54 protein-coding genes and 1 riboswitch (1 of these 55 cut by a window edge) are annotated in these 55581 nt (G+C 71.4%); of the genes, 23 read left to right on the top strand and 31 right to left on the bottom strand.

What is annotated here, in order from left to right; all coding sequences use genetic code 11:
* The first annotated feature begins 188 nt into the window (after nucleotides 1-188).
* Both HND91_RS07275 and HND91_RS07280 read left to right on the top strand, forming a co-directional pair.
* Nucleotides 189-608: a hypothetical protein gene (locus HND91_RS07275; RefSeq protein ID WP_181705887.1), complete on the top strand. Its 420-nt coding sequence runs from the start codon at nucleotides 189-191 to the stop codon at nucleotides 606-608.
* 180 nt (nucleotides 609-788) lie between these two features.
* Complete coding sequence (locus HND91_RS07280) at nucleotides 789-1466, top strand: HAD family hydrolase (protein ID WP_181705888.1); 678 nt, start codon at nucleotides 789-791, stop codon at nucleotides 1464-1466.
* A 6-nt stretch (nucleotides 1467-1472) separates the two neighbouring features.
* Here HND91_RS07280 and HND91_RS07285 read toward each other — a convergent pair whose 3' ends face one another.
* From HND91_RS07285 to HND91_RS07320, 8 genes are all read right to left on the bottom strand, one after another.
* Nucleotides 1473-2051 carry a dioxygenase family protein gene (locus HND91_RS07285; RefSeq protein ID WP_181705889.1) on the bottom strand — a complete coding sequence of 193 codons (579 nt, stop codon included), beginning with the start codon at nucleotides 2049-2051 and terminating at the stop codon, nucleotides 1473-1475.
* Between the two features lie 136 nt (nucleotides 2052-2187).
* A complete protein-coding gene (locus tag HND91_RS07290) occupies nucleotides 2188-2481 on the bottom strand; it encodes an EscU/YscU/HrcU family type III secretion system export apparatus switch protein (RefSeq protein WP_343057187.1) in 294 nt (97 codons plus the stop codon).
* Complete coding sequence (fliK, locus tag HND91_RS07295; protein ID WP_181705890.1) at nucleotides 2478-3533, bottom strand: flagellar hook-length control protein FliK; 1056 nt, start codon at nucleotides 3531-3533, stop codon at nucleotides 2478-2480. The genes HND91_RS07290 and fliK overlap by 4 nt, the downstream gene beginning before the upstream one ends.
* Nucleotides 3534-4080: 547 nt before the next feature.
* On the bottom strand, nucleotides 4081-5676 hold the full coding sequence (gcvPB, locus tag HND91_RS07300; protein WP_181705891.1) for an aminomethyl-transferring glycine dehydrogenase subunit GcvPB: 1596 nt from the start codon (nucleotides 5674-5676) through the stop codon (nucleotides 4081-4083).
* The gene (gene gcvPA / locus HND91_RS07305) at nucleotides 5676-7019 is read right to left on the bottom strand and encodes an aminomethyl-transferring glycine dehydrogenase subunit GcvPA (protein WP_181705892.1); all 1344 of its coding nucleotides are present in this window, start codon (nucleotides 7017-7019) and stop codon (nucleotides 5676-5678) included. The genes gcvPB and gcvPA overlap by 1 nt, the downstream gene beginning before the upstream one ends.
* A 47-nt stretch (nucleotides 7020-7066) precedes the next feature.
* On the bottom strand, nucleotides 7067-7438 hold the full coding sequence (gene gcvH, locus HND91_RS07310; protein WP_181705893.1) for a glycine cleavage system protein GcvH: 372 nt from the start codon (nucleotides 7436-7438) through the stop codon (nucleotides 7067-7069).
* A 111-nt stretch (nucleotides 7439-7549) separates the two neighbouring features.
* Nucleotides 7550-8731 carry a glycine cleavage system aminomethyltransferase GcvT gene (gcvT, locus tag HND91_RS07315; RefSeq protein ID WP_181705894.1) on the bottom strand — a complete coding sequence of 394 codons (1182 nt, stop codon included), beginning with the start codon at nucleotides 8729-8731 and terminating at the stop codon, nucleotides 7550-7552.
* 186 nt (nucleotides 8732-8917) lie between these two features.
* A riboswitch (glycine riboswitch) is annotated at nucleotides 8918-9006 on the bottom strand.
* A gap of 366 nt (nucleotides 9007-9372) precedes the next feature.
* Nucleotides 9373-9948, bottom strand: coding sequence for a hypothetical protein (locus HND91_RS07320; RefSeq protein ID WP_181705895.1), 576 nt, complete (start codon nucleotides 9946-9948; stop codon nucleotides 9373-9375).
* 171 nt (nucleotides 9949-10119) lie between these two features.
* Here HND91_RS07320 and ispH point away from each other — a divergent pair, with 171 nt between their 5' ends.
* The 5 genes from ispH to HND91_RS07345 all read left to right on the top strand — a co-directional run bounded on the left by ispH (nucleotide 10120) and on the right by HND91_RS07345 (nucleotide 14073).
* Nucleotides 10120-11076 carry a 4-hydroxy-3-methylbut-2-enyl diphosphate reductase gene (gene ispH, locus HND91_RS07325; RefSeq protein WP_246329342.1) on the top strand — a complete coding sequence of 319 codons (957 nt, stop codon included), beginning with the start codon at nucleotides 10120-10122 and terminating at the stop codon, nucleotides 11074-11076.
* 55 nt (nucleotides 11077-11131) lie between these two features.
* Complete coding sequence (locus HND91_RS07330) at nucleotides 11132-12112, top strand: homoserine kinase (protein WP_181705897.1); 981 nt, start codon at nucleotides 11132-11134, stop codon at nucleotides 12110-12112.
* The gene (gene rnhA / locus HND91_RS07335; RefSeq protein WP_181705898.1) at nucleotides 12109-12582 is read left to right on the top strand and encodes a ribonuclease HI; all 474 of its coding nucleotides are present in this window, start codon (nucleotides 12109-12111) and stop codon (nucleotides 12580-12582) included. Before HND91_RS07330 ends, rnhA begins: the two co-directional genes overlap by 4 nt.
* Nucleotides 12583-12631: 49 nt before the next feature.
* A complete protein-coding gene (locus HND91_RS07340) occupies nucleotides 12632-13567 on the top strand; it encodes a diacylglycerol/lipid kinase family protein (protein ID WP_181705899.1) in 936 nt (311 codons plus the stop codon).
* A gap of 113 nt (nucleotides 13568-13680) precedes the next feature.
* The gene (locus tag HND91_RS07345; RefSeq protein ID WP_181705900.1) at nucleotides 13681-14073 is read left to right on the top strand and encodes a GFA family protein; all 393 of its coding nucleotides are present in this window, start codon (nucleotides 13681-13683) and stop codon (nucleotides 14071-14073) included.
* A gap of 177 nt (nucleotides 14074-14250) precedes the next feature.
* Here HND91_RS07345 and HND91_RS07350 read toward each other — a convergent pair whose 3' ends face one another.
* The gene (locus HND91_RS07350) at nucleotides 14251-14736 is read right to left on the bottom strand and encodes a peroxiredoxin (RefSeq protein WP_181705901.1); all 486 of its coding nucleotides are present in this window, start codon (nucleotides 14734-14736) and stop codon (nucleotides 14251-14253) included.
* A gap of 89 nt (nucleotides 14737-14825) precedes the next feature.
* Nucleotides 14826-15647: a protein-disulfide reductase DsbD domain-containing protein gene (locus HND91_RS07355; RefSeq protein WP_181705902.1), complete on the bottom strand. Its 822-nt coding sequence runs from the start codon at nucleotides 15645-15647 to the stop codon at nucleotides 14826-14828.
* A gap of 164 nt (nucleotides 15648-15811) precedes the next feature.
* Here HND91_RS07355 and HND91_RS07360 point away from each other — a divergent pair, with 164 nt between their 5' ends.
* Entirely contained in the window at nucleotides 15812-16402 is a 591-nt protein-coding gene (locus HND91_RS07360; RefSeq protein WP_181705903.1) for a YqgE/AlgH family protein, read from the top strand.
* A gap of 12 nt (nucleotides 16403-16414) precedes the next feature.
* Here HND91_RS07360 and HND91_RS07365 read toward each other — a convergent pair whose 3' ends face one another.
* Nucleotides 16415-16894: a cupin domain-containing protein gene (locus HND91_RS07365; protein WP_181705904.1), complete on the bottom strand. Its 480-nt coding sequence runs from the start codon at nucleotides 16892-16894 to the stop codon at nucleotides 16415-16417.
* 256 nt (nucleotides 16895-17150) lie between these two features.
* Here HND91_RS07365 and thrC point away from each other — a divergent pair, with 256 nt between their 5' ends.
* The 4 genes from thrC (at nucleotide 17151) to HND91_RS07385 (ending at nucleotide 23478) form a co-directional block, all read left to right on the top strand.
* Complete coding sequence (gene thrC, locus HND91_RS07370; RefSeq protein ID WP_181705905.1) at nucleotides 17151-18563, top strand: threonine synthase; 1413 nt, start codon at nucleotides 17151-17153, stop codon at nucleotides 18561-18563.
* A 6-nt stretch (nucleotides 18564-18569) separates the two neighbouring features.
* A complete protein-coding gene (locus tag HND91_RS07375) occupies nucleotides 18570-19850 on the top strand; it encodes a M16 family metallopeptidase (RefSeq protein WP_181705906.1) in 1281 nt (426 codons plus the stop codon).
* Complete coding sequence (locus HND91_RS07380; RefSeq protein ID WP_181705907.1) at nucleotides 19847-20482, top strand: GNAT family N-acetyltransferase; 636 nt, start codon at nucleotides 19847-19849, stop codon at nucleotides 20480-20482. The genes HND91_RS07375 and HND91_RS07380 overlap by 4 nt, the downstream gene beginning before the upstream one ends.
* Before the next feature lie 140 nt (nucleotides 20483-20622).
* The gene (locus HND91_RS07385; RefSeq protein ID WP_181706076.1) at nucleotides 20623-23478 is read left to right on the top strand and encodes an EAL domain-containing protein; all 2856 of its coding nucleotides are present in this window, start codon (nucleotides 20623-20625) and stop codon (nucleotides 23476-23478) included.
* Between the two features lie 277 nt (nucleotides 23479-23755).
* On the opposite strand, the gene HND91_RS07390 is transcribed toward HND91_RS07385, so the two are convergent.
* The 8 genes from HND91_RS07390 to coxB form a co-directional block, all read right to left on the bottom strand.
* On the bottom strand, nucleotides 23756-24526 hold the full coding sequence (locus HND91_RS07390) for an SURF1 family protein (RefSeq protein ID WP_181705908.1): 771 nt from the start codon (nucleotides 24524-24526) through the stop codon (nucleotides 23756-23758).
* The gene (locus HND91_RS07395) at nucleotides 24523-24918 is read right to left on the bottom strand and encodes a DUF983 domain-containing protein (RefSeq protein ID WP_181705909.1); all 396 of its coding nucleotides are present in this window, start codon (nucleotides 24916-24918) and stop codon (nucleotides 24523-24525) included. Before HND91_RS07395 ends, HND91_RS07390 begins: the two co-directional genes overlap by 4 nt.
* A gap of 141 nt (nucleotides 24919-25059) precedes the next feature.
* Nucleotides 25060-25929, bottom strand: a complete 870-nt coding sequence (locus tag HND91_RS07400; protein WP_181705910.1) for a cytochrome c oxidase subunit 3 — start codon at nucleotides 25927-25929, stop codon at nucleotides 25060-25062.
* 71 nt (nucleotides 25930-26000) lie between these two features.
* Nucleotides 26001-26606, bottom strand: a complete 606-nt coding sequence (locus HND91_RS07405; protein WP_181705911.1) for a cytochrome c oxidase assembly protein — start codon at nucleotides 26604-26606, stop codon at nucleotides 26001-26003.
* 12 nt (nucleotides 26607-26618) lie between these two features.
* Nucleotides 26619-26777: a hypothetical protein gene (locus HND91_RS07410; protein ID WP_181705912.1), complete on the bottom strand. Its 159-nt coding sequence runs from the start codon at nucleotides 26775-26777 to the stop codon at nucleotides 26619-26621.
* Between the two features lie 3 nt (nucleotides 26778-26780).
* Nucleotides 26781-27725: a heme o synthase gene (locus HND91_RS07415; RefSeq protein WP_181705913.1), complete on the bottom strand. Its 945-nt coding sequence runs from the start codon at nucleotides 27723-27725 to the stop codon at nucleotides 26781-26783.
* Between the two features lie 190 nt (nucleotides 27726-27915).
* Entirely contained in the window at nucleotides 27916-29529 is a 1614-nt protein-coding gene (ctaD, locus tag HND91_RS07420) for a cytochrome c oxidase subunit I (protein ID WP_181705914.1), read from the bottom strand.
* Nucleotides 29530-29620: 91 nt separating this feature from the next.
* Entirely contained in the window at nucleotides 29621-30460 is an 840-nt protein-coding gene (gene coxB, locus HND91_RS07425; RefSeq protein ID WP_181706077.1) for a cytochrome c oxidase subunit II, read from the bottom strand.
* 500 nt (nucleotides 30461-30960) lie between these two features.
* Here coxB and HND91_RS07430 point away from each other — a divergent pair, with 500 nt between their 5' ends.
* From HND91_RS07430 to HND91_RS07450, 5 genes are all read left to right on the top strand, one after another.
* Nucleotides 30961-31476 (top strand): invasion associated locus B family protein, encoded by a 516-nt coding sequence (locus HND91_RS07430; protein WP_181705915.1) that lies wholly within the window; start codon nucleotides 30961-30963, stop codon nucleotides 31474-31476.
* 61 nt (nucleotides 31477-31537) lie between these two features.
* Complete coding sequence (locus HND91_RS07435; RefSeq protein WP_181705916.1) at nucleotides 31538-32143, top strand: pyridoxamine 5'-phosphate oxidase family protein; 606 nt, start codon at nucleotides 31538-31540, stop codon at nucleotides 32141-32143.
* 175 nt (nucleotides 32144-32318) lie between these two features.
* Entirely contained in the window at nucleotides 32319-33743 is a 1425-nt protein-coding gene (gene tldD, locus HND91_RS07440; protein ID WP_181705917.1) for a metalloprotease TldD, read from the top strand.
* Between the two features lie 165 nt (nucleotides 33744-33908).
* Nucleotides 33909-34781 (top strand): invasion associated locus B family protein, encoded by an 873-nt coding sequence (locus HND91_RS07445; protein WP_181705918.1) that lies wholly within the window; start codon nucleotides 33909-33911, stop codon nucleotides 34779-34781.
* Between the two features lie 176 nt (nucleotides 34782-34957).
* A complete protein-coding gene (locus tag HND91_RS07450) occupies nucleotides 34958-35176 on the top strand; it encodes a DUF2093 domain-containing protein (protein ID WP_181705919.1) in 219 nt (72 codons plus the stop codon).
* 317 nt (nucleotides 35177-35493) lie between these two features.
* Here HND91_RS07450 and lpxK read toward each other — a convergent pair whose 3' ends face one another.
* The 6 genes from lpxK to HND91_RS22635 all read right to left on the bottom strand — a co-directional run bounded on the left by lpxK (nucleotide 35494) and on the right by HND91_RS22635 (nucleotide 43099).
* Entirely contained in the window at nucleotides 35494-36522 is a 1029-nt protein-coding gene (lpxK, locus tag HND91_RS07455) for a tetraacyldisaccharide 4'-kinase (RefSeq protein WP_181705920.1), read from the bottom strand.
* Nucleotides 36519-37835: a 3-deoxy-D-manno-octulosonic acid transferase gene (locus HND91_RS07460; protein ID WP_181705921.1), complete on the bottom strand. Its 1317-nt coding sequence runs from the start codon at nucleotides 37833-37835 to the stop codon at nucleotides 36519-36521. The genes lpxK and HND91_RS07460 overlap by 4 nt, the downstream gene beginning before the upstream one ends.
* The gene (locus tag HND91_RS07465; protein WP_181705922.1) at nucleotides 37828-38544 is read right to left on the bottom strand and encodes a lysophospholipid acyltransferase family protein; all 717 of its coding nucleotides are present in this window, start codon (nucleotides 38542-38544) and stop codon (nucleotides 37828-37830) included. The genes HND91_RS07460 and HND91_RS07465 overlap by 8 nt, the downstream gene beginning before the upstream one ends.
* Nucleotides 38541-40421 (bottom strand): ABC transporter ATP-binding protein, encoded by a 1881-nt coding sequence (locus tag HND91_RS07470; RefSeq protein WP_181705923.1) that lies wholly within the window; start codon nucleotides 40419-40421, stop codon nucleotides 38541-38543. The genes HND91_RS07465 and HND91_RS07470 overlap by 4 nt, the downstream gene beginning before the upstream one ends.
* Nucleotides 40422-40572: 151 nt before the next feature.
* A complete protein-coding gene (gene rsmD, locus HND91_RS07475) occupies nucleotides 40573-41145 on the bottom strand; it encodes a 16S rRNA (guanine(966)-N(2))-methyltransferase RsmD (RefSeq protein WP_246329344.1) in 573 nt (190 codons plus the stop codon).
* Nucleotides 41126-43099: a pseudouridine synthase gene (locus HND91_RS22635; RefSeq protein WP_246329345.1), complete on the bottom strand. Its 1974-nt coding sequence runs from the start codon at nucleotides 43097-43099 to the stop codon at nucleotides 41126-41128. Before HND91_RS22635 ends, rsmD begins: the two co-directional genes overlap by 20 nt.
* Nucleotides 43100-43225: 126 nt before the next feature.
* Between HND91_RS22635 and HND91_RS07485 the strand changes: the two genes are divergently transcribed.
* Entirely contained in the window at nucleotides 43226-43654 is a 429-nt protein-coding gene (locus HND91_RS07485; protein ID WP_181706078.1) for a nucleoside deaminase, read from the top strand.
* 10 nt (nucleotides 43655-43664) lie between these two features.
* Here HND91_RS07485 and HND91_RS07490 read toward each other — a convergent pair whose 3' ends face one another.
* A complete protein-coding gene (locus HND91_RS07490; protein WP_181705925.1) occupies nucleotides 43665-44543 on the bottom strand; it encodes a patatin-like phospholipase family protein in 879 nt (292 codons plus the stop codon).
* A 406-nt stretch (nucleotides 44544-44949) separates the two neighbouring features.
* Nucleotides 44950-46218: a phosphoribosylamine--glycine ligase gene (purD, locus tag HND91_RS07495; protein WP_181705926.1), complete on the bottom strand. Its 1269-nt coding sequence runs from the start codon at nucleotides 46216-46218 to the stop codon at nucleotides 44950-44952.
* A gap of 420 nt (nucleotides 46219-46638) precedes the next feature.
* Between purD and ubiA the strand changes: the two genes are divergently transcribed.
* Nucleotides 46639-47577, top strand: a complete 939-nt coding sequence (gene ubiA / locus HND91_RS07500; RefSeq protein ID WP_181706079.1) for a 4-hydroxybenzoate octaprenyltransferase — start codon at nucleotides 46639-46641, stop codon at nucleotides 47575-47577.
* Nucleotides 47578-47660: 83 nt separating this feature from the next.
* Here ubiA and HND91_RS07505 read toward each other — a convergent pair whose 3' ends face one another.
* The gene (locus tag HND91_RS07505) at nucleotides 47661-48224 is read right to left on the bottom strand and encodes a DUF6101 family protein (protein WP_181705927.1); all 564 of its coding nucleotides are present in this window, start codon (nucleotides 48222-48224) and stop codon (nucleotides 47661-47663) included.
* Nucleotides 48225-48577: 353 nt separating this feature from the next.
* Here HND91_RS07505 and HND91_RS07510 point away from each other — a divergent pair, with 353 nt between their 5' ends.
* The 3 genes from HND91_RS07510 to HND91_RS07520 all read left to right on the top strand — a co-directional run bounded on the left by HND91_RS07510 (nucleotide 48578) and on the right by HND91_RS07520 (nucleotide 51155).
* Nucleotides 48578-49921, top strand: coding sequence for a TldD/PmbA family protein (locus HND91_RS07510; RefSeq protein ID WP_181705928.1), 1344 nt, complete (start codon nucleotides 48578-48580; stop codon nucleotides 49919-49921).
* A complete protein-coding gene (locus tag HND91_RS07515) occupies nucleotides 49908-50723 on the top strand; it encodes a 3'(2'),5'-bisphosphate nucleotidase CysQ (protein ID WP_181705929.1) in 816 nt (271 codons plus the stop codon). The genes HND91_RS07510 and HND91_RS07515 overlap by 14 nt, the downstream gene beginning before the upstream one ends.
* Before the next feature lie 207 nt (nucleotides 50724-50930).
* Nucleotides 50931-51155 carry a DUF4170 domain-containing protein gene (locus HND91_RS07520; protein ID WP_181705930.1) on the top strand — a complete coding sequence of 75 codons (225 nt, stop codon included), beginning with the start codon at nucleotides 50931-50933 and terminating at the stop codon, nucleotides 51153-51155.
* A gap of 69 nt (nucleotides 51156-51224) precedes the next feature.
* Here the strand turns inward: HND91_RS07520 and mutL are convergent, their stop codons facing one another.
* Nucleotides 51225-53111, bottom strand: a complete 1887-nt coding sequence (gene mutL / locus HND91_RS07525) for a DNA mismatch repair endonuclease MutL (RefSeq protein ID WP_181705931.1) — start codon at nucleotides 53109-53111, stop codon at nucleotides 51225-51227.
* A gap of 259 nt (nucleotides 53112-53370) precedes the next feature.
* Between mutL and HND91_RS07530 the strand changes: the two genes are divergently transcribed.
* Nucleotides 53371-54237 (top strand): TIGR01459 family HAD-type hydrolase, encoded by an 867-nt coding sequence (locus tag HND91_RS07530; protein WP_181705932.1) that lies wholly within the window; start codon nucleotides 53371-53373, stop codon nucleotides 54235-54237.
* A gap of 563 nt (nucleotides 54238-54800) precedes the next feature.
* Here the strand turns inward: HND91_RS07530 and HND91_RS07535 are convergent.
* Complete coding sequence (locus HND91_RS07535; protein ID WP_181705933.1) at nucleotides 54801-55436, bottom strand: protein phosphatase CheZ; 636 nt, start codon at nucleotides 55434-55436, stop codon at nucleotides 54801-54803.
* A 108-nt stretch (nucleotides 55437-55544) separates the two neighbouring features.
* Nucleotides 55545-55581: the final stretch of a response regulator gene (locus HND91_RS07540; protein ID WP_181705934.1), read on the bottom strand. 347 nt of this gene lie beyond the right edge of the window; 37 of the gene's 384 nt are visible here — the last part of the coding sequence; its start codon lies beyond the right edge, outside the window; it ends in the stop codon at nucleotides 55545-55547.

The following is a 55581-nucleotide window of genomic DNA, read 5'->3' on the forward strand; positions in this document are numbered from 1 at the left end:
CGACAAGAAATCGCTCCGAATTAGTACCTTGGAGCATTCTCTCATCGACCAGGTCATCCAACTCGATCGGTGGGAGAATGCTCCGGCGCCTGCCCGGGCGGTGATCCGGACAAGTGCGGATCGGGCCCGCGCCGCCGTGCTTTCGTCGCGATCCGGGCGGATGATGCGGCCGTCTCTGGGAGGGCATCATGAAGCGCGTCGCCACACTTGTCGTTCTCGCATCGCTCGCCGCCGTCCAGCCGGCCCTTTCGGCCGAGCCCCGGGTGATCGCCACCATCAAGGTGGAGCGGCCGGTCGGCCGGATGATCGGCGAATCCCGCGTGGAGAACGGCGCCCACTACTTCGTGGTGGCCGGCGACGGGATGACCTGCGCGGGCGGGTTCGACCCGGCGGCGGAAGGCACCATCGCCAGCTACCGGTTCGCCTGCAGCGACGGCACCACCGGCCATGCGGAGGTGGAGTGGCGCGCCGACGGCAAGGTGGCGACCGGCGGCTTCGTGATCGACGGCAAGGGCGAGATCGGCACCGTCACGGTGGAGGTGCTGGACAGCGCGCCCGTGCCGGAGGATGCGGACCCGCCGCCGGTGCCGAAGAACCGCAAGACCTGAGCGGTCGCGGGCCGCGGTCCGCCGCAAGGCTGCCTTGCGCCTCGCCCATTCCAGGACGCGGCCCTATCTGCTAGTGACCTCGCCCAGACGCGGGATGGCGGCCGTTGCGCCGCCGTCGCGCCGACCAGGACGACACGCCCGGCCACTGGCGCCTCAAGGGCGACCACACGGACGGGACCGATGCTCATCATCTTCGATTGCGACGGCGTACTCATCGACTCGGAAATCATCGCCGCACAGGTGAACGCCGAGATTCTCACCGAATACGGCTTCGAGATCACGGCGGCCGAGATGAACAGCCGCTTCGTCGGCCTGACGGGACCGCAGATCGTGGCCATCATCGAGGAAGAGCTCGGCCGCAGCCTGCCGGACGAGTTCAAGGACCGTGCGGACGACGAGATCGACAGGCGGCTCGGCGCCGTGAAGGCGATCGTCGGCATCCACGAGCTTCTGGATACGCTCGACTGGCCGCGCTGCATCTGCTCCAACTCGTCGACCCGGCGGCTGAAGCTGTCGCTGGAGGCGGCCGGCCTCTATGACCGGTTCAAGCCGTACATCTTCTCCGCCCCCGAGGTCGGGACGAAACGCGGCAAGCCGGCGCCGGACGTTTTTCTCCATGCCGCCAAGGCCTTCGACGTGGATCCGCGCAGCGCGGTGGTGATCGAGGACAGCGTTCCGGGCGTCACCGGCGCGGTTGCGGCCGGCATGCGGGTGATCGGCTTCACCGGCGGGTTGCACACCTGGGCCGGCCATGGCGAGGCGCTGATGGACGCGGGCGCCGAGACCGTCGTCCGGCGCCTTCGCGAGGTCGGTCCGGTCGTGGAGGCCTTCCGGGCCTGGAACGGCCTCGAAGCCTGAGCGGGCTCAGGCGGTCCGGACCACGAAGTCGAAGCGGCCCCGGCGGACGGGGCCGGCGGTGGTGACGGCCATCTCCAGCGAGGGGTCGTAGAGGCCGTCGCGGCGATTGCCGCGCTCGTTCGGAAAGTAGAGCTGCGTCGTCAGCACCGGGCCGCCAGGGGCCTGAACCTTCAGGTGAAAATGCCGCGTGCGGCCCGGATAGAGGCCGGGCGTGACGGTCTCGAAGGCGAACTGGCCGCGCGCGTCGGTGTACTGATGACCCCGGCTGCGGAAGCCGGAATTGTCGTAAGTGCCTGTTTCGTCTGCATGCCAGAGGTCCACGAGGGCGCCTTCGACGGGCCGGCAGCGGGTGTCGAGAACGAAGCCGACGAGCTGGAAGGTCTCGCCGGAAAAGCCCGCCGGGACGAGATTGCGCTGGTTGGGGGACTTCGGCTTGAAGTAGGGCCCCTCGGTCTGCCGCTCGGTGGCGGCGCCGCACTCCAGGGTGGGCTGGAGCTCCTGGCCGACGGCGGGCCGCAGGAGGCTGAGACCGGCCGGAAACGCCAGAGTTCCGGCCAAAAACGATCGCCGCGTGATGTAGCCCATGGTCCTGCCTCCCCCTCGCCGGGTCCGGTCCCGGACACGGTCTCGTTTCCGTCGAGGTGGGATGTCCTCAGCCCCGGGCCAAGGCCGCGGTCGCGCGGATATCCCCTTCCCGCCTTCAAAGTCGCGTGATGGCGCCTCAGGCCTTCTCCGCCGCCCGGAGCACGAAGCCGATGACTTCCGCGACCGCGCGGTACAAATCCGTGGGTATCTCGTCGCCGATGTCGAGAGAGGCGAGCGCGTCCGCGAGGAGCGGATTTTCGTCGATCGGCACGCCCGCCTCGGCCGCCTTGGCCAGGATGGCGGCGGCCAAGTGCCCGCGCCCGCTGGCGATCACGGTCGGGGCGCCCGGCGCGTCGTAGCGGAGCGCCACGGCGACCCGTCCGGCGACGGGCTTTTCCGACATGTCGGGGGTGTGGTCGCCGCCGCTCACAGGGACACGTCCACGCGGTGATGCACGGGCGCGGCCATGCCCGCCCGGGCGTCCGGCGGCCGCCCGAGGTGGATCGCGACATCCGCCACCTGGAGCCCGGCGGCTTGCAGCCCCTGCCGGAGCGACGGCGCATGGGCCTCGAGCACACGGGCGGCGGCGGCGCGCTCGCACCAGAGCCCCACGATCACGTGAGAATCGGCCAGAAGTCCGAGCCGCGCCCGCATCGGCCCGAGCGGTTCCAGGTCGAGGGCGATCTCCACCCGATGGGCGCGACCGCCCGGTTCCTCCCTTTCGTTCTCCGGCGGCTCGCGCTCGATCCGGACCTCGGCCACCGACACGCCGCCCGGTCCGGCGAGCGGAACCGGGAAGACCAGCATGTCGGCCGTGTCGTTTGCCCGTGTGGCAAGGCGGCCGTCGTCGGGCAGCGCGGCCGACTGGTGGAGGAGAAGTCGTTCGAGCGCCCGGTCCGTTTCGCCGAGGAGACGGGCGGCTATCGCCCTCGGCTCCTCGGCGGCCGGATCGGGGAGCGCCGGCACGGGTTCGGTGACCGGCGGGGCGGACCGGCGCGGCGGGTCCGGGCGGAGGCCAGCCGGGCGGGAGGGTCCATCGCTCCGGGACCGTCCGGTCCACGCCTCCAGAGCCGCCCTCAGGGACCAAAGGACGGCGGCGATATCGCCGGGCCGGCCCGCGCCGGGCAGGCCGCCGGCGGCGAGGCGGCGGAGGAGATCGGCGAGCCCGGCGGTTCCCCTGACCGCGAGGCCGTCGAGATCGGAAAGAGCTGCGAGGACGGCGGGCGGGAGGACGCCCGGCGGCAGGGCGAGGAGGGTCTTCGCGTCGGCGAACACGGGCGCGAGCCCGTCCTGGCGGACGAGCGCGCGGCTGATCAGGGCGTCAAGGGCGGCCTGGAGAGGGTTGGCCGGTTCGGGGGCCTTGGGAGTGGCGGTCGGAGCGGGGTGAGGACCACCGCCAGCCGGCGCGGCCGGCGACGGCCCGTGGGCGCCGACGCCGACGGGAGCATCGCCGATGATGGGACTGACCGGACCGATCGCCATGGCTCGCTCCGAGGTGTTCGGAGGGGAGCCTAGCGCCGACGGGCCGGGGGTGAAAGGGAGAGGGATGGGAGATCGATCATCCTTCCCCTCAGGGGAAGGTGGCCTCGGAGGGGCCGGAAGGGGTCGTGCTTGTTTGAGACGGCTGTCCTGGGCCCGACCGGAAGAAAAAGACGACCCCTTCCGGCCGGCTTCGCCGGCCACCTTCCCCTGAGGGGAAGGATGGGCGTGGTGGCTTCGGGTGAGGGGGAGGAGAAAGACGCCCCCTTCCGGCCGGCTTCGCCGGCCACCTTCCCCTGAGGGGAAGGATGGGGTGCGGTCGCTTCGGGTGAGTGGGAAGAGAAAGACAACCCCTTCCGGCCGGCTTTGCCGGCCACCTTCCCCTGAGGGGAAGGATGGGCGTGGTCGCTTCGGGTGAGCGGGGAAGAGAAAGACGACCCCTTCCGGCCGGCTTTGCCGGCCACCTTCCCCTGAGGGGAAGGATGGGGTGCGCTCTTCGTTGGCGAGGTGCGACGGGCCGCTGTTTTTGGCGGCCCGTCGCGAGGGAGGGTTATTCGGCGGCTTCGGCCCTGCCCTCGTCGGCCGGGTCGGACCAGACGAGCTTGGGCTGGCGGGCGGCGCGGGTTTCGTCGAGGCGGCGGCGGGGGGCGAGGCGGGGGGCGGACTTGAAGTCGTCCACGGCGCCGGCCTTGGCCTTCCCGGCGAGGTGCCGGAGGGTGCCGATGAACTGGTCGAGGCTCGCCTTCGATTCCGACTCGGTCGGCTCGATCAGCATGGCCCCGTGCACCACCAGCGGGAAGTACATGGTCATCGGGTGATAGCCCTCGTCGATCATCGCCTTGGCGAAGTCGAGCGTGGTGACGCCGGTGCCGTCGAGGAAGCGGTCGTCGAACAGCACCTCGTGCATGGCCGGCCTATCCTCGAAGGCCACGGTCATGACGTCGGACAGGCGCGCCTTCACGTAGTTGGCCGAGAGGACCGCGTCCTCCGACGCCTGGCGCAGGCCGTCGGCCCCGTGGCTCATCATGTGGGTGAGCGCGCGGACGAACATGCCCATCTGGCCGTGGAAGGCGGTGATGCGGCCGAAGGGGGTCGCGGTGTCGCCCGCCTGCTTGCGCGTCTCCACGAACTCGCCGGAGCCGTCCGGATTGAAGCGCACGAAGGGCACGGGCGCGAACGGGGCGAGCTTTTCCGACAGCACCACCGGACCTGCGCCCGGACCGCCGCCGCCGTGGGGCGTGGAGAAGGTCTTGTGCAGGTTGATGTGCATGGCGTCGACGCCGAGATCGCCCGGCCGCACCTTGCCGACGATGGCGTTGAAGTTGGCGCCATCCGCGTAGAAGTAGGCGCCCGCCTCGTGGACGGCGTCCGCGATGGCGACCACGTCGCGCTCGAACAGGCCGCAGGTGTTCGGGTTGGTCAGCATGATGGCGGCGACGTCCGACGACAGGCGCGCCTTCACGGCCTCCGGATCCACGGTGCCGGCCTCGCGGGCGGGCACCGGCACCACCTTGAAGCCGAGGGCGGCGGCGGTGGCCGGGTTGGTGCCGTGAGCCGATTCCGGCACGAGCACGATGGACCGCGTCTCGCCCCGCGCCGCGATCGCCGCCTTGATGGCCGCCATGCCGCAGTATTCGCCATGGGCGCCCGCCTTCGGGCTCATGGCGACGCTCGCCATGCCGGTGAGCTCCAGGAGCCAGCGGCCGAGCTCGGCGATGAGGTCGACGGCGCCCGGCACGGTGGAGAGCGGCTGCAGCGGGTGCACGTCGCCGAAGCCGGGCAGCCGGGCGAGCTTCTCGTTCAGCCGCGGGTTGTGCTTCATGGTGCACGAACCGAGCGGATAGAGGCCGAGGTCGATGGCGTAGTTCTGGCGGGAGAGGCGCACGTAGTGGCGCATGGTCTCCGGCTCCGTCAGGCCGGGCAGGCCGATCGGGGCCTTGCGGGCGTGGGCGCCGAGCCGGGACTGGAATTCGCCCGGATCCTCCACGTCGACGCCGGTCGCCTCCAGGCGGCCGGTCTCGAAGATCAGCTTCTCCTCCACGTCGAGCCCGCGGTTGCCGGTGAAGGTCTTCGGCGCGGCGGTCTCCGGGCCGCCAGCCGGGCCGGCGGTGGGGGCGGTCGGGCGTCCTTGCGTGTTCATGGCCATCACAGCACCTCCTTCAGCGCCGTCACGAAGGCGGCCCGGTCCTCGTCCGTGTTCACTTCGGTCGACGCGACGACCAGGAGGTCGTCGAGATCGGTTCGCTTGGGCTCCAGCCGCGAAGCCGGGACGCCGCCGAGCACGCCCTTGCGGGCGAGCTTTTCCACCACCTCCGCGGCGTTCGCCGGCAGGCGCACGGTGAACTCGTTGAAGAAGGTGTCGTTGAGCACCGTCACGCCGGGGACGGCCTTGAGGGCGTCGGCGAGCTTCACCGCGTTGGCGTGGTTGAGCCGGGCGAGGCGGGTGAGGCCGGTCTCGCCGAGGAGCGTCATGTGGATGGTGAAGGCGAGCGCGCAGAGGCCCGAGTTGGTGCAGATGTTGGACGTCGCCTTGTCGCGGCGGATGTGCTGTTCGCGGGTGGAGAGCGTGAGCACGAAGCCGCGCTTGCCGTCCGCGTCCACGGTCTCGCCGCAGAGCCGGCCGGGCATCTGGCGGATGAATTTCTCGCGCGTGGCGAAGAGGCCCACGTAGGGGCCGCCGAAGGTGAGCGGATTGCCGAGGGACTGGCCCTCGCCGACCACGATGTCGGCGCCCTGGGTTCCCGGCGGCTCGACGGCGCCGAGGGAGACCACTTCGGTGAAGACCGCGATGAGGAGCGCGCCGACGGCGTGGGCCTTCTCGGCGATCGGCTTCAGGTCGATCAGGTGGCCGTAGAAGGACGGCGACTGGACGACCACGCAGGAGGTCTCCCCGTCGATGCGGGCGAGCAGGTCCTCCGTGCCGGTCGGGTCCGGATCGAGGGTGTCGATCCGGTCCTCGGCCATGCGCGAGACGGTGCGCATGACGCCCCGATAGTGCGGATGGACGCCGCCGGACACCACCGCCTTGTTGCGGCGGGTGATGCGGTGGGCCATGGCCACCGCCTCGGCGGCGCCGGTGGAGCCGTCGTACATGGAGGCGTTGGCCACCTCCATGGCGGTGAGCCGGCTCACCTGGGACTGGAACTCGAACAGGACTTGCAACGTCCCTTGAGACACTTCCGGCTGATAGGGCGTGTAGGAGGTGAGGAACTCCGAACGCTGGATGAGATGGTCCACGGTCGCCGGCACATGGTGCCTGTAGGCGCCCGCGCCGACGAAGAACGGGACGGAGCCCGCCGGCACGTTCCTGGCCGCGAGCGCCGCGAGCTTGCGCTCCACGGCGATCTCGGACTGGTGCAGCGGCAGCGCCGGAAGGCCGGTGAGCCGCTTGTCGGCGGGCACGTCGGCGAACAGGTCGTCGATGGAGCCGACGCCCACGGCGCCGAGCATCTCGGCCCTGTCGGCATCGGTGAGGGGAAGGTAGCGCATGGGGGACGGGTCCTTGGAGGGTCGCGGGACGGTCGCGCGGCGGCTGGTCAGAGGCTCGCCGTGTAGGCGGCGTAGGCGTCGGCATCCATGAGATCGCCGAGGTCGGCCTCGTCGGCGATCTCCACCTTGAAGAACCAGCCGTCGCCCTCCGGGGCCTCGTTGACGAGGGCGGGCGTGTCGGCGAGGGCCTGGTTGGCCTCCGCGATGGTGCCGGTGACGGGCGAGAAGACGTCGCTCGCCACCTTCACGCTTTCCACCACGGCGGCATCCCCGCCCTTGGTGACGGCCCGCCCGGGGTCGGGCAGGTCGACGAACACCACGTCGCCAAGCTGGGCCTGGGCGTAGTCGGTGATGCCGACCGTCGCGACCTTGCCCGCAACGTCGATCCACTCGTGGTCCTTGGTGTAGAGACGCGCCATGGGGGAGTTCATCCTCTGCTGCAGAGTCAGGTTCTGGTTGCAGTATGCTGAATTCATTATTTGTTTACGGTCCCGTTCACGCGCCGCGCGGCCCGTGATGCGGGCCGGACTTCACGTGCCGCGATAGAAGCGGGCCGGCACGAAGGGGAGCGGCACGACCTCCGCCGGCAGCACCTTGCCGCGCACGAGAAGGCCGATCCGGGTGCCGGGCGCCGCGTGGGCGGCGGCCACGTAGCCCATGGCGACGGGGCCGTTCACCGTGGGGCCGAAGCCGCCGGACGTGACCGTGCCGATGGGCAGGCCGTCTTCGGAGAGGATCTCCGCGCCTTCCCGGGCGGGCGCCCTGCCCTCCGGCCGGATGCCGACGCGCCGGCGCGGCGCGCCGTTGGCGATCTGCTCGGCGATGACGTGGAAGCCCGGGAAGCCCCCCTCCTGCCGCCGGCGCTTCTGGATGGACCAGGTGAGGCCGGCTTCGACGGGCGTGGTGGTGGTGTCGATGTCGTGGCCGTAGAGGCAGAGGCCGGCCTCCAGGCGGAGCGAATCGCGCGCGCCGAGGCCGATGGGCTTCACGTCCGGGTCGGCGACGAGGGCGGCCCAGAGATCGGCGACGCGATCGTCGGCGACGGAGAGTTCGAACCCGTCCTCGCCGGTGTAGCCGGACCGGCTGGCGTGGACCGCGATGCCGGCGACGGTGGCGGGGCCGGCCGTCATGAAAGGCCAGGCGGCCACGTCGGCGCCGAGGCGGGCGAGCACGTCCACGGCCTTCGGACCCTGGAGCGCGAGGAGCGCCCGGTCCTTGACGGGCACGAGAGTGACGCCCGCCGGCAGGTGGTTTTCGATGTGGGCCATGTCGGCGGCCTTGGTGGCGGCGTTCACCACCAGCATCAGGGTGCCGTCCTGGCCGTCACCGGTTTCCTCGCCAGCGTGGGGGCGGTGGACCATCAGGTCGTCCAGGATGCCGCCGTGAGCGTCGAGGAGCTGGGTGTAGCGCTGGGCGCCGGGCTTGAGGCCGAGGATGTCGGCCGGGACCAGGGCCTCCAGGGCGGCGGCGGTCGTCGCGTGGTCGGGGCCGGCGAGGATCGCCTGGCCCATGTGGGACACGTCGAACAGGCCGGCGCCGGCGCGGGTGTGCAGGTGTTCCGCCAGGATGCCCTCGTACTGCACCGGCATCAGATAGCCGGCGAACGGCACCATCTTGGCGCCGAGCGCCCGGTGGGCGGCCGCGAGCGGCGTCGTCAGGAGGGGCGTCTCGGAGGTGGTGACGGTCGGCAGGGGGGCGGCCGAGGAAGTCATCGGGTCGGGCTCCACGGGTCGGGCTCCACGTCAGGTTGGCGTCGAGGGGACAACCCCCGACACGCCCCCTCTGTCGCACGACCTGAGAGATTTCCCGTTCCGCGCCGGATCGTCCGCTGCGGCCGGTTACTCCGTCGGTGAGCCGGCCCGCGGTTTCCCGCCCGCCGTCTGCTTTCCAGAGCGTCACACGCCGCAGCGGTCCTTTTGCCTGAGAGTTTCCGGGGCGGTTGCTCCTTCGGCGCCGGGTCGGACCCGGTCTCTCCCGCGCGGCGACACGAGACCCTTCTGAGATACTGCGAGATCACCTATTGGGCAATAGGATCAGGCGATGATTTGTGGGCGGGAGGGCGAAGAGGCGGGGATAAGGGGTGAAGATGAGCGCGGAGGCGGAGGGATCGGGTGTGAGGGCGTCGAGCTTCGCCGCTCGGAGAGGAAGGCGCCCAATCCTCCGCCGCCATGGTCCGCGCAGGCGGAACACCCCCGCATGGGGCGGTCCGAAGCGGGCGACGTCCGGTTGACGGGTCGGCGGGCGGGGAATGCGTGGGTGGTCCGCCTACGCGGACCATGACGGGCGGCGGCGGTCGACGGGCGGCGGTGGTAGGGCGGGCGCGGTCGTGATTTCGCGCCGGCCGCGCTCCCGATCAGCTCTTCGCGCCGGTCTCGTCGAAGCCGACGTAGATGACGTAGCGGGACTGGCCGGCGTCGGGCGGGACGACGACGTTCTCGACGATCTTGGACCAGTTGGTGGCGGCGGTGCCCGGGGCGATCTCGGCGGGGATGACGTGGAGCTCCGAATAGAGCACCTCGTCGCCGTTGCGCACCAGGACGACGCGGACCGGCAGGTTCACCTGGCCGGTGGCGCCGGAGGGGCCGGCGAGGAGGCGGCCGGCGACGCCGACGCGCACGGCGGTGCCGACCTCGCTGGTGCGGCAGTCGCGGGAGAACTTGGAGACGGTCGCCTGGAAGCGCAGGGCGGACGGGTCGTCCTGCTTGCCGCGCTCGTAGACGGGCATGACCTGGGTGCCGTCGCGGACCTGCACCTGCGGGCAGACCTCGACCGGCCGGAACAGCTCGGCGGATTCCTGCTCCTTGGCGAGGTCGCGCCCGCCGCTCATCACCGCGCCCGGGCTCATGTCGCCCACGGTGGAGCATCCCGCCAGCACCGAAACCACCGCGGCCAGCGCCGCGCCCCGAGAAAGCACGCCGATCGTCATCATGCGTCCGTCACCTCCGTCGGCGCCTCCCATAGCATGCGTTTTCCGCGAAGGCGACTCGCCGCGCCCGGCGAAAAAACCGGCGCGGGACCGTCGCTTGACAGGCCCGGCGTCACCACCTCTATTCCGACCAGACGCCGCCCACCCGTCGATGACCAAGCCCGAGGCCGTGCCTTGACCAAACCGCCGCTCTCCATCCTCCTCTGCGCCCCGCGCGGCTTCTGCGCCGGCGTGGACCGGGCGATCCAGATCGTCGACCTGGCGCTGGAGCGCTTCGGCGCGCCGGTCTACGTGCGGCACGAGATCGTGCACAACAAGTACGTGGTGGAGGAGCTGCGCCGGAAGGGCGCGGTGTTCGTCGAAGAGCTGGACGAGATCCCGGACACCGGGCAGCCGGTCGTGTTCTCCGCGCACGGCGTCGCCAAGGCGGTGCCGGAGGCGGCGCGCCTGCGCGGCTTCTTCCAGCTGGACGCCACCTGCCCGCTCGTCACCAAGGTGCACCGGGAGGCGGAGATCCACCACAAGCGCGGCCGGCACGTGATCCTGATCGGCCACGCGGGCCACCCGGAGGTGATCGGCACCATGGGCCAGCTGCCGGACGGCGCCGTGACCCTGGTGGAGACCCTGGACGACGTGGCCACGCTGGAGGCGCCGGACGGCGCGGCGCTGGCCTACACGACGCAGACGACCCTCTCGGTGGACGACACCAGGGCGATCGTGGAGGCGCTGACGGAGCGGTTCCCGACCATCACGGCGCCCCACAAGGAGGACATCTGCTACGCCACCACGAACCGGCAGGCCTCCGTGAAGGCGGTGGCCCCGAGGGTGGACGCCCTCTTCGTGGTCGGCGCGCCGAACTCGTCCAACTCCCAGCGCCTGCGCGAAGTGGCCGCGCGGGAGGGCTGCACCCGCGCCTACCTGATCCAGCGGGCGGCGGAGATCGACTGGGAGGCGGTGGGCGAGATCCGGACCGTCGGCATCACGGCGGGCGCGTCCGCGCCGGAGGTGCTGGTCGAGGAGGTGATCGACGCCCTCGCGGAGCGCTACGACGTGACGGTGGAGACCGTGCGCACCGCCGACGAGACGATCGCCTTCAACCTGCCGCGCGAGCTGCGCGCCGGCGCCGCCTGACCGGCCCGCCTCCCCCAAGCCCTTCCCGCCGCCCTTCTTCAGGAGCCAAGCCGCCATGGCGGTCTACACCGAGGTCTCGGACGACGAGCTCGCGGCCTTCCTCACCCGCTACGACCTCGGCGGCCTCGTGTCGTTGAAGGGGATCGCCGAGGGGGTGGAGAACTCCAACTTTCTCCTGCGCACGGAGACCGGCACCTACATCCTCACCCTCTACGAGAAGCGGGTGAACCCGAACGACCTGCCGTTCTTCATCGGCCTGATGGAGCACCTGGCGGCGGCGGGCATCACCTGCCCGCAGCCGGTGAAGGCGCGGAACGGCGAGGCGCTCGGCGACCTCGCCGGGCGCAAGGCGTGCATCGTGACCTTCCTCGACGGGGTGTGGGTGAAGCGGCCGACGGTCACCCACTGCCGGCAGTTGGGCGAGGTGCTGGCGAAGCTCCACCTCGCCGGGCGGGACTTCAAGATGGCGCGGCCGAACGCCCTGTCGGTCGGAAGCTGGCGGCCGCTGTTCGACCAGAGCCGCGACCGGGCCGACGAGGTGGTGCCGGGGCTGGTGGCCGAGATCGACGCGGACCTCGACGCTCTGGAGGACGGCTGGCCGGCGGACCTGCCGGCCGGCGTGATCCACGCGGACCTCTTCACGGACAACGTGTTCTTCCTGAAGGACCGGCTCTCCGGCCTGATCGACTTCTATTTCGCCTGCACCGACTCGTTCGCCTACGACGTGGCGATCTGCCTGAACGCCTGGTGCTTCGAGCCGACCCATGAGTTGAACGTCACCAAGTCGCGGGCGTTTCTGACAGCCTATGCGGAGATCCGCCCGTTCACCGACGCGGAGATCGCCGCCCTGCCGATGCTCGCCCGCGGCGCCGCCATGCGCTTCTTCCTGACCCGCCTCTACGACTGGCTGACCACGCCGGCGGGGGCGCTCGTGAAGAAGAAGGATCCTCTCGAGTATCTCCGGAAAATGCGCTTTCATCGCAGTGTCGCATCCGCCGCCGACTATGGCCTTCAGGTCGAGGGAATCGGCCGATGAGCGACGAGACCACGCTCCCGCGCGTGACCGTCTGGACGGACGGCGCCTGTTCGGGAAATCCGGGACCTGGTGGGTGGGGAGCGATCCTGCAGTGGGGCGATCGGGAGAGAGAACTCTCAGGCGGCGAGCCGGACACCACCAACAATCGCATGGAGCTGATCGCGGCCTGCTCGGCCCTGGAGGCGCTGAAGAAGCGCTGCCAGGTGGACCTGTGGACCGACAGCCAGTACGTGAAGGGCGGCATCACCGGCTGGATCCACGGCTGGAAGCGCAACGGCTGGAAGACCGCCGACAAGAAGCCGGTGAAGAACGCCGACCTCTGGCAGCGGCTGGAGACGGCGCGGCTGAACCACGAGGTCACCTGGCACTGGGTGAAGGGCCACGCCGGCCACGACATGAACGAACGCGCCGACGCCCTCGCCCGTGCCGGGATGGCGCCCTTCCTGCAGCGGCGGCGCTCGGGCACCTGAGCGCGGCACTCGCCGGGTCCGCCGCGGTGGCCGCGACGGGAGCGGCGCCATGAACGACCACGTGACGCCGCCGGGCGGCGACCTCGATCCGCTCGCCGCCGTGGCGCCGGTCACCCGCCGGGTGCTGGTGGTCGCCAATCCGATCGCGGGCGGCTTCCGCTACAAGGCCCTGGAGCGCTACGCGGCGCGGCTCGACACGCTCGGCGTCCGCGTCACGGTGTGGCTGACGCGCTATGCGGGCAACCTGACCGAGATTGCGGAGGAGCTGGACCCGGGCGTGGACACGCTGGTGGTGGGCGGCGGCGACGGGTCGATCAACGAGGCGGTGACCGGCCTGTTGCGCCGCCCGCACCCGGCGCCGGCCCTCGGCGTGCTTCCGTTCGGCACGGCGAACGTGCTCGCCCACGAACTCGCCCTGCCCTTCCGGCCGGAAGCCATGGCGGACGCCACCGTGGCGCGCCGGCTGGCGCCGCTCCACCTCGGCCGGATCGGCGACCGGCCGTTCATCCTGATGGTGTCCGCCGGCTTCGACGGCGACGTGGTGCACGCGGTGGAACCGGCGGTGAAGCGGCGCTGGGGCAAGCTCGCCTACGCGTCTGCCGCGGTGCGGCTGGCGCTGGCGGCCCAAGGGCGAGACGTGATCGTGGAGGCGGACGGCGTCACCCGCGTGTGCCGGCTGGCGGTGGTGACCACGGCGGGCTTCTACGGCGGGCCGCTCGCCATCACGCGCAACACCCACGTGACCCGGGCGGGCCTGCGCCTGGTGACCCTGTCGGACGACAGGCCGGGCACCCTGGCGGGGGCCGCCCTGGCGCTCGCCCGCGGGCGGCTCGATCGGCATCCGGCGGTGACGGACGTGGAGGTGTCGGCGGTGCGCCTCGGCGGGGCGGGCGTGAAGCTGCAGATCGATGGCGACAAGCTGGCCGCCACCGACGCCCTCATCACGGCCGAGCCCCGGGTGCTGGCGGTGGTGACGCGCCCCTGAGGGACGCGGGGCGGCCGGCAGGAGACCGGAACACCGAAGGCCGCGGGCGGTTGCGGTGACGGGCGGGGCGGTCGTGGAAAGACCGCCCGACGGAGCCGGCAAGGAGGCGCGGCATGGATTCTCTCTCGGGTGGCTGCCTGTGCGGCGACGTGCGGTTCGTGGCGGTGGGCCGCCCCTATCGCGTCGGCCTCTGCCACTGCCTCGACTGCCGCAAGCACCATGGGGCGGTGTTTCACGCCTCGGCGATCTACCCGGAGGACGCCGTGACGGTGACGGGCGAGACGCGCGACTACGCCGGGCGCTTCTTCTGTCCGCGCTGCGGTTCGTCCGTCTTCGCCCGCACCGGGGACGAAATCGAAGTGAGCCTCGGGAGCCTCGATGCCCCCGACCAGCTGACGCCGACCTACGAGAGCTGGACCATCCGGCGGGACTCCTGGCTGCCGCCCTTCCCGCTCGCCCGGCGATACGAGCGCGACCGCGACCCCGTGAGCCGGTTCGAGGACTAGAGCGCTTGCCGACCTGACGGACTCGTCCGGTCGGAAAGACATCACTCCAGGATCAATAAACAGGAGCATTCTTTCGGAGCAGGAGCATTCTCTCGGCGATCAAGTCGTGCAACCTGATCGGATAATGCTCCAGGTGGGCGGGGGCAGCGGCCCGAGGGGGCGCTGCCCGCCGCACGATCACAGCCTCTCGATGACGGCGGCGGCGCCGGAGACGGTGGCCTGGCCGGGCTTCTCCTCCACGTCGAGGGCGGTGACCTTGCCGTCCTCCACGATGGCGGCGTAGCGCTTGGAGCGGATGCCGAGCCCGCCGCCGGTGAGGTCGATGTCGAGGCCGGCCGCCTTGGTGAAGACCGCGGAGCCGTCGGCCGCGAAGGTGACCTTCTCCAGGCCGCCCGAGTGCTGGGCCCAGGCCTTCATCACATAGGGGTCGTTGACCGACAGGCAGATGATGTCGTCCACACCCTTGGCCTTGATGGCCTCGGCGTTCTCGATGAAGCCCGGCAGGTGGTTCATCGAGCAGGTGGGCGTGAAGGCGCCCGGCACCGCGAACAGCACGACCTTCTTGCCGGCGAACAGATCCGCCGTGGATTTCTCGACGGCGGCGTCCGCCGTCACGACCTTCAACGTCACTTCCGGCAGCTTGTCGCCGACACCGATCGTCATCCTGGCACCCCTTGGCTCTCTCGGATTGTCCTGCGCCCAAGCTCGCGGTTCTGCTGCGGCGCATCAGGGAAATAGCGTAGAGCGGGCCGTCAGGGAAGCGGGCGCGTCGCCTCGACGCCCCCGTCCGGGGTGGTGACGGTGAAACGCATGGGCGTGCCGGTCGTCCGCGCCGTCTTGGGCCTGCCGCCGAGGGAGAGGCTGAACACCGCGAGGTCGCCGTCCCGGCGCACGGGTTCGGGCTGGCCGATGTACCAGTCGGCCGGCGGCTCGACGAAGAGGTCGACCGTCGGGGCGGCGCCCTCCCCGGTCCGCACCCTCACCTCCACGGTCTCGGGATCGATCGCCGTGACGGCCTCGACGGCCGGCAGGAGGCCGGGCTGCTCCGGTGCGGGAACCCGGGCGAGGGCCGCGTCGACGAGGGCGGCGGCGGCCGGGTCGGCGGGAGCGGCGGGATCGAGGGTCGCCTCCAGCACGGCGGCGCCGGGCACGCAGACCTCGCGGCAGAAGCCGAATCGGAAATCGATCCGCAGGGACACGGGCCGCGCCGGATCGGCGGGCGCGACCAGGATCGGCAGCACGAGCCGGCCGTGATAGACGATGGACGTGCCGAAGCCGTCGAAGTAGCGCTCCGGCGCGGGATAGCGCACCTCGACGCCCGCCAGATTACCGCTTCCCGCCGTGTCGAGAACCGGCGGCAGCCCCGCGTCGCCCGGGTGGCGCCAGTAGGTGTGCCAGCCGTCGGCGAGGTCCATCCGCACCGCGGCGCGGTAGCGGCCGTCCGGGCCGGGGCCGCCGCCGGCGACGAGGAGGCTCACCTCCGGGTGCGGGATGCTCGGCGCGCCGGCACCCGCAACCCCCGGCAGGACGGCCAGCAGACCGGCGGCGAGAAGGCGGAACAAGACCTTAGACACGGCGGCGACGGGCCTCCCTGTTTGGCTCCGAGGGTCTATATGCTTGAAACGCACTTCCCGCGCGTCATAATGTCGTGACGATCGGCGAAGATTCATTGGTACACGGCAGCCTGTTGGCGACGGCAGCATGGTCCGTCACCCACACAAGGAGCGGGTTCTGCCCCATGGGCCAGCAGCAGACCTATCTCGACGGGCAGTTCCTGATCGCCATGCCGGGTGTGGAAGAGAGCTCGTTCGCCCGGACGGTGGTCTACGTGTGCGCCCATTCGGCCGAGGGCGCCATGGGGCTGATCATCAACAAGCCGATGGCGCACCTGTCCTTCCGGGATCTTCTGGTGCAGCTGGAGATCATCCCGGAGAGCGAGGCGATCCGCCTGCCCTCGACCGCGTCGGCCATGCGGGTGCACCGCGGCGGACCGGTGGAGACCGGGCGCGGATTCGTGCTGCACACCTCCGACTACCACCTGGAGAATTCCACGCTGCCGATCAACGAGCACGTCTCGCTGACCGCCACCCTGGAGATCCTGAAGGCGATCGCCGACGGGCGCGGTCCGGACCAGGCGCTGCTCGCGCTCGGCTACGCGGGCTGGGCGCCGGGCCAGCTGGAAACGGAGATCCAGAACAACGGCTGGCTGACCTGCGATGCCGACCCGGCGATCATCTTCGAGGCCGACCTCGACAACCGCTACGGCCTCGCGCTGGCGAGCCTCGGCATCGACCCGGCGCTCCTCTCCACCGAACTCGGCCACGCCTGACCGCACCGACCCTCAGTAGGGCCGGCCGTCCTTGCGGGTGAACACCCAGCGGCCGTCGACGAGGTCGGCGACGAGGTCGTCCCTCGGGTAGGTGCCGGTGTCGCCGGGGGTGCGGTCGCCGATCTCCAGGTAGACCACGTCCCGGTCGGTCCGGTTCACCAGCTGGTGCGCGACGCCGTTCGCCGGGAAGCCGGCGCACATGCCGGGCGACAGCACCACCTCGCGATCCTCGGTGACGAGCACCGCTTCGCCTTCCAGGATGTAGACGAACTCGTCCTGCCGGCTGTGCCGGTGGAGGAGCGCTGACTCGCCGCCGGGAAAGAGCCGGGTGAGGTTCACGCCGAAGTTGGAAAGGCCGAACACGTCGCCGAGCTGGCGCTTCTCGCGCCGGTTCATGCGGCTGGCGAAGGGCTCGGGGTAGTTGGACGGCCTGATGCGCGGCGCCACCTCGGCGGCGCGGACGGCGAGCGGCTTGTCCTCGTCTGCTGGCATGATCGTCTCCGGGGCCGGACGGGCCGGATGGTTATGGGATCTGCGATCCTTCCAGAGCGGCGAGCCGTCGTCAAAGGCGGCCCGGCGGCGGCGGACCGGGCGCGGGGCGGCGGGATCCGCCGGCCCCGTGTCGCGTCCCGCGCCTTGCGGCGAGGGCGGCGGACGTCTAGGGTCGGCCGAATGGGAGGACCCGTTCGCCGGCGTGAGAGGACGCCGGCGGGCCCGTCATCACTCGATCCTGGGACCAGCGCTTCCCGTGAAGTATGTGAGCACCCGCGGCACCGCGCCCGCGCTATCGTTTTCCGAAGTCGTCCTCGCCGGTCTCGCCCGTGACGGCGGCCTCTACGTGCCGGAGCGGTGGCCGACCCTCGACGCCGGCACGATCGCCGGGTTCGCCGGCAGGCCCTACGAGGACGTCGCCTTCGCGGTGATCTCGCCGTTCGTGGACGGCGACATCGCGGACGCCGACCTGAAGCGGATGATCGCCGAGTCCTACGCGCCGTCGGTGTTCCGCCACCCGGCGGTGACGCCGATCGTGCAGCTCGCCCCGGGGCACTTCCTGCTGGAGCTGTTCCACGGACCGACGCTCGCCTTCAAGGACGTGGCGATGCAGCTGCTCGCCCGGCTGATGGACCACGTGCTCGGCGAACGCGGCCAGCGCGCCACCATCGTGGGCGCCACCTCGGGCGACACGGGCGGCGCGGCCATCGAGGCGTTCCGCGGGCGCGAGAACACGGACATCTTCATCCTCTTCCCGCACGGCCGGGTCTCGGCGGTGCAGCGGCGGCAGATGACGACCGTGCCGGACGACAACGTGCACGCCATCGCGCTGGAGGGAACCTTCGACGACGCGCAGGCGATCGTGAAGGGCATGTTCAACCACTTCGCCTTCCGCGACCGGGTGCACCTGTCGGGCGTGAACTCGATCAACTGGGGCCGCATCGTCGCCCAGGTGGTCTACTACTTCGTGGCGGCGGCCGCGCTCGGCGCACCGCACCGGGCGGTGTCGTTCACGGTGCCGACGGGCAATTTCGGCGACATCTTCGCCGGCTACGTGGCCAAGAAGATGGGCCTGCCCATCGACAAGCTGGTGATCGCCACCAATTCCAACGACATCCTCGCCCGCACGGTGGAGACCGGGCGCTACGAGGTGAAGGGCGTGCACCCGACCATCTCGCCGTCCATGGACATCCAGGTCTCGTCCAACTTCGAGCGCCTGCTGTTCGAGGCGACCGGGCGCGACGGCCACACCGTGAAGCGCATGATGGACCAGCTGCAGCAGTCCGGCGCGTTCGGGGTGCCGGAGCCGGCGCTCAAGGCCATCCGGGCCGAGTTCGCGGCGGACCGGGCCGACGAGGCGACGACGGCGGCGGTGATCCGGCGGTTCAAGAAGGAGGCCGGCATCCTGCTCGACCCGCACACGGCGACGGGCGTCGCGGTGGCGGAGGGGCTGATGACGGCGGGCGTGCCCATGGTGACGCTCGCCACGGCCCACCCGGCCAAGTTCCCGGACGCGGTGGTGGCGGCGAGCGACATCTTCCCCGCCCTGCCGGCCTGGCTGGGCGATCTGATGGGCCGCCCGGAGCGGCAGAGCGTGGTCTCGAACAGCCTGGAGGCGGTGGAGGCCTTCGTGCTCGATCGGGCGAGAGCGGTGAACGCGGAGGCGTGAAGGCGTATGGCGGTCGAGGTTACGGAGCTTCCGAACGGGATCAAGGTCGTCACCCACGACATGCCTCATCTGGCCTCCACGGCGCTCGGCGTCTGGGTGGGGGCGGGGTCCCGGTCCGAAGAGGCGTCCGAGAACGGCATCTCGCACCTTCTGGAACACATGGCCTTCAAGGGCACGTCGACCCGGACGGCCGTTGAGATCGCCGAGGAGATCGAGAATGTGGGCGGCGAGGTGAACGCCGCCACGTCGATCGAGAACACCAGCTACTACGCCCGGGTGCTGGCCGGGGACGTGCCGCTGGCGCTCGACATCCTGGCGGACATCCTGCAGGACTCCCTGTTCGACGCGGAGGAGCTGACGCGCGAGAAGCACGTGATCAGCCAGGAGATCGGCGCGGCGCTGGACACGCCCGAGGACCTGGTGTTCGACCACTTCCAGGAGGCGGCCTTCCCGGGCCAGCCGATCGGCCGGCCGATCCTCGGTTCGGTGGAGACGGTGTCGAGCTTTTCCGACGGCGACCTGCGCGGCTATCTCGCCAAGCACTATACCGGCGGCAACACGGTGATCGCCGCCGCCGGCAAGCTGGACCACGACGCGCTGGTGGAGCTCGCCACCGAGCGGTTCGCGGGCTTCGCGCCCACCACCGGCGCGGCCGAGGCGCCCGCCAGCTATCTCGGCGGCGAGCGGCGCGAGGAGCGCGACCTGATGGAGGCCCAGCTCGTGCTCGGCTTCCCGGGCTCGTCCTACTACACGGACGACTACACCACGGCCCAGATCGCCGCCTCCGTGCTCGGCGGCGGGATGTCGTCGCGGCTCTTCCAGGAGGTGCGCGAGAAGCGCGGCCTCTGCTATTCGATCTACGCCTTCCACTGGGGCTTCCGGGACAGCGGCGTGTTCGGCATCTCCGCCGCCACCGGCGAAACCGACGCCCACGACCTGGTGGAGACCACCCTCGACGAGGTGGGCAAGGCGATCGGCGGCATCACCGAGGCGGAGGTGTCGCGCGCCAAGGCCCAGCTGCGGGCCGGCCTGCTGATGACGCTGGAGAGCCCGGCCGCCCGAGCCGGCCAGCTGGCCCGGCAGATGATGGTCCACGGCCGGCCGATGCCGCTGGACGAACTGGTGGCCAAGATCAACGCCGTGACGCCCGCCATGGTGGGCGACTTCCTGGCCCGCACGGTGGGCACCGGGTCGCCGACGCTGGCGGCCATCGGCCCGGTGTCGGGGGTGCCGTCCCTGTCCGCCATCGCGGCCCGGTTCGGCACCAGACCGGCGAGCGCCGCATGAGTCTCCTGCACGTCGTCGGCGAGGCAGGACCGGTTCTTCGGAGCGACCGCGTCCTTCTTCGTCCGCCCGTGCTTGCCGATCACGCCGCCTGGGCGACGCTTCGCGAGGAGAGCCGCCTGTTCCTGCAACCGTGGGAACCCATCTGGCCCGCCGACGATCTCACCCGGTCCGCCTTCAAGCGCCGGGTGAAGCTCTACCAGCGGGCGGCACGGGAGGACCTCGGCTACGCCTTCTTCCTGTTCGGCGCCACCGGCGACCATCCGCTCCTCGGCGGCATCACGCTCTCCAACGTGCGGCGCGGCGTGATCCAGTCGTGCTCGCTCGGCTACTGGATGGGCGAGCGCCACGCCGGCCGGGGCTACATGGCCGAGGCGGTGCAGGCGGTGATCGCCCACGTGTTCGACGACCTGAAGCTGCACCGGCTGGAGGCCGCCTCCATCCCGCACAACGTCCGCTCCATCCATCTCCTTGAAGCCGCCGGATTTCGGCGCGAAGGTTTCGCGCGCAGCTATCTGCTGATCGACGGTCGCTGGCAGGACCACATCCTGTTCGCGCTGCTTTCCGACGACCCGAGGCCGGCCTACCGTCGCGCGACCGCGGACGTGGCCTCGGCCCGACCCATACCGGCCTGAACCGGCCGGCTCTCCACCGGTCTCTTCGGGCCGAGGTTTGATCGCCGCCTGCGGATTAACTATCGTGCCAACGCCGAAGCGGCGGCCAGTCGCGCGTCTTGAGACGGAGTTGTGATTCCTTGGCTATCGTCCGCCGACTGATGGTGGTGTGCGCCCTCGTCCTCGCGGCGGCGGGCATCGCGCCCGCCCACGCGCTGGAGCCGGTCTCGGTGCCGGTGGAGACGCTCGCCCTCGACCTCTCCAACGCCATCGAATACCGGCGCGAGTCGACCGAGACGATCCAGGTGTCCACGGCTCCCGGCCCGGACGGCATCGTCCGGCGCATCGAGGTGCGCTCGCGCGGCACGGAGGCCAATCCCACCTGGGTGGTGTTCCACCTCGCCAACAACACGGACCAGCAGCTCGACCGGCTGATCGTGGCGCCGCACTTCCGGCTGGCCGGATCGGGCCTGCTGTGGCCGGACCTCGGCGCTTCGCGCATCGCCGCCATCACGCCGAGCCAGGGCTTCGCCCCGGAGCGGCAGCCCAGCCAGGACGCGGACGTGTTCCTGGTGACGCTGGACCCCGGATCGGTGGTGACCTTCGTGGCGGAGCTGCGGACGCGCGACCTGCCGCAGGTGACGCTCTGGCAGCCGAACGCCTACAAGGACAGCGTCAACGCCTACACGCTCTACCGGGGCATCGTGCTCGGCATCGCGGGCCTGCTGGCGCTGTTCCTGACCATCCTGTTCGTCGTCAAGGGATCGATGATGTTCCCGGCGACCGCGGCGCTGGCCTGGGCGGTGCTGGCATATCTGTGCATCGACTTCGGCTTCTGGAACAAGGTGTTCCATGTGGAGGCCGGGGCCGACCAGCTCTATCGCGCCGGGTCGGAGGTGATGATCGCGGTCACGCTCGTGATCTTCCTCTACGCCTATCTGAACCTCAACCGCTGGCATGTGCGCTACAGCCACGTGGTGCTGATGACGCTGCTCGCGCTGTCGGCCCTGTTCGGCGTGGCGGTCTACGACCCGTCGATCGCCGCCGGCATCGCCCGCATGGTTCTGGCGGGCCTCGGCGTGCTGGGCTTCGTCCTGATCATCGCCATGTCGCTGCGCGGCTACGACCGCGCCATCATGCTGATCCCCACGTGGCTGCTGTTCATCGCCTGGCTCGCCGGGACGGGGCTCACCCTCTCGGGCGAGCTTGTCAACGACCTGGTGCAGCCGGCGCTCGCGGGCGGGCTGGTGCTCCTGGTGCTCCTCCTCGGCTTCACGGTGATGCAGCACGCCTTCGCGGGCGGCTCGATCGCCGACGGGCTGATCAACGACGCGGAGCGCCGGGCGCTGGCGCTGACCGGCGCCGGCGACATCATCTGGGACTGGGACGTGACCCGCGACCGGATCTACACCTCGGCGGAGGCGGAGGAGAGCCTGGGCTTCAAGCGCGGCGCCCTGGAAGGCCCCGCCCGCGACTGGCTGGAAGTGCTGCACCCGCAGGACCGGGACCGGTTCAAGGCGACGCTGGACGCGGTGGTGGAGGTGCGGCGCGGGCGGCTGGCGCAGACCTTCCGGCTGCGCGCCAAGGACGGCCACTACCAGTGGTTCCGCCTGCGCGCCCGCCCGATCCTCGGCAACGACGGCGAGGTGATCCGCTGCGTCGGCACCCTCCTCGATGTAACCGACGCCAAGACGGCGCAGGAGCGGCTGCTGCACGACGCCGTGCACGACAACCTGACCGGCCTACCGAACCGGGAGCTCTTCCTCGACCGTCTGTCCGCCGCCATGACGCGCGCGCAGGCGGACGCGGCGGCCCGGCCGGCGGTGTTCCTGATCGACATCGACCGGTTCCGGCAGGTGAACGAGTCGCTGGGCCTTTCGGTGGGCGACAGCATCCTCCTCACGGTCGCGCGCCGGCTGGGGCGCCTCCTGAAGCCGCTCGACAGCCTGGCCCGGCTGGAGGGCGACCACTTCGCCATCATCCTCGTTTCGGAACAGACGCCGGAACGGGTGGCGGCCTTCGCGGACGCTGTGCGCCGGGCGATCCGGGCCGCGATCGCCTTCGGCGAACGGGAGATCTTCCTCACCGCCTCCATCGGCATCGCCATGTACGACCGCGAGCAGCGGGAGCCGGACGACATCGTGAAGAACGCCGAGGTGGCGGTGGCCTTCGCCAAGCGGCTTGGCGGCGACCGGATCGAGACGTTCCGGCCGTCGCTCCGCATCGCGGCGGGCGACGCCCTGACGCTGGAGGCGGACCTGCGCAAGGCGCTGGAACGCGACGAGATGAAGGTCTACTACCAGCCGATCGTCCGGATCGAGGACCGCTCGGTGGCGGGCTTCGAGGCGCTGCTGCGCTGGGATCACCCCAAGCGCGGCCGGATTCCGCCCACGGACTTCATTCCGGCGGCCGAGCGCAGCGGCCTGATCGTGCAGCTCGGCCTGTTCGTGCTGGAGCGGGCGGCCAAGCAGCTGGACGCGTGGCACCAGTCGCTGCCGGGCGGCGACAAGCTGTTCATGAGCGTGAACGTGTCGAGCCGGCAGCTGCTGCGGCACGACCTGATCAACGACGTGAAGGCGGTGCTGGCCCGCGCATCGCTGCCCAAGGGGGCGCTGAAGCTGGAGCTGACCGAAAGCCTGGTGATGGAGAACCCCGAGTTCGCCACCCAGGTGCTGGCCCGGCTGAAGGAACTGGGCGCCGGGCTGGCGCTCGACGACTTCGGCACGGGCTTCTCGTCCCTCGCCTATCTGCAGCGCCTGCCGGTGGACACCCTGAAGATCGACCAGAGCTTCCTGAAAGGGAACGGCCGCAACCGGCTGGTGATCCTGAAATCCATCATCACGCTCGCCCATGACCTGGGGATGGACGTGGTGGCCGAGGGCGCGGAGACGGACGCGGAAGCGGCCGAACTGGCGGGCTTCGGGGCGGACTACGCGCAGGGCTATCTCTACGGCCAGGCGATGACCGCCGACGACGTGAAGAAGATGATGGAGAAGGCCCAGAAGGCGCGGGCGTGAGGACGCGCGTGGGTTGGGCGTCGAGTTGGGCGTCGGGTGATCACCGCGGGCCGCGGCCGGTCTGGGACGGGCGTGTCGGCGCAGGTTGACTGACGACACATTCGAGCGGGTGCCTGGAGAGATGCGTGGGTGGTCTGCCTTCGCAGACCATGACGGAGGTGGTCTGCCTTCGCAGACCAATACGGAGGTGGTCTGCCTTCGCGGACCATGACGGACCGGGGCGCGGGGTGGCTTGGGATCACCTGTCGCGTCGGGATCGGTCCCGAGCCGCGCGCCCTCAGCCCCGCCGCAGCAGCTTGCGGGCGAGCGCCACGTAGACGACGGCGAGGGCGGCGGCGAGGCCGTACCAGGTGACCACGTACTGCAGGTGGTTGTTGGAGAAGGTGATCACCGTCTCCCCGCCCTGGGGCAGCCCGCCCGGCAGGTCCGCCGCGAAGGCGTCGACCGTGAACGGGGCGACGCGCGCCGGATCGAGGCCCGCCGCGACGGCCATGCGGGCGGGATCGCGCACGAACCAGACATTGCGGCTCACGTCCGGCTTCGGGCTCAGCCAGGAGGGCTCCTCGGCGGGCCGCATCAGGCCGGCGATGGTCACATCGCCGGGGATCTGGCTCTCCGGCCGGGTGCTGGCGTCCTTGCGGTCGAGCGGCACGAATCCCCTGTTGACGAACACCCAGCGACCATCGGCCAGCATGGCGGGCGTCATCACGAAATAGCCCTGGCCGCGAAGAGGCCCTTTCGGCTGGGTGAGGGCGATGAAGACGTGGATCTCGCGGCTGTGGTCGTAGCGGCCGGTGAAGGACACGGGGCGGTACTCGACCTCCTCCGCCGTCAGGTCGGCCCAGGTTTCGGGGGCCGGCAGCGGCTGCGGGGGCGAGGCGAGGCGCTCCTCCACGCGGGCGATCAGCGCCTGTTTCCAGTGGAGGCGCTCCACTTGCCAGGTGCCGAGGGCGATCAGTACGGCGAGGGCGGCGGCGGTGGCGACGGTGAGCCAGACGAGGCTGCGGCGCGGGGCGGCGGCGCCGGGGGCGTGCGGATGGGTGCTCATGCGCCGGCCTCCCCGGAGCCGCCATGGCGGCTTTCGGCGGCCCTGTTGCGGTACTGGAGCGCCACCATCAGCCCCTTCAGGGGCCTGAGGCCGCCGATGCAGAGGACGAGCGTCAAGGGCAGCCAGAGCAGCGCGTGGATCCAGAGCGCCGGCTGCCAGGTGACCTCCACATAGAGCGCCAGGGCCACGATGACGAAGCCGGCGATGAGGATGACGAAGACCGCCGGACCGTCGCCGGCGTCGATGAAGCCGTAGTCGAGGCCGCAGGCGGTGCAGGACGGGGCTGTGTCGAGGAAGCCGGAGAAGAGCGGGCCCTTGCCGCAGCGGGGGCAGCGACCGCCGAGACCGGCGGAGACGGGCGACACGGCCGGAAAAGGGACGGTCTCGGACATCGGCTTGCCTCCGGTTGTCGGCGCGCGGGCGGGCGCACGCGGGCGGGTGGGCTGAAACGCGGACGGCGCGGAGGGAGGCCCTCCGCGCCGCTCGAGGTCATGCCGGCGCGCCGATCACGGGCGCACCGATCTCATGAACGATCACTCGTGGAAGGTGGCGCCCCAGGAGCCCCACACGTAGATGGCGGCGAACAGGAAGAGCCAGACCACGTCGACGAAGTGCCAGTACCAGGCGGCGGCTTCGAAGCCGAAGTGCTTCTGCGGCGTGAAGTGGCCCTTCATGGCGCGGATCAGGCAGACGATCAGGAAGATCGTGCCGACCACCACGTGGAAGCCGTGGAAGCCGGTCGCCATGAAGAAGGTGGCGCCGTAGATGTTGCCCGAGAAGCCGAAGGCGGCGTGGCTGTACTCGATCATCTGAACGTAGGAGAACAGGACGCCGAGCGCTACGGTGGCGGCGAGGCCCCAGATCAGGCCACGGCGGTCGTTGTGCAGGAGCGCGTGGTGCGCCCAGGTGACCGTGGTGCCGGACAGGAGCAGGATCAGGGTGTTGAACAGCGGCAGGTGCCACGGGTCGAACACCTCGACGCCCTGCGGAGGCCAGGTGCCGCCGGTGTGCTCCAGGCGCAGGACCTGGTGCGGCTCGGCCGGGAACAGGCTGGCGTCGAAATAGGCCCAGAACCACGCCACGAAGAACATCACCTCGGAGGCGATGAACAGGATCATGCCGTAGCGCAGGTGCAGGCTGACCACGCGGGTGTGGTAGCCGGCGTGGCTCTCCTTCACGGTGTCGCGCCACCAGCCGAACATGGTGTAGAGGACGATCGCCAGACCGACCAGGAACAGCCACGGCTGGGCGATGTTCGCGCCGGCGAACATCAGTTCGCCGCCCGAGTTCCAGCGCATCAGGGCGATGCTGCCGACCGCCATGAGGAAGGCACCCACCGAGGCGATGAACGGCCACGGGCTGGGGTCTACAAGGTGATAGTCGTGGTTGTTGCTTCCAGCCATTTTCCTCTCCCGGTGCCCGGGCCGCGGATGTCAGGGTCGGCGGCTCGGCAGGTCGGTCCTCTTGACGGTGGTCAAAGACGCTTGTTGTCGGCCGGGACCGCGATCCCGGCAACGGGCTTCTCCGCCGCCTTCGCGGGGAAGAAGGTGTAGGACAGGGTGATCGTCTTCACCGACGCGGTGTCGGCGTCGTCGACGATCGCCGGGTCGACGTAGAAAGTGACGCCCATCTCGATCTCCTCGCCCGGCTCCAACCGCTGCTCGGTGAAGCAGAAGCAGGCGATCTTGGAGAAGTAGGCGCCCGAGGCGTCCGGCGTCACGTTGAAGGTGGCGGTACCGACGGACGGCTCGTCGGAGATGTTCTTGGCCCGGTAGTTGATCGTGCGCATCTCGCCGATCTTCAGCGTGACGGCGCGCTGGTCGGGCGTGAACGACCACTTGAGGCCGGGAGCGACGTTGGCGTCGAACCGGACGGTGATGTCGCGATCGAGGACCTGGACCCCGTCGGCGCCGGATACGATCTGCGGCGTGCCGCCGTAGCCGGTGACGCGGCAGAAGAGATCGTAGAGAGGCGCCGACGCGTAGGCGGCGCCTACCATGAAGCAGGCGAAGCTCGCGCAGGCGATGGCGACGGTCCGGTTGCGCCGGCCGGTCGGATCATGGCTGTCAGGAGCGGTCATCCGAGGTCTCCGTCAGATCGCCCGGCTGGCGATATTGCCACCCAGCTTCACGATGGTCACCAGATAGAAGAGCACGACGAGGCCGACGAGGAAGAGCGCGATCGCGATCGACCGCGTCCGGCGCTTGCGCTTCTGTTCCGGCGTGAGTTCGATCAGGTCGCGGTCGTCCATGGGTCACGCTCCCGCCAGGTGGAGCACGGCGAGATGTTCCACGAGGAGCACGGCGAAGAGCGCGAAGAGATAGAGGATCGAGAAGAAGAAGAGCCGCATGGCGGCGGTCCGGGCCGCCGGCCCCTCGGTGATGCGCGCCACCTGGACGGCGAGGGCGAGGAAGACCACGCCGAGCACGGCCGCGACGGCGCCGTAGGCGAGACCCGCGAAGCCGAGCAGGGTGGGCAGCACGCCGATGGGCGCGAGGAGCACCGAGTAGAGGACGATCTGGCGGCGGGTGGACCCCGGCCCGGCCACGACTGGCATCATGGGCACGCCCGCGCGGGCGTAGTCGTCGGACTTGACGAGCGCCAGCGCCCAGAAGTGCGGCGGCGTCCACATGAAGATGATGAGGAAGAGGACGATGCTCTCCACCGACACGGCGCCGGTGACCGCGGCCCAACCGATCATGGGCGGGAAGGCGCCCGCGGCGCCGCCGATCACGATGTTCTGCGGCGTGCGCCGCTTCAGGCCCATGGTGTAGACGACGACGTAGAAGAAGATCGTGAAGGCGAGGAGCGAACCGGCCACCCAGTTCACCGCCACGCCCAGCACCATGACGGACAGGACCGACAGGACCACGCCGAACTGCAGCGCCGCGGAGGCCGAGATCCGGCCGTCCGGCACGGGCCTGCGGGCGGTTCGGCTCATGACCCGGTCGATGTCGGCGTCGTACCACATGTTGAGGGCGCCGGACGCCCCGGCACCGACCGCGATGGCGAGGAGACCCACGAAGCCGATCAGCGGATGGACGCCGCCGGGCGCCAGCACCATGCCGGTGAGCGCCGTGAAGATGACGAGCGACATCACCCGCGGCTTCAGAAGTTCGAAGTAGTCGCCGACCGACGCGGAACCGCCGGTCCATTCGACCCGGCCCGTCGTCATCGATCGATCGTCAACCAAAGCCATCTGCTCGCCTCTAGCTCGCGGACGTCCCGGCGGGCGGTTCGGCCGCCCCAGAAGGGACTGTCAGGTCAGGTACCGTCGTCGGAGGCCGGCCCGATCGGCCGGCTCGGCCCGGCCGGCCGCCCGAAGGACGGCGCCCGGCCCGGTTTCGTCAGGACGGGGGACGCCGAGCGTCCCCCGTCCCGTGCTCGTCTCAGTGAGCGTCGCCCTTGATGACGGGCAGCTTCTCGAACTGGTGGAACGGCGGCGGGGAGGACAGGGTCCACTCCAGGGTCGTCGCACCGGCGCCCCACGGGTTGTCGCCCGCGATGCGCTTCTTCTGGAAGGCCTCGAACACCAGGTAGAGGAACAGGATCACCGACAGGCCCGAGATGTAGGAGCCGATCGAGGACACGAGGTTCCAGCCCGCGTAGGCGTCCGGATAGTCGGCGTAGCGGCGCGGCATGCCCTGCAGCCCGAGGAAGTGCTGCGGGAAGAAGATGAGGTTCACGCCGATGAACATCATCCAGAAGTGGGCGTTGGCCAGCCGCTCGCTGTACATGTAGCCGAACATCTTCGGGAACCAGTAGTACCAGCCCGCGAAGATGGCGAACACGGCGCCCAGCGACAGCACGTAGTGGAAGTGCGCCACCACGTAGTAGGTGTCGTGCAGCACCCGGTCGAAGCCGGCGTTGGCGAGCTGCACGCCCGTGACGCCGCCGACCGTGAACAGGAAGATGAAGCCGATCGCCCAGATCATCGGGGGCCGGAACTCGATGGAGCCGCCCCACATGGTGGCGATCCACGAGAAGATCTTCACGCCCGTCGGCACCGCGATCACCATGGTGGCGGCGACGAAGTAGGCCTGGGTGTCGACGTCGAGACCGACCGTGTACATGTGGTGGGCCCACACGACGAAGCCGACGGCGCCGATGGCCACCATGGCGTAGGCCATGCCGAGATAGCCGAACACCGGCTTCTTGGAGAAGGTGGCCACGATGTGGCTGATGATGCCGAAGCCCGGCAGAATCAGGATGTACACTTCCGGGTGACCGAAGAACCAGAACAGGTGCTGGTAGAGGATCGGGTCACCACCGCCCTCCGGCGCGAAGAAGGTCGTGCCGAAGTTGCGGTCCGTCAGCAGCATGGTGATGCCGCCGGCGAGAACCGGGAGCGACAGCAGCAGCAGGAAGGCGGTCACGAGCACCGACCAGGCGAACAGCGGCATCTTGTGCAGCGTCATGCCCGGGGCGCGCATGTTGAAGATGGTGGTGATGAAGTTGATCGCGCCGAGGATCGACGAGGCGCCCGAGACGTGCAGCGACAGGATCGCGAAATCCATCGCCGGGCCGGGGGTGCCGCTGGTGGAGTACGGCGGGTAGATGGTCCAGCCGCCGGTGACGCCCGGAGAGCCGTCCGCGCCTTCCACGAACATGGACATGATCAGGAGGAGGAAGGACGGCGGCAGCAGCCAGAACGAGATGTTGTTCATGCGCGGGAACGCCATGTCCGGCGCGCCGATCATGATCGGCACGAAGAAGTTGGCGAAGCCGCCGATCAGCGCCGGCATGACCATGAAGAAGATCATGATCAGGCCGTGGGCCGTCGTGAACATGTTGTAGACGTTCGGGTCGCCGAAGATCTGCATGCCGGGCTCCTGGAGCTCCATGCGCATGCCGACCGAGAGCGCTCCACCGATGATGCCCGCGATGACCGCGAAGATCAGGTAGAGGATGCCGATATCCTTGTGGTTGGTCGAATAGACCCACCGTGTCCACCCCGTCGGGTGGTCATGGGATCCGTGGGCCCCATAGGCAGAGGTGGCCATTGTGGCGCTTCTCCATTCAGACTGGGACGGCGCGGCACCATAGCCGTCGCCGTTCGGACGCGATGTGACGTCGGGGGATGGCGGGCGCGCCTCAGCGCGCCGCGACCTTGGTCGTGTCGGTCTCAAAGGACGCCAGCAGCTGGGTGGCGGCGTCCATGTCCTCGGCCGCCGCGGCGAGCCACTGGGCGTACTGCTCGTCGCTCACGACGTTGAGCTGGATCGGCATGTAGGCGTGCCGCAGGCCGCAGAGCTCCGAGCACTGGCCGTAGTAGACGCCCGGCTGGTCCGCGCGGAACCAGGCCTCGTTCAGGCGGCCCGGAATGGCGTCGATCTTCACGCCCATCGCCGGCATGGCGAAGGAGTGCAGCACGTCGGCGGCGGTGACCTGGATGCGGACGACCTTCCCGACCGGAACCACCATCGGATAGTCCACCGCCAGGAGGCGCGGCTGCTTCACCGGGTCGGTGATCTGGTCTTCCTCGATCAGGGTGCTGTCGAAGCTCACCGCCTCGGCGTCCGGGTACTCGTAGGACCAGTACCACTTGTTGCCGGTGATCTTCACGGTCACGTCAGCGTTCGGGATGGTCTGCTGCTCGTAGAGCAGGCGGAAGGACGGCACCGCCAGCATGAGCAGGATCAGCACCGGCGCCACCGTCCAGATCACCTCGATCAAGGTGTTGTGCGACGTGCGGGACGGCACCGGGTTGGCCTTGGCGTTGAACTTCACGATCACGATGACCAGGAGCGCCAGCACCAGGAGGGTGACCGGCACGATGATCCAGAAGGTGAAGCTGCCGAAGCTGTGCACGTCGGCCATGACCGGACTCGCGGCCGGCTGCAGATACAAACCCCAGTCCACGGGCTGCGCCGCCTGAGCCGCGCCATGTCCCAGCGCGCCGAAAGTGGTGGCCAAGGCCAGCAGGCGCTTCATCGATTTCGTCACGTTTGGCTCCCTCACGACGCTGGACGATCGCACTCGGCGGCAAGCCGGGCGGACCGTCGCGGCGAACGACCATCGATCCTATCCGTTGACCCGGTGCCGCGTCGGCGGAATTCGGGCCGCTCCAGGCTGACCGGATCGTGGCGGCGGACCCTCCCTCGGCTCCGCGCCCGATCGCTGGCGGTCGGCATACATGGGCTCGAAACGGCTTGTCGAGCCACGATATTGACCTGGATCAAACTGATCGAGAAAAACCATATGGCGCGCCCGGCCGCAATGCCCCCAGGTGCCGCACGATGCGGCAAAGTTGCGCGTTCCGGCGGCGACTTCCGCCGCGATCCCTTCGCGCGTGACCGCGTTTCCATATAGTGTGATCAGCATCCCGCCGCAGAATCGCGCGATTCGCGAGGTTCATGACGCGGCGCGGAATGGCGACTATGGATGAAGCCGACCGTGATCGCTGCTCAATCCCCTGGCGGGTCCTGATACTAATGAAGAATACGAGACTGGTCCTCACCGCCGCGCTCGCCGGCCTTCTCGCAGCCGCGGCGGCGGCGTCTCCGAATCGTGCCCTCGCGCAGGGCGTGGTGAAGTCGTCCCACGGCGACTGGCAGATCCGCTGCGACCAGCCTCCCGGCGCGCGGGAGGAGCAGTGCGCGCTGATCCAGAACGTGACGGCCGAGGACAGGGACAATGTGGGCCTGTCGGTGATCGTGCTCAAGACCGCCGACAAGCAGGCGCGCATCCTGAGGGTGCTGGCGCCGCTCGGCGTGCTGATCCCCTCCGGCCTCGGCCTGCGGATCGACGACAAGGACATCGGCCGGGCGGGCTTCGTGCGTTGCCTCGCCAACGGCTGCTTCGCCGAGGTGATCCTGGAGCCGGACCTGATCCGGCAGCTGGAGACCGGCAAGACCGCCACCTTCATCATCTTCCAGACGCCCGAGGAAGGCATCGGCATCCCGATCTCGCTCGCGGGCTTCAAGCCGGGCTTCGACGCCCTCCCCTGATCCGGCCTCCCCCGATCCGGCCTTTTCGGCCCCGTCCGCGCCTCTCCTCCGGAGCCACCCCATGAAGATCGAAACGAGGGACGCCCTGCGGGCGCTCTACGGCCCGGCCGGCGCGCGGTCGGCGATGAAGCAGCTGCCCGCGCTCGACGCCCACTGCCGGCGGTTCGTGTCGCTGTCGCCCTTCGTGCTTCTGGCCACCAGCGGCGCCGACGGGCTCTGCGACGTGACACCGCGCGGGGACGCCCCGGGCTTCGTGGCGGTGGCCGACGACCGGACGCTGCTGCTGCCCGACCGGCCGGGCAACAACCGGCTCGACAGCCTGATGAACATCGTGGACCGGCCGGGGGTCGGGCTCCTGTTCGTCATCCCGGGGGTGGACGAGACCCTGCGCGTCAACGGCACGGCGGAGATCCGCACGGACGCCGACCTCCTCGCCCGGTTCGAGGTGGACGGGCGGGCGCCGCGGACCGTGCTGAGGGTGCAGGTTCTGGAGGCCTATCTCCACTGCGCCAAGGCCTTCATGCGCTCGCGCCTGTGGGATCCGGCCGCCCAGGTGGACCGGGCGGCGCTGCCCTCCATGGGCGAGATGCTGCGCGACCAGCTGCAGCTGAGCCACGCGGAGACCCAGGCGGAGATGCTGGAGCGCTACAGGGCGACGCTCTACTGACGCGGGGAGCCGGCGGCGCACGCGCCGCGTGCTGGCGGCGCGGGCGCCGACCGAGCGGCGCCTTGGTGCAAAGCGGCGCAAGGGTGCAAAGCGGCGCAAGGGTGCAAAGCGGCGGGCGAGACCCTATGTTGGGGCGAGTGCCGCCAACCACCCGCGGGAAGGCTTCAGGACCATCATGACCGCCGACAGCACCGATCTCTTCGCCCTCACAGGTCTCGACCCGGAGCGCGCCCGTCACATCGTGGCCGACGCGGTCGCGGACGCCGACGACGGCGAACTCTACCTGGAACGGACCCAGAGCGAGGTCCTGGCCTTCGACAACGGACGCCTGAAGACGGCCACCTACGAGGTGTCGCAAGGGTTCGGGCTGCGCTCCGTGGCCGGCGAGGCGGTGGGCTACGCCCACGCGGACGACATCTCCGAGACCGCGCTCCTGCGCGCAGCCTCGGCCGTCAGGGCGGTCTCGTCCGGCTATTCCGGGACGGCGGCCGAGCCGCCGCGGCCGACCAACCGCCGCCTCTACGGCGACGACAACCCGCTGGTGGCGCCGGTCTTCTCCGCCAAGGTGGATCTTCTCTCGGCGATCGACGCCTATGCGCGCGCCCGGGACCCGCGCGTGCGCCAGGTGACCGCCTCGGTGGCGGGGTCGTACAAGATCGTCGAGATCCTGCGGGCGGACGGCACCCGGGTGAAGGACATCCGGCCGCTGGTGCGGATCAACGTGTCGGTGGTGGTCGGCGACGGCGACCGGCAGGAGAGCGGCTCGTTCGGCGAGGGCGGGCGGACCGGCTACGACGCCTTCATCACGCCCGAGCGCTGGCAGGCGACGGTGGACGAGGCGCTGCGGATGGCGCTCGTGAACCTGGAGGCGCGGCCGGCCCCGGCGGGCACCTTCGACGTGGTGCTCGGCCCCGGCTGGCCCGGCATCCTGCTCCACGAGGCGGTCGGCCACGGCCTGGAGGGCGATTTCAACCGCAAGAAGACATCCGCCTTCTCCGGCCTCCTCGGCCAGATGGTGGCCGCCAAGGGCGTCACCATCGTGGACGACGGCACCGTGCCGGACGCGCGCGGGTCGATCTCGGTGGACGACGAGGGCACGCCGTCCCAGTGCACGACGCTGATCGAGGACGGCCGGCTCGTCGGCTACATGCAGGATCGGCAGAACGCCCGCCTGATGGGCGTGCCGGCGACCGGCAACGGCCGGCGGCAGTCCTACGCCCACGTGCCCATGCCGCGCATGACCAACACCTACATGCTGGGCGGCCAGCACGCGCCGGACGAGATCCTGGCGAGCGTGAAGGACGGCATCTTCTCCAAGTCCTTCTCCGGCGGCCAGGTGGACATCGTCTCCGGCAAGTTCGTGTTCGACTGCACGGAAGCCTACCGGGTGCGGAACGGCCGGATCGAGGAGCCGCTGAAGGGCGCCATGCTGATCGGCAACGGGCCGGACGCCATGCACCGCGTGAGCATGGTGGGCGACGACATGGCGCTCGACCGGGGCATCGGCACCTGCGGCAAGAACGGCCAGGGCGTGCCGGTCGGCGTCGGCCAGCCGTCGCTCCGGATCGACGCGATGACGGTGGGCGGCACCGAGACCTGACGGGCCGGGCGCGACCATCGTCATTTTCATCAACGGCGAATCGGATAGAGTGTGACGGGTCGCCGGATCCGCGCGCCGGTCGGGCGCGCGGCGGCGACCGGCCGCACGTGTCCGAGGACGACGGACCACGGGCGGGGCCGCGCCCTTCGTCCGGAATGCTCCCCGATGCTGGCCGGCCCCGGACCTCGCGCCTTCCCCGCCCGCCTCCCGCCGGTGCGCCCCCTGCTGGTCCGCCTCCTCGTCGCCTGCCTTCTCCTGGCCTGCCTGATCGCGACCGGGTCCGGTATCGGCGCGGCCCGGGCGGGCGCGACGAACCAGTCGACGATCGACGGCCCGGGGATCGGGACCCTTCTGGCGACCCACGGGGCCTGGGAGGTGCGCTGCGAGCCGGGCGCGCACCCGCTGGACATGAGATGCGCCCTCGTCCAGAGGGTCACGTCGGAGATGGATCCGGACGTCGGCCTGTTCGTGATCGCCCTGAAGAGCGCCGACGGCGCGACCATGCTGCGCGTGATGGCGCCGCTCGGCGTGCTCCTGGGCTCGGAGGTGTCGGACGAGGCCTGCGGCGTCCGGCGGCCGCGCGGCGGGCTAGGGCTGTTCGTCCGGCTGCCGATCTCGCCGCCGGTGGTCGCGCGCGTGGGCGCGGGCGGCGTCATCACGGCCGCGCTGCCGGACCGGATCCGGGCCGTGTCGGACGTGAAGCCCTGCGACACGGTGACGGTGCGGGGCGGCGGCGAGCCGCCCGGCCCGGTCCCGGTGGCCTCGACGAAGGACGGCACGGTGCGGCTGGAGGGCTACCGGGGGAGCCTCGACACCGTGACCCTGACATCGGTGACGGAATATATCGGGACGGCGCCGTTCCTGCGCTGTCTCACCTCGGGCTGCATGACCGAGGAAGTGCTGACCGGCCGGCTGCAGGCCAAGCTGGAGGCGGCGTCCTTCGCCTTCTTCGTCCTCCACAGGTCCGTGGATTCGCCGGGCATCGGCATCCCGATCTCGTTGAACGGCTTCCGGGAGGGCCTGATGGCCCTGCCGTGAGAGGGCGGCGGGGGCGGCCGTGGACGGTCTTGCATCCCGCGGGCGAAAGACCGATGTTTGCGCCACCAAACGCGTGGCCGTCGAGCCGGGGCAGAGCCCTCCGCCCGGCCGTGATCCGCACGACCCCGACAAGGGGCGGCCGGCAGGGACGGCCGACCTGGAGTAGACTGAACATCATGAACCGGATGGAATTCCCCGGCGGCGGGGGCGAGGCGCAGATCCGCTATCTCGACGGCGACTTCAAGATCCTGCGGCCCGGCTCCTACGTGCGCTGCTCCATCACCAGCCGGCCGATCCTCGTCCAGGACCTGAAGTACTGGAGCGTGGAGCGCCAGGAAGCCTATGTGGACGCGGAAGCCGCCCTGGAAGCCTACCGGCGGCACACCAAGGTCTGACCGACCGCACGGGAGCGGCATGGGCCGGGCGGCGCTAAGGCAATCGCTTTGCGGCGTTCAGCAACCTGTTCCCTCAGGGGGTCGGGGAAGCCGACGTTGCGGAGAACCTTGCTAAGCCGGTGGAGGGCCGAAGAGCCGGAAAGGGTCGTCTGTCTTGCACCCTTTCGGCGCCGGCGGTGCTCGCCGGGAACCGGAAGCCGCGCTGTCGGACCGAAAAAGACAACCCCTCCCCCGGCCTTCGGCCGGACCCTCCCCTGATGGGAGGGATGGCATGGCGCTTCAAGCGACTGCCCTCGCCGGTCCTGACCCGGTGGGCGTCACCGGGTCCGGCGCCAGTCCTCCACGATGTCGCGGAGCATCTGGCGGATCCGGTTCGGGTCGTCGAACCGACATGCCACGCCGAACACCATGGTGCGGCTGGCGAGATCGGCCCGCGGCCCCACGGCCGCGTGGCGGAGGCGGACCGCGTCCTTCTCGGTGGTGACCGGGAGGAGGTCGCGGCTCTCGGCGCGCCTGAGGATCGCCCGGGCGTCGTCGGCGGTGAAGTCGTGATGGTCGGGAAAGGGCATGGCGTCGACCACGTCCGCGCCCGCCTCGCGGAGCGTGCGGAAGAACTTCTCCGGCCGGCCGATGCCGGCGAACGCCAGCACGCGCGTGCCCCGGAAGGCGCTGCCTTCCACGGGCGCGAGGCTGGCCCGGAGCACCGGCCGGGCCGCGCGGGCGGCGGCCCGCACCACCGGCTCCGACCGGCGGCCCCCGTCGCCGAGGAGAAGCACGGCGTCGGTCCGGCGCATCTGGTCGAGAAGCGGCGCCCGGAGCGGGCCGGCGGGCAGCACGGCCCCGTTGCCGACCCCGACGGCGCCGTCCACCACCACCAGCGAGAAGCTCTTCACCACGGACGGGTTCTGGAAGCCGTCGTCCATGATGCAGAGCTGGACGCCGAGGCTGCCGAGGAGCGGATAGGCCGCCGGGCGGTCGCGGCTGACGATGGTGGGCGCGGATCGGGCGAGGAGAAGCGCCTCGTCGCCCACGTCCGCGGCCGGATGGCGCTCGTCGTCCACCAGCACCGGGCCCTTGAGGCGGCCGCCGTAGCCGCGGGTGAGGAAGGCGACCGACAGGCCCATTCCAGCGGCCACGTCGGCGAGCGCGAGCGCGGTCGGGGTCTTGCCGGCGCCGCCGACCACGTAGTTGCCGACGCAGAGCACGGGCAGCGGAGGTCGCTCGCCGGGCCGGTCCATGCGGCGGCGGGTGACGCCGCCGTAGAGGGCGGCGGCGGGGGCGAGGAGCACCGGATAGAGCACCGCCCGCCAGCCGCTCTCGGCCCACCAGAAGGCGGGCGCCTTCACGCTCCGGCCTCCGACCGGGCGGCGCGGGCCTCGGCGGCGAGCGGCGCCAGCATGGGCTCCAGGGCGGTCCAGGTGCGCTCGAGCGCGCCGGCGTAGCGCTGGACGACGGCGGTGGCGGCGTCCACCTGGGCCTCGCGGGGGCCGTCGTGGCGGACGAGGTCCTCCACGATGGCGGCGAGGCTGTCCGGGCCGTCCGCGAGGGCGGCGGCGCCTTCCTTCAGCATGGCGGCGAAGATGTCCTCGAAATTGGCCACGTGCGGGCCGCTGACGATGGCGGCGCCGAGGCGGGCCGGCTCGATGGGATTGTGCCCGCCGTGGGGCACCAGCGAGCCGCCCACGAAGGCGACCGTGGCGAGCCGGTAGAGCGTGCCGAGTTCGCCGACCGTGTCGGCCACGTAGACGTCGGTGCCGCGCGCCGGGAGCGCGCCGGTGCCGCGCTGGCAGGCCGAAAGCCCCCGCGCGCCGGCCATGGCGGCGACCGCGCCGCCGCGTTCCGGATGGCGCGGGGCCAGGATGAGGAGAAGGTCCGGCAGCCGGTCCTTCAGGCGCTCGAAGGCCTCCAGGATCACCTCGTCCTCGCCTTCGTGGGTGCTGGCGGCGAGGAGGACCGGCCGGTCGCCGACCGCCTGGCGAAGGGCGGCGGCGGCGGTGCGCCCCGCCTCCGGCACGGGGGCGTCGAACTTGATGTTGCCGACGCTGACGGCCCGGCGGACGCCGAGGGTCTCGAACCGCGCCGCATCCGCCTCGCTCTGGGCGAGACAGAGCGGGATGCGGCCGAACACCGCCGAGGCGGCGGCCGGGAAGCGCCGCCAGCCGCGGAAGGACCGGGCGGACATGCGGCCGTTGGAGACGACGAGCGGGATGTCGCGGCGAGCCAGGGCGCGGACGGCCACGGGCCAGATCTCGCTTTCCACGAAGATGGCGAGCCGGGGCGTCCAGGCGTCCAGGAAGCTCTCCACATAGGGCGCCATGTCGAGGGGCATGTACTGGTGGACGACGGACGCGGGCAGCTGCCGGCGCGCCATGTCGGCGGACGTGGTGGTGATGGTGGTCAGGAGGACGGCCACGTCCGCCTCGGCGACGCGGCGGACGAGAGGCAGGACCGCCACCGTCTCGCCGACGCTCGCCGCGTGCACCCAGACGACAGGACCGGGCGGCCGGGGGGCGCCCGGGACGCCGAGGCGTTCGCGCCAGCGGGTGGCGTCCTCCTTGCCGGCCCGGCGGCGGGCCGCCACCACGGCGCGGCCGACCGGCCGGGCAAGGCCGGTCAGACGGGCATAGGCACCGAGCAGGTGGTCGCCGACATCACGCATGGTCGAATTTCGATCTGGCCCCGGCGAGAGCGTAGGCCCGCGAGGTCACCCGGTCGAGGCCCTCCCGCACCGTCTCCCGGTAGACCTCGACCGCGGCGTCGTCCGCGTCCGCCGGCACGTGGATTGGGTCGCCGAGGACGAGGCCGGCCCTGCTGAAGGGCAGGCTCACGGAGGCGCTGTCCCAGCTGTCGATGTCCACGTTGCGGCTGGTCGCGAAGGCGACGGGGACGATAGGCCGGCCGGAGTGCTTGGCGAGCAGCACGATGCCGCGCCCGGCCACCCGGGCGGGACCCTTGGGCACGTCGGCGGTGAGCGCCACGCAGGCGCCCTCCCCGATCGCCGCCATGGCCTCGCGGAACCCCGCCGCGCCGCGCTTGCGGGCGATCTCGCGCGCGGACGAGGCGCCGGACGCCCGGATGAGGCCGAGGCCGAGGCGCTTGGCGGCGAGGGCGTTGATCTCCGCGTCCGCGTGGCTGGAGATCATCACCCGGAAATCCATGCCGGCCGGGCGGGCGAAGGGAACCATGAAGTGCTGGCCGTGCCACATGGCGACGATGAAGGGCGCCAGCGCGCGGGCGCGCGCGTCGAAATCGGCGGGCTCCACGGCGAGCCGGCTCGTGCGGCGCACGACCGTGAGATAGCCGGCGAGGAGATCGCCGAGCAGCCGCTGGATGGCGGGCGTGCGCAGGAGCCGCTTGCCGACCCTCATGGCAGCGCCGCCGCCCGGCTTTCGGCCGGGGCCGCCACCTCGGCCTCCGCCGGCGCGGCCTCGCCGGCGAGCTGGGTGCGGTGGAGGTGGGCGTAGAGGCCGCCCGCGGCCACGAGCGTGTCGTGGGTGCCGGTCTCCACCACGCGGCCCTTGTCCATGACGACGATCAGGTCGGCCTTCTTCACGGTGGAGAGCCGGTGCGCGATCATCAGCACGGTGCGCCCCTCGAACAGGGTGTCGAGGGTGGCCTGGACGCGCGCCTCGGAATTGGCGTCGAGCGCGCTCGTGGGCTCGTCGAGGAGCAGGATGGGCGAGCCGCGCAGCATGGCGCGGGCGAAGGCGATGCGCTGCTTCTGCCCGCCGGAGAGCATGCCGCCGGCCTCGCCGACGCGGGTGCCGTAGCCCTTCGGCAGGGCCGTGATGAAGCCGTGGGCGTCCGCGCCGCGGGCGGCCGCCTCCACGTCGGCGTCGGAGGCGGCCGGGCTGCCATAGGCGATGTTGGCGCGCACGGTGTCGTCGAAGAGGACCGGGTCCTGGGTGAGGAGCGCGGAGGCGCGGCGCACGCTGGCGAGCGTCGCGGTCTTGAGGTCCTGGCCGTCGATGAGGACCCGGCCGGCGCTCGGGTCGTAGAAGCGCAGGACGAGGTTGAGGAGCGTGGACTTGCCGGCGCCCGACGGCCCGACGAGGGCCACCTTGCGGCCGGCGGGGATGTCGAGGGTGACGTCCTCGATGACCGGGATGCCGGGCGCGTAGGAGAAGGTGACGCCCTCGAACCGGATCGCCCCGCCGGAGAGGACCAGCGGCCGGGCGCCCGGTGCCTCCACCACCTTCGGCGTCTCGTCCAGGATGGCGAACACCCGGCGCGCCGCGATGATGCCCTCGGACAGGAGGTTCTGCAGGCCGGCGAGCGACTTCAGCGGCTGGTAGATGAGCATGGCGGCGGCCATGAAGCCCATGAAGTCGCCGAGGGTGAGGCGGCCCTCGATGCCCTGCCAGCCGCCGTAGAAGATGGCGGCCGCGAAGCCGATGCCCGAGAGCCCCTCGGTGAAGGGGCCGGTGAGCGCGCGGGTGCGCTGGGTCTGCAGGTTGGCGTTCCGCGTGCGGATGATGGACGCGGAGGCGCGCTCGGCCTCGGCGCGCTCCTGATCGTAGGCCTTCACGACGCGGATGCCCTGGAGCATCTGCGACACCAGGGTGGCGATGTCGCCGGAGCCGCTGAGCGCCCGGTGGACCGACCGGCGCAGACGCTTGCGCTGGCGGCCCATCAGATAGATCGCGAAGGGCAGCGACATGAGCACCAGGAGGCCGAGCACCCAGTCGAGCCACAGCATGGCGAAGATGAGCGCGACCGACTGGAGGGCGTTGCGGGCGATGGCCGTCAGGGTCTGGGACGCGGCGTTGTTGACGATCAGGGTGTCGGACGCGAACACGCTGATGAACTTCGCCGAATGGGTGCTCTGGAGGAAGCCGAGGTCGGCGCCGGCGAGGCGCTGGAACAGGCGCTGGCGCAGTTCCGCGACGATCTCGCCGGAGATGCGCGCCTCGGTGATGCGGCCGAAGTATTCGGCGAGCGAGCGCAGGGCCATGGTCACGATGATGATCGGCGGCAGCGCGTAGAGGACGGCGAGCTCCTTGCCGACGAACACCCGGTCGGCGGCCACCTGCATGAGGAAAGGCAGCGCCCCCGTGGTGGCGGCCACGAACACCATGGCCAGCATGGCGCGGATGACCAGACGACGGCGCGGGATGATGAACTCGCGCACGATGCGCAGGACCACGTCGCGGCCGGACCGGTCCTGATCGCCGTCGTACCAGGCCGTGGGGGAGGACGCGTCCGGCACGCCGGCGGGCCGGGACAGGGTCGGGTCGGTGGACATGGGCGGAGCATTTACATGACGGCGCGCCGTTCCGCCATGGGGGACGGCGCGGAGGGAATCTTGCGGGGCGGACCCGACGGCCGGCGCGGGCTTCTGACCGGGGTCGGAGGCCGGCGCGGGCGGCGGACCTGGTCGGAGGCCGGCGCGGGGGTCAGACCGGGCCGGCGGCGAGGCGGGCGAACTCCACCCGCGTCTCGCCATACTCGCGCCGGTCCACCGGCTCGAACCGGTCCGGCCAGGCGATCCCGGCCTTGGCGCTCTCCTCCACGACGGCGAGGGCGCCCGGCGCCAGCCAGCCGCCGGCGACGAGGCTCGCCAGCGCGCGCTCGGCGAGGCCCTTGCCGTAGGGCGGATCCAGGAAGGCGAGCGTGTAGGGTTCCGCCGGGCCGATCGAGCCCATGCCGGTGGCGTCGCGCCGGAAGATGCGCGTGGACCCCATCAGCCCGAGCGCCTCCTGGTTCTGCCGGATGATGCCGCGCGCCTCGGCCGCCTCCTCCACGAACAGGCACGTCTTCGCGCCCCGGCTCATGGCCTCGAAGCCGAGGGCGCCGGTGCCGGCGAAGAGGTCGATCACCCGCGCGTCGTCCAGCACCCGGTCATGGCCGTGCTCCAGGATGTTGAAGAGGCTTTCGCGCAGCCGGTCGGAGGTCGGCCGGATGGCGAGCGAGCCGGCCGGCGGGCCGGCGAGCGCCGTGCCCCGGAACCTACCGCCGACGATCCGCATCGCGCCCCCTCGGCTTGCCGCCGCCCGGTCCGTCTCGCGGCGGGCCACTCGAGCCACCGCGCGGCGGGCCACTCGAGCCACCGCGCGGCGGGCCGCCGGAGCCGCCTCGCGGCGGGCCGCCGTGGCCCTCGGGCCCGCGCTTGCCATGGCCTGCTCTGCCGCCCCGTTCGTCGTCGCGCCTCGCCTCGGGTCGAGCCCCGGCGGCGGGCCGGGGCCCGCGCGGCCGGGCGTCCTCGCCCCGATCGGGTCCGCGACCGCCCTTCGGCCGCTCGCCCCTGCCCGCGCCTGCGCCACGGCCGGCGGGGCCGCCGCGCTCGTCGCCGGCCGAATGCCGGCCGCCGTCGCCCCGGTCGAGACGGGTGTCGGGGCGCGGCTTGTCGGCGCGGGGCTTTTCGGGGTGCGGCCTGTCGGCCCGGGGTGGCCGCTCCGCCCTGGCCTGGCCCGGCATGGGCGATCCGGCGCGCTTTTCCCGCGCGAGGCGGATCTTCTGCGCCCGCCGGGACTCCGGCTCCTCCGCCGGCGGCTGGCTCCGGGCGTTCGTCCGGCCGGTGGGCCGGCCCTGCGGCCCGGCGCTTCGGCCCGGCGGCCGGGCGCTCCGGTCGAAGCCGTCCGCGCCGCGATCCGGCCGGCCGCGCGGCGCGGCGTCGTCGAGGTCCCGCTCCCGCCGGGGCCGGACCTCGGCGGTGAAGCCCGCCTCGGCGCGGCGGCGGCCCCGGAGGTCGCCGCGGGTCGCCTGGCGCACCTCGGTTACTTCGCGCTCGCGCCGCTCCGCCCCGGCCTTGGCCGAGAGGGTGACGCGCGAGCGTCCGCGCCGGCCCGGGGCAGCGTCCTCGGCGTGCTCGATGTCCGCCTCGTGGCGGCGGCGCGCCGCCCGGGCGTCCGGCTGGCGCCCGCTCTCGGCCCGCGCGCGGCCCGGCCGCCCCTCGGAACGCGCCTCCCCGGCGCGCGGGTCGGGGCGGGCCTGTTCCGGCCGTGCCCGCTCGTCGCGCCCCCGCGCCGGGCGGCCCCGGTCGGCGTCGTCCCGCCGCCCGCGCTCGTCCCGGACGGCGGGCGCCGCGTCCTGGCGGACGCGCCGGCCCGGCGAGCTGCGGGTCGGCATCGGCTCCTCGTCCATCTCCGCCTCGCGCGAGCGGCGGACCGGCATCTGCGGCAGCCGGTCCTCCTCGCGGGCGCTGAAATCGGCGCCGGACTGGGCGACGAGCGTGGGGCCGAGCTGGTCCTTCAGCACCTTGCGGGGCACCTCCTCGACACTGCCGTCCGGCAGGTCGCCCAGTTGAAAGGGCCCGAACGACACCCGGATCAGGCGCGTCACGTCGAGCCCCAGATGACCGAGGATGTTCTTCACCTCCCGGTTCTTGCCTTCCCGCAGGCCCATGGTGAGCCAGGCGTTGTCGCCCTTGCGGCTGTCGAGCGTCGCCTCCACGGCGCCGTAGAGGATGCCGTCGATGGCGACGCCGTCGCGCAGCTTGTCGAGCTCCTCCTGCTTGATGTCGCCGTGGACGCGCACCCGGTAGCGCCGCAGCCAGCCGGTGGCGGGCAGTTCCAGCACGCGGGCGAGACCGCCGTCGTTGGTGAGGAGAAGGAGGCCCTCGGTGTTGATGTCGAGCCGGCCGACGGTCATCACCCGGGGCAGGTCCGGCGGCAGCAGGTCGAACACGGTCGGCCGCCCTTCCGGATCGCGGGTGGTGGTGACGCAGCCGCGCGGCTTGTGGAACAGCCACAGGCGCGTGCGGTCGGCGGAGGGCAGCGGCAGGCCGTCCACCAGCACCACGTCGTCGGGGCCGACGGTGACGGCGGGGGTCGCCAGCGTCTTGCCGTTGAGGCTGACGCGGCCGTCCTCGATCCAGGCTTCCGCCTCGCGGCGCGAGCAGAGACCGGCGCGGGCGATCACCTTGGCGATTCGCTCCGGTGCGCTCTTCGGCGCGGCGGGGGTTGAGGTCTTGGGTGTCTTCATGGCAGGCGTGAATAGCAGGGAAACCGCCGGCAAGGAACGAGGATCGTGAGTTCGGACCACCACCCGCCGGCGGCCGGCCCGGCCGCCTCCGCGACGGCCTCCACCGGCGGCCCGGCCGCCTCCTTCATGGACGTCGCCCTCGGCGAGGCCCGCGCCGCCGCCGCCCGGGGCGAGGTGCCGGTCGGCGCGGTGGTGGTGAGGGACGGCGCCGTGGTCGCCGCCGCCGGCAACCGCACCCTGGAGGACCGCGACCCGACCGCCCACGCGGAGGTGCTCGCCATCCGGGCCGCCGCGGCCCGGCTCGGCTCCGAGCGGCTGGTCGGCTGCGACCTCTACGTGACCCTGGAGCCGTGCCCCATGTGCGCGGGCGCGATCTCGTTCGCCCGCATCCGCCGGCTCTACTACGGGGCCGCCGACGAGAAGGGCGGCGCGGTGGACCACGGCGTGCGGCTCTTCGCGAGCCCCACGTGCCACCACGCGCCGGAGGTCTACGCCGGCCTCGCCGAGACCGACGCGGCCGCCCTCCTCAAGGATTTCTTCCGGCGGCGTCGATGACGCCGACCGCTCAGGGGCTTCTTCCGGCGGCGTCGATGACGCCGGCCGCGGCGCGCCCCTCCAGGAGCGCCGCGACCTTGCGCTTCACCTCGTCCTTCACGGCCTGGGTGGACTTCAGGATCGCCATGGCCTTCAGGAAGTCCATCACCCGGAAGAGGTCCACCGCCGGCTTGATCAGGATGTCCGGGGTGCGGGATTTCAGCTTCTCGGCGGTCACCGTCTGCATCAGGATCTGGCTCGCCCCGAAGATGCTCTCCGTCGCGTTCGGGATCGGCCGGTTGGCCGGACGCACCGGCATGCCCACCACGTCGACGGCGATCACCACGTCCACGTCCTCCGGCAGGCGGTCGAACGGCAGGGGATTCACCACGCCGCCGTCGATCAGCACGCGCCCGTCGATCTCGACGGGCCGGAACAGGATCGGGATGGCGATCGAGGCCGCGATGGCCGGCCGAAGCGGGCCGGAGGCGAGCGCCACCTCCTGGCAGCCGTAGAAATCGGCGGCCATGACGCAGAACCGGGTGGTCAGGGCGTCGAACCGGTCCGGCACGGCGGCGGGCAGGAAGAGCTCGATGGTCTTCTCCGCGTCGAACTGGACGAGGCCACCGCCGAAGAGGTCCGCGAAGGTCTTCGGCCGCAACTGCCACACCTTGCCCCACACGTCCGCCTGCTTGGCGAAGGTGGCCTGCACGACTTCGCGCACCTCCGCACCGGTCATGCCGGCCGCGTAGCCGGCGCCGACGATGGCGCCGATGGACGTGCCGGTGATCGCCGACGGCCTGAGGCCCATCTCGTCCAGGGCCTCCAGCACGTGCACATGCGCAAGCCCCCTGGCTCCGCCGCCGCCGAGAGCGAGGCCGATGCGTGGGGTGGCGGGACTATCGGGCATTGCGGGCATCCGGGGGCGAGGGGCGCCGATGGACTATAGCGGACTTGCGGCGGAGACGAGGCGGGGTGACGGGCCGGATTTGTGGTGGGCGACAGGCCTCAGGCTTGCGCGCCGCCTGTTCCCCAAGGCGTCACTCCGGCGGAAGCCGGAGCCCAACCGCAGGGCGGATCATCCGCGACGTCGCGGGTGGCGGGGGCGACGGTTGGATCCCGGCTTTCGCCGGGATGACGGCTGTGGCAATGGCCGAGGCTGGTGGCTGAGGGGCAATGGCCGAGGCCGATCGCGGAGGATCGGGCCGGATTTGTGGTGGGCGACAGGACTCTTGTCGTGGGCGCCTGGACTCAGGCTTGCGCGCTGGCTGTTCCCCAGGGCGTCGCTCTACCCCCCCCCCCGAACCGGCCTTCCGTTATCCCCGCGTCACCGCCCGCCAGCCGATGTCGCGGCGGCAGAAGCCGTCCGGCCAGCGGATCCGGTCCACCGCCGCGTAGGCCTTCGCCTGCGCCTCGGCGACGTCGGCGCCGGTGGCGGTGACGGCCAGCACGCGGCCGCCGTTCGCCACGACGCGGCCGTCCCTCATCGCCGTGCCGGCGTGGTAGACCGTGGCGCCCAGCGCCTCCGCGTCCGCGATGCCCTCGATGGTCGAGCCCTTGGCATAGGCTCCCGGATAGCCCTTCGCGGCCATCACCACGGTCAGGGCGGTCTCGTCGGAGAAGCCGACCGCCACGTCCTTCAGCCGCCCCTCGGTGGCCGCGAGGGCGAGTTCCAGGAGGTCGGTGGTCATGCGCGGCAGCATGACCTCCGTCTCCGGATCGCCGAAGCGCGTGTTGTACTCGATCAGTTTCGGTCCTTCGGCGGTGATCATCAGGCCGGCGAACAGGATGCCGGTGAAGGGCGTGCCGCGCCGGGCCATGGCGGCCACCGTGGGGCGCACGATCTCGGCCATGATGCGCTCGGCCATGGCGGCGTCCACGATCGGGGCGGGCGAATAGGCTCCCATGCCGCCGGTGTTCGGGCCGGTGTCGCCGTCGCCCACGCGCTTGTGGTCCTGGGCGGCGGTGAGCGGCTTCACGGTCTCGCCGTCCGCGACGGCGAAGAAGCTCGCCTCCTCGCCGACCAGCATCTCCTCCACGACCACTTCGGCGCCCGCGGCCCCGAACGCGCCCGTGAAGCAGGCGTCGACGGCGGCGAGCGCCTCCTCGACGGTCTCGGCGACGACCACGCCCTTGCCGGCGGCGAGCCCGTCCGCCTTCACGACGATCGGCGCGCCGTGCTCGATCACATAGGCGCGCGCGGCGGAGGCTTCGGTGAAGCGGCCGTAGGCGGCCGTCGGGATGAAGGCCTCGCGGCAGAGGTCCTTCGTGTAGCCCTTGGAGCCTTCCAGCTGCGCCGCCGCCCGGGACGGCCCGAACGCCTTGACGCCGGCGGCCTTGAGGTCGTCGACGAGGCCGGCGACGAGCGGCGCCTCCGGCCCGATGAAGACGAGGTCGACGGCCTCGCGCCGGCAGAAGTCGATCACCGCCGGGTGGTCGGCCGGATCGAGGGCCGCGATCTCGGCCAGCGACCCGATGCCGGCGTTGCCGGGCGCCGCGGTGAGCCGGGTGAGGAGCGGCGAGGCCTTCAGCTTGGCCGCGATCGCATGTTCGCGGCCGCCGGAGCCGATCAGGAGCACGTGCATCGCCAGGACCCTTCCACCCCAATTCCAGAGCCGCGCGCCTACCACGCCCCGGCCCGTCCGCCAAGGGGGACGGGCGGGTGTGGTGGGGGACGTCGCGCGCGCGGCGGTTGCTCCGGCGCTCGGCGCGGGAACGGGAACCGCTGACGTGTTCGCCCGTGCGCTGGAATGCGTGGGTGGTCGGCCTGCGCCGACCATGACGCGTGGGGGGAACCGGGGCCGGTGCAAATGGGGGACGTTGCGCGTTCCACGGTCGCTCCGGCCGTCGACGTGCGGTCGCGCTCCATGGTCGCTCCGGCGATCGGCGTCCGGTCGCGCTCCATGGTCGCTCCGGCGATCGGCGCGGGGACGGAGTTCGGGCCGGACGGCCCGGCCGGATCAGCCCCCCTCGCCTCCAGCGCCCGAACCGGCTACATCCTCCCCATGACCGAACGCCCCGACCTCGCCATTCCGGACGCCCGACGCGGCAATTGGGTGGAGACCATCGCGCCGGCCTGGTTCCGGCCCTATGCCCAGCTGGCGCGGCTCGACCGGCCGATCGGCTGGTGGCTGCTGCTGTGGCCGTGCTGGTGGTCGCTGGCGCTCGCCACGGGGGCGGCGGGGGAGCCGGTGCCGAACGTCTGGCACGGCGTCCTGTTCTTCGTGGGCGCGGTGGTGATGCGCGGCGCGGGGTGCACCTACAACGACATCGTGGACCGGGACATCGACGCCAAGGTCGCCCGCACCCGCGCCCGGCCGATTCCGGCCGGCCGGGTGAGCGCCAAGCAGGCGACGGCCTTCATGATCCTCCTGTCGCTGATCGGCTTCCTGGTGCTCGTGCAGTTCAACCTCTACTCCATCCTGCTCGGGATGGGGTCGCTCGCGGTGGTCGCCGTCTATCCGTTCATGAAGCGCGTCACCGGCTACCCGCAGATCGTGCTGGGGCTCGCCTTCTCGTGGGGGGCGCTCATGGGCTGGTCGGTCACGTTCGGCGGCCTCGCGGCGCCGGCGCTGCTGCTCTACGGGGCGGCGGTGATCTGGACGGTCGGCTACGACACCATCTATGCCCACCAGGACCGGGAGGACGACGCCCTCATCGGCCTCGGCTCCACGGCGCGCAGCTTCGGGGCGGCGACGCCGGCGTGGCTCACCGGCCTCTACGGGGCGACGGTTCTCCTGGTGCTGATGGCGCTGGCGACGGCGGGATCGGGCGTGTTCGCCTATGCGGGCGCGGCCGCCTTCGGGGCGCATCTCGCCTGGCAGGTCGCCCGCTTCGACATGGCCGACGGCGACCGCTGCCTCATGCTCTTCAAGAGCAACCGGGAGGCCGGGCTCCTGCTCTTCGTCGGCCTCGTGGCCGACGCCGCCATCCGGTCGCTCTGAGCGGCGGCGGATGTCGCTTTGCGGATCACTCCGGCGCGACGAACCCGCCGGCTTTCAATCGGGCGCGACGATCTCGCCGGCTTTCACTCGGGCGCGATGATCTCGCGGAGGCCGCGCAGGACCGGCAGCGGCCCCTTGGCGCCGGTCTTGCGGCGGACGAGGAAGCGTGGCCGCCGGTTGCGGAACTGGTTGATGCGCCGGCGCGGCAGCGGCCGGTCCATCGGGATGGCGTCCGCGGTGGCGACCGCCGTCGCCAGCCCGTCGAGGCCGACCACCAGCATCGGCATCTTCAGGGCCTTCGCCCAGGCCTGCCAGTCCTCGGCGGCGGCCTCCATGTCGCGAGTGACGAGAAGCGGCAGGGAGAGCGCCGGGTCGCGGTGCATCAGCTCCACGCTCGCCGTCACGCCGAGCGCCCCCTCCGGCACCACCCGGACGGCGACGCCCTCGTAGGCCTCCAGCGGAAGGCTGAGCGTCAGCGGCAGGCCGGACAGGCTGCGCTTCACCACCACGCCGCGGTCGTCCAGATAGACGGACGCGTCCTGGAGCGACGACGCGCCGGCTTCGGTCGGCACCTTGAACCGGGCAGGCAGGGCCTGCGGGTCGATCCTGAGGGTGCGTCCGATCCAAACCGGGCTGAGAGCTGTCATGAGGGTCGCGGCCTTGTTCGTCAGAAACCTGATCCGGGAACGGACCGGCGTCGCAGCCGGCCCGTCCGTTGTCGATCACCACCCTAGGCCGGCCCCACCCCCCTTCGGCTTAACCGACGTGCTTGACATTTCCTTGCAGGCAGAAAGGGTTAGCGAGGCGTGAACCGCCCCTTGCGGGGACGCGCCGTTAACGTCCGGGTCACGGCCGGCCCTTCCCAAACGGCCTTTCGCGTCCCACATCGCAAAACGGGGCCGCCCGTCCGCGGCTCTCCCGTCTTCCGCACCGCAGCGGACCCTTGCCGGGGTCGGCGCGAGGCCGTAAACAACCAACGCCGTCTGACAGGAACCCTCCGATGACCGATCTCGTGGACCTCTCTGCGCTGCAGGCCCAGGCGCAGCGTCTGGTGGAGGCCGCCCGCCGGGCGGGCGCCGATGCCGCCGACGCGGTGGCGATCCGGTCGGTCAACCAGGTGGTGTCCGTGCGGCTCGGCAAGACCGAGAAGGTGGAGCATTCCGAGAACGAGGACTTCGGCCTCAGGGTGTTCGTCGGCAGGCAGAACGCCACCATCTCGGCCACCATGGGGGCGGACGTGGCCGAACTCGCCGAGCGGGCGGTCGCGATGGCGCGCGTCGCCCCGCCGGACGCCTATGCGGGCTTGGCGGATGCGGACCGGCTGATCCATGCCTTCCCGGATCTCGATCTCCTCGACCGCTCGCTGCCCGCCACGGAGGCGCTGGTCGAGCGCGCCGTCGCCACCGAGGACGCCGCCCGCGCGGTCGCCGGCGTCACCAACTCCGGCGGCGCGAACGCCTACTGGAGCCGGGCCGGTGTCGCGCTCGTGACGTCCCACGGCTTCTCCGGGTCCTACGAGACCTCCGGCCACGGCCACAGCGTCTCGGTCATCGCCGGCGAGGGCACCGGCATGGAGCGCGACTGGGAGGCCTCCGGCAAGATCCACCTGGAGGACCTGAAGTCGCCCGAGGAGGTCGGCCGCGTCGCGGGCGAGCGGGCGGTGAAGCGCCTCGATCCGCGCAAGATCGACACCCGCACCGCCACGGTGGTCTACGACCCGCGGGTCTCCACCGGCATCCTCGGCGCCCTGACGGGCGGCATCAACGGCGGCGCCATCGCGCGGAAGACGTCGTTCCTGAAGGACAAGCTCGGCCAGCGCATCATGCCGGCCGGCATCCGCATCACCGACGATCCGACCCGCCGCCGCGGCCCGGGCTCGCGCCCGTTCGACGGCGAGGGCCTCGCGGCCGAGCCCATGGACCTCGTCACCGACGGCGTCCTGCAGACCTGGATCCTCGACAGCGCGTCCGCCCGCGAGCTCGGCCTCGCGTCCAACGGCCGCGCCGCCCGCGGCCTCGGCTCGCCGGGCGCGAGCGCCACCAACGTGCTTCTCCATCCGGGCGAGATGTCGCCGGAGGAACTGATCCGCGGCATCGGCGAGGGCCTCTACGTGACCGACTTCATCGGCCACGGCTCCAACCTCGTCACCGGCGACTATTCGCGCGGCGCCGCCGGCTTCTGGATCGAGAACGGCGAGCTCGCCTATCCGGTGGCGGAGATCACCGTGGCGGGCAATCTCCACGAGATGTTCATGCGCATCGTGCCGGCCAACGACATCGAATACCGCGGCTCGTTCGTCGCCCCCACCCTTGCGATCGAGGGCCTCACCATTGCCGGACGCTGACGCGGCGGCCCGGGCCGCCGACCTTGCCCTCCTGACCGAGGCCGCCGAGGCGGCGGCCGATCTGGCCCTCACCTTCTTCCGCCAGGACCCGCAGGTCTGGCACAAGGAGAACGCCTCGCCGGTGAGCGAGGCGGACTATGCGGTGGACAGCTACCTGAAGGCGACGCTTCGCGCCTCGCGCCCGGACTACGGCTGGCTGTCGGAGGAGACGGAGGACGACCCGGCGCGGCTCGAATGCCGGCGGGTGTTCGTGGTCGACCCGATCGACGGCACGCGCGGCTTCCTCGCCGGATCGGACGAGTGGACCATCTCGCTCGCGGTGGTGGAGGAGGGCCAGCCGGACACCGCCGTGCTGATCCAGCCGACCCGCGGCCGCATCTTCACGGCCACCCGCGACGGCGGCGCCTGGCTCGACGGCCGGCCGCTGGCGCTGGAGCGCCACGTGGGCCTGCACCGCGCCAAGGTGGCCGGCCCGGCGGCGCTCCTGACGCGCCTGCGCCATCAGCTCGGCCCCATGAAGGACGGCGGCTACGTGGCCTCGCTGGCGCTGCGCATCGCCATGGTGGCCGACGGCCGGCTGGACCTCGCGCTCGCCAAGGCGCAGGCGCACGACTGGGACATCGCGGCGGCCGATCTGGTGCTGAGGGAGGCCGGCGGCATTTTGCTCGATATGGGCGGCGGCCCGATCACCTATAACCGGCCGACCCCTCGCCACGGCATCCTGGCCGCGGGGCATCCGCTCCTCGCCGAGGAGGCGGCCGGCCTGATCCGGGACAAGGCGGCGGACGACGGCAGGGCCTGATCCGGGCGGGAGACATGAAACCGGCGCGGCGGGCTGGCACCCGCACGGGCCATGATCGCGGCGCTTCCGGCCGCGGGCCGCCGGATCGGTCGGGCGAAGCGACGGCACGCCGGGGTCGGCGCCGGAAGAGAACAGCTCCCCACGGGGGCGGCAAGGATGACGGCCCCGCCCATGACGGGGCCGATCGGTACAGGAGTGAACGGGGCGATGACGGGACAGAAGCAGCTTCTTCATCTGGTGTTCGGCGGCGAGCTGACCTCGCTCGACGGCGTGGAGTTCTCCAACCTCTCCGCCCTCGACATCGTCGGCATCTTCCCCGACTACGCGAGCGCCTACGCCGCCTGGAAGGAGAAGGCCCAGGCCACCGTCGACCAGGCGCAGGTGCGCTACTTCATCGTCCACCTGCACCGGCTGCTCGAGCCGACCACCTGAGGCGGTCGGGCGTCGTCGGGGACGGGCGTTCGAGGGCGGGTGCTCGGGGACGGGCGCGCCCTCCCCCGCTCAGCGGCGGCCGAACAGGCGCTCGATGTCGGCGAGCTTCAGCTCCACGAAGGCGGGGCGGCCGTGGTTGCACTGGCCGGCGGCGGGGGTGGCCTCCATCTCGCGCAGGAGCGCGTCCATCTCCTCCGGGCGCAAGCGCCGGCCGGCGCGGACGGAGCCGTGGCAGGCCATGGTGGCGGCCACGTGGTCGAGACGCTCCTTCAGGCGCGTCGCCTGATCCCACTCGGCGATCTCGTCGGCGATGTCGCGGACGAGGGCGGAGGCGTCCACGGTGCCGAGAAGGGCCGGCACCTCGCGCACCGCGACGGCCCCGGGGCCGAACCCTTCCACCACGAGGCCGAGCTCGGCGAGCTCGCCGGCGCGGGCGAGGAGCCGGTCGGCGTCCTCCTCGGGCATGTCGACGATGTCCGGGATGAGGAGCATCTGCGTCGTCACGCGGCCGGCGAGCTGGGCCTTGAGGCGCTCGTAGACGAGGCGCTCGTGGGCGGCATGCTGGTCCACGATGACGAGGCCGTCGGCGGTCTGGGCGACGATGTATGTCTCGTGGATCTGGGCCCGCGCGGCCCCGAGCGGCCGGGCGACCGCCTCCGGGGCGGGCTCGGCCAGGCCGGCGCGGGCGTCGGCGCCGACGCTTTCGCGGACGGCGTCGAAGGACGACTGGACCGGCGCCGTCTCCGCGGCGGGCGGCGCGTAGGGCGGCTGGGCGGGCACCTCGAAGCCGCCGGGCAGCACGTCGTCGAGCGGGCGGAGCGGCGCCGTGCGCCAGTCGAACGCCATGGGGCGCGCGCCGTAGGACGACGAGCCGCCGCCGGACGAGCGGCGCAGGGGCGCGTTCGCGCCGGCCGAGAGCGCCAGGGTCTGGAGCGTCGCGGCGCCATGGGTGGAGGCGGCGCGGGCGCCCGCGGCGGCGAGGGCGTGGCGGAGCGCGCCGACCACGAGGCCGCGCACGAGGCCGGGATCGCGGAACCGCACGTCCGCCTTGGTGGGATGGACGTTGACGTCCACCTCGTGCGGGTCAAGGTCCACGTAGAGGGCGACGGCCGGGAAGCGGTCGCGCGCCATCACGTCGGCGTAGCCCGCGCGGATCGCCCCCATGAGGAGCTTATCGCGCACCGGCCGGCCGTTGACGAAGAGGAACTGCGAGAGCGCGTTGGCCTTCTGATAGGTGCCGAGCCCGGCGAGGCCGGTGAGGCGCACGCCCTCCCGGTCGGCCACGATCGGGACGGCGTTGCCGACAAACTCGTCGCCCATCACCTGGGCGATGCGCGCCTCGGTCTCGCCCTCGCGCACGGCGGGCAGGTCCAGGGAGGACCGGTCGGACCCGGACAGCTGGAAGCGGACGGCCGGATGGGCGAGCGCCAGGCGCTTGACGATCTCGGTGACGGCGCCCGCCTCCGCCCGGTCGGTCTTCAGGAACTTCAGCCGCGCCGGGGTGGCGAAGAAGAGGTTGCGGACCTCGATCCGCGTGCCCCTGGTGAGGCCCACCGGGCGGGGCTCGGACTTCTCGCCGCCGGAGACGGTGAGCGACCAGCCGTGAGCCTCGCTCTCGTGCCGGGTCTCGATGGCGAGTTCGGCGACCGAGCCGATGGACGGCAGCGCCTCGCCCCGGAAGCCGAGGGTGCGGATGTCGAGAAGGTCGTCCTCCTGGAGCTTGGAGGTGCAGTGGCGTTCCACGGCGAGGGTGAGGTCGTCGCGGGTCATGCCGGCGCCGTCGTCGGTGACGCGCACGAGCGTCTTGCCGCCGCCGGCGGTGACCACCTCGACCCGGGATGCGCCGGCGTCGATGGCGTTCTCCACCAGTTCCTTGACGACGCTCGCCGGGCGCTCGACCACCTCGCCGGCGGCGATGCGGTTGACGGTGGTCTCGGACAACTGACGGACAGGCATGGGGATCGGGCCACGAGGGAACAGGGACAGACCATCGCGGATTCGGCGGCGGAGCGAAACCCCGTCGGCGTTCCGCGAGCTCGAACCTTCTCCGACCAGGTCGAACGACCCGGTCGCCGGGAGACTGCTCCGGGATTCCGATCCGGAGCGATCTCCTGTCTATCCGACGATTCCGTCAGGTCGGAAAGCGCTCGAGAGATCCCGTCCCGACCCGGTCCTGTCTTGACCTGGTCATGGTCCGTGTCTACTGCGTCGTGCCATGCAAACCGTCCCCTTCGTCCCCGGCCTGTCGGCCCTCGCCCCCCGCTTCGACGGGATCATCTGCGACGTGTGGGGCGTGCTCCACAACGGCGTGATCGGCTACACGGCCGCCGGCGAAGCGCTGCGGCGCTATCGGCAGGAGACCGGGAACCGGGTGGTTCTCCTCACCAACGCGCCCCGGCCGGCGGCGGAGATCGAGGTCATCCTCGACCGGTTCTCGATCCCGCGCGACGCCTATGACGCCATCGTCACCTCCGGCGACGTGTGCCGGACGCTGCTGGCGGAGGGCGACGCCCGGCGGGCCTATCACCTGGGCCCGGACCGGGACCTGCCGCTGTTCGCCGGCCTCGACCTCGCGCTGGTGCCGGAGGCGGACGCGGAGATCGTGGTCTGCACCGGCCTCTTCGACGACGACACGGAGACGCCGGAGGACTATCGCGCGTCGCTTTCCCGCATCCTCGCCCGCGGGCTGCCCTTCTACTGCGCCAACCCGGACATCGTGGTGGAGCGCGGCGACCGGCTGATCTATTGCGCCGGCGCCATCGCCCAGCTCTACGCTGAGATGGGCGGCAAGGTAATCATCGTCGGCAAGCCGCACGCGCCCGTCTACGACGTCGCGATCGGCACGCTGATCCGCCTGTCCGGGCGGCCGCTCCCGAAGGAGCGCATCCTCGCCATCGGGGACGCCCTGCCGACGGACGTGAAGGGCGCCTATGGCCAGGGCATCGGCGTGCTGATGGTGACCGCCGGCATCCACGCGGCCGACTTCGGCCCCGCGGACCAGCCGGACCCGGCGCTGGTGGCCAAGCGGCTCGCGATCGAAGGCGTGGCCGTGACCGCCGCGGTGCCGCGCCTCGTCTGGTGAGACCGCCGGGCGGCGACCCGGGATGGGCGGGTCCGGTTCGTCCGGACCAACTGTCCTGGAACGCGCTTCTCCATTGGGCGCGTGAAACCGCTAGCCGTCATGGTCCGGTTCATCCGGACCACCCACGCATGGGAACCGCTCCGGACGGGACAAGGCATGGGTGGTCCGCCTGCGCGGACCATGACGGTGGAGGGCGCGGGTGGTGGGGGAGCGTCATGGCTGGCCGAGCGTCGTGGCCGGCGAGCGCCCGAAGCAACTTGCCGTGGAGCAGATCTGGCCTGGAACGCGCGTCTACATCGGGCGCACGAAACCGCTAGCCGTCATGGTCCGGTTCATCCGGACCACCCACGCGTTGGAACCGCTCCGGCCGGGACAAGGCATGGGTGGTCCGCCTGCGCGGACCATGACGGTGGAGGGCGCGGGTAGTGGGGGAGCGTCATGGCTGGCCGAGCGCCGCGGCCGGCGAGCGTCGCGGTCGGCCGAGCTTCGTGGCCGGCCGAGCTTCGTGGCCGGCCGAGCTTCGTGGCCGGCCGAGCGTCGTGGCCGGCCTAGCGTCGCCGCGGTCAGAAGTAGGCGTCGATGTCGGTCTGGGTGACGCCTTCGCCGGAGAGTTGGGGGCCGTGGAGGATGAGTTCGCGCTGGCGGCGCTCCTCCGGCGTCTCCTCGCGGGGCGCGTCGGTGATCTGCATGATCTTGAGGCGCTCCACCAGCGTGGTGATGCGGCTTTCCAGATGGCCGAGGGTGCGGACCACCTTGGAGATGCGCTGGCCGGTGATGTCCTGGAAGGAGCAGGCCTCGAAGATCTCGACGATCCGGTCGTTCACGGTCTGCTGGTAGCCGTCCGCGTCGGCCGGGACCGCCGACATGATCGCCTCGGCGGCGGTCATGATGGTGTTGGTGGCGGCCTCGGTCGCCTCCACGATGGCGTCGAGTTCGAGCCCGGCCTCCGGAATGCGCTGGTGGCGCATGTCCGCGAGCTGGAGTTCGGACAGCTCGCGCTTCATCGCCGAGATCTCCTCGGCCATGGCGCCGAGCTCCCGGTAGATGGCCACGTCGAAGGTCTTGAAATAGGACTGGAGGGACTGAGCCATCAGTTCCGCCAAGCCCATCACGTCTTCGAGCGACACGTCGTCGGCCTTGCGGCCGTTGCGCAGGAAGTCGATGACCTTGCCGACGTGCTGGGTATCAAATGATTGCATGCGGGTATGCTTTCGATGCGCCGGTCGGCCGCGCCGACCGGTTGCTGTCGCCCTCTCGTCTCGGACGGGCAATGCGGCCGACGCACCGTCCGCCTTGAAGACGGTGCTTCAATCGCCGAACACGGCCTCGATCTTGCCCTTCAGC

Origin of the sequence: Chthonobacter rhizosphaerae (genome assembly GCF_013839525.1) — a bacterium.
Taxonomy (GTDB): Bacteria; Pseudomonadota; Alphaproteobacteria; order Rhizobiales; family Pleomorphomonadaceae; genus Chthonobacter; species Chthonobacter rhizosphaerae.

Bases quoted from the DNA above. Each gene is read 5' to 3' on its own strand.
- HND91_RS07450 (WP_181705919.1), top strand. From the start codon at position 34,958: ATGAACCGGATGGAATTCCCCGGCGGCGGGGGCGAGGCGCAGATCCGC.
- HND91_RS07535 (WP_181705933.1), bottom strand. From the start codon at position 55,436: ATGCAATCATTTGATACCCAGCACGTCGGCAAGGTCATCGACTTCCTG.
- HND91_RS07280 (WP_181705888.1), top strand. From the start codon at position 789: ATGCTCATCATCTTCGATTGCGACGGCGTACTCATCGACTCGGAAATC.
- HND91_RS07390 (WP_181705908.1), bottom strand. From the start codon at position 24,526: ATGAGCACCCATCCGCACGCCCCCGGCGCCGCCGCCCCGCGCCGCAGC.
- HND91_RS07430 (WP_181705915.1), top strand. From the start codon at position 30,961: ATGAAGAATACGAGACTGGTCCTCACCGCCGCGCTCGCCGGCCTTCTC.
- HND91_RS07520 (WP_181705930.1), top strand. From the start codon at position 50,931: ATGACGGGACAGAAGCAGCTTCTTCATCTGGTGTTCGGCGGCGAGCTG.
- HND91_RS07505 (WP_181705927.1), bottom strand. From the start codon at position 48,224: ATGACAGCTCTCAGCCCGGTTTGGATCGGACGCACCCTCAGGATCGAC.
- HND91_RS07490 (WP_181705925.1), bottom strand. From the start codon at position 44,543: ATGCCCGATAGTCCCGCCACCCCACGCATCGGCCTCGCTCTCGGCGGC.
- HND91_RS07435 (WP_181705916.1), top strand. From the start codon at position 31,538: ATGAAGATCGAAACGAGGGACGCCCTGCGGGCGCTCTACGGCCCGGCC.
- purD (WP_181705926.1), bottom strand. From the start codon at position 46,218: ATGCACGTGCTCCTGATCGGCTCCGGCGGCCGCGAACATGCGATCGCG.
- HND91_RS07400 (WP_181705910.1), bottom strand. From the start codon at position 25,929: ATGGCTGGAAGCAACAACCACGACTATCACCTTGTAGACCCCAGCCCG.
- HND91_RS07330 (WP_181705897.1), top strand. From the start codon at position 11,132: ATGGCGGTCTACACCGAGGTCTCGGACGACGAGCTCGCGGCCTTCCTC.
- fliK (WP_181705890.1), bottom strand. From the start codon at position 3,533: ATGGCGATCGGTCCGGTCAGTCCCATCATCGGCGATGCTCCCGTCGGC.
- gcvT (WP_181705894.1), bottom strand. From the start codon at position 8,731: ATGACTTCCTCGGCCGCCCCCCTGCCGACCGTCACCACCTCCGAGACG.
- HND91_RS07350 (WP_181705901.1), bottom strand. From the start codon at position 14,736: ATGACGATCGGTGTCGGCGACAAGCTGCCGGAAGTGACGTTGAAGGTC.
- HND91_RS07340 (WP_181705899.1), top strand. From the start codon at position 12,632: ATGAACGACCACGTGACGCCGCCGGGCGGCGACCTCGATCCGCTCGCC.
- ctaD (WP_181705914.1), bottom strand. From the start codon at position 29,529: ATGGCCACCTCTGCCTATGGGGCCCACGGATCCCATGACCACCCGACG.
- HND91_RS07465 (WP_181705922.1), bottom strand. From the start codon at position 38,544: ATGAGGGTCGGCAAGCGGCTCCTGCGCACGCCCGCCATCCAGCGGCTG.
- rnhA (WP_181705898.1), top strand. From the start codon at position 12,109: ATGAGCGACGAGACCACGCTCCCGCGCGTGACCGTCTGGACGGACGGC.
- HND91_RS07365 (WP_181705904.1), bottom strand. From the start codon at position 16,894: ATGCCAGCAGACGAGGACAAGCCGCTCGCCGTCCGCGCCGCCGAGGTG.
- HND91_RS07510 (WP_181705928.1), top strand. From the start codon at position 48,578: ATGACCGATCTCGTGGACCTCTCTGCGCTGCAGGCCCAGGCGCAGCGT.
- HND91_RS07395 (WP_181705909.1), bottom strand. From the start codon at position 24,918: ATGTCCGAGACCGTCCCTTTTCCGGCCGTGTCGCCCGTCTCCGCCGGT.
- gcvPB (WP_181705891.1), bottom strand. From the start codon at position 5,676: ATGGCCATGAACACGCAAGGACGCCCGACCGCCCCCACCGCCGGCCCG.
- HND91_RS07410 (WP_181705912.1), bottom strand. From the start codon at position 26,777: ATGGACGACCGCGACCTGATCGAACTCACGCCGGAACAGAAGCGCAAG.
- HND91_RS07445 (WP_181705918.1), top strand. From the start codon at position 33,909: ATGCTGGCCGGCCCCGGACCTCGCGCCTTCCCCGCCCGCCTCCCGCCG.
- HND91_RS07375 (WP_181705906.1), top strand. From the start codon at position 18,570: ATGGCGGTCGAGGTTACGGAGCTTCCGAACGGGATCAAGGTCGTCACC.
- mutL (WP_181705931.1), bottom strand. From the start codon at position 53,111: ATGCCTGTCCGTCAGTTGTCCGAGACCACCGTCAACCGCATCGCCGCC.
- HND91_RS22635 (WP_246329345.1), bottom strand. From the start codon at position 43,099: ATGAAGACACCCAAGACCTCAACCCCCGCCGCGCCGAAGAGCGCACCG.
- HND91_RS07360 (WP_181705903.1), top strand. From the start codon at position 15,812: ATGGGCCAGCAGCAGACCTATCTCGACGGGCAGTTCCTGATCGCCATG.
- HND91_RS07415 (WP_181705913.1), bottom strand. From the start codon at position 27,725: ATGGCTTTGGTTGACGATCGATCGATGACGACGGGCCGGGTCGAATGG.
- HND91_RS07285 (WP_181705889.1), bottom strand. From the start codon at position 2,051: ATGGGCTACATCACGCGGCGATCGTTTTTGGCCGGAACTCTGGCGTTT.
- HND91_RS07275 (WP_181705887.1), top strand. From the start codon at position 189: ATGAAGCGCGTCGCCACACTTGTCGTTCTCGCATCGCTCGCCGCCGTC.
- HND91_RS07470 (WP_181705923.1), bottom strand. From the start codon at position 40,421: ATGTCCACCGACCCGACCCTGTCCCGGCCCGCCGGCGTGCCGGACGCG.
- rsmD (WP_246329344.1), bottom strand. From the start codon at position 41,145: ATGCGGATCGTCGGCGGTAGGTTCCGGGGCACGGCGCTCGCCGGCCCG.
- tldD (WP_181705917.1), top strand. From the start codon at position 32,319: ATGACCGCCGACAGCACCGATCTCTTCGCCCTCACAGGTCTCGACCCG.
- gcvPA (WP_181705892.1), bottom strand. From the start codon at position 7,019: ATGCGCTACCTTCCCCTCACCGATGCCGACAGGGCCGAGATGCTCGGC.
- HND91_RS07485 (WP_181706078.1), top strand. From the start codon at position 43,226: ATGGACGTCGCCCTCGGCGAGGCCCGCGCCGCCGCCGCCCGGGGCGAG.
- ubiA (WP_181706079.1), top strand. From the start codon at position 46,639: ATGACCGAACGCCCCGACCTCGCCATTCCGGACGCCCGACGCGGCAAT.
- HND91_RS07380 (WP_181705907.1), top strand. From the start codon at position 19,847: ATGAGTCTCCTGCACGTCGTCGGCGAGGCAGGACCGGTTCTTCGGAGC.
- gcvH (WP_181705893.1), bottom strand. From the start codon at position 7,438: ATGGCGCGTCTCTACACCAAGGACCACGAGTGGATCGACGTTGCGGGC.
- HND91_RS07405 (WP_181705911.1), bottom strand. From the start codon at position 26,606: ATGACCGCTCCTGACAGCCATGATCCGACCGGCCGGCGCAACCGGACC.
- HND91_RS07320 (WP_181705895.1), bottom strand. From the start codon at position 9,948: ATGATGACGATCGGCGTGCTTTCTCGGGGCGCGGCGCTGGCCGCGGTG.
- HND91_RS07530 (WP_181705932.1), top strand. From the start codon at position 53,371: ATGCAAACCGTCCCCTTCGTCCCCGGCCTGTCGGCCCTCGCCCCCCGC.
- HND91_RS07345 (WP_181705900.1), top strand. From the start codon at position 13,681: ATGGATTCTCTCTCGGGTGGCTGCCTGTGCGGCGACGTGCGGTTCGTG.
- HND91_RS07385 (WP_181706076.1), top strand. From the start codon at position 20,623: ATGGTGGTGTGCGCCCTCGTCCTCGCGGCGGCGGGCATCGCGCCCGCC.
- HND91_RS07460 (WP_181705921.1), bottom strand. From the start codon at position 37,835: ATGCGTGATGTCGGCGACCACCTGCTCGGTGCCTATGCCCGTCTGACC.
- coxB (WP_181706077.1), bottom strand. From the start codon at position 30,460: ATGAAGCGCCTGCTGGCCTTGGCCACCACTTTCGGCGCGCTGGGACAT.